The following is a 55,686-nucleotide window of genomic DNA, read 5'->3' on the forward strand; positions in this document are numbered from 1 at the left end:
TCCTCCCCGCTGCCTCGCCCCCCCCCGGGGGGGGAGCCCCCGGGGGCGGGGTCGGGGGCCCGGGGCGGCGGGCGGGGGGGGGGGGGCCCCCCCCCGCCCCCCCAGGCCGCAGGTGGTCGCGTCAGTCGCCCGCCGCTTCGGCGCCCTCCGGCACCTTGAGGAAGGACAGCACCACGAACGCGAGCACGTAGAGGCCGACGAACGTCCAGACGACGCCGCCGGGGCCGCCCCAGGGCAGCACGGCGCTGACGACGGCGTTGCCGAGGAACGTCGCACCACCCGCTGCGGTGGCGTACATGGCCATCGCGGCGCCACGGCGCTCCTCGCCGGCGAAGGCGGGGACGATCGCGCCCATCGGCGTGAACCCGGCGAGCATGATGCCGAACACGGTGCCGGCGGCGGTCGCCAGCCAGAAGCCCCACTCGGAGCCGGCCGGCACGAGGTGCGGGACGTACCACCACGCGAGCAGGCCGATCGCCGAGGCGCCGATGCCGAACCACTTCACGGTGCGGATCCAGCCGATGCGGTCGCCGAGGGCGCCGAAGAACGCGTTGAACAGGATGTTGCCGGCGTAGACGATCACGGTCATCGTCAGCCACTTCGACTGGCCCCAACCGAGCTCGGTGCCGATGATCGCGGGCATGATCACGAACATGCCGAACTCCGGGGCGGTGTTCACGAGCCGGATGAGGACGGCGAGCAGGACCTTCGGGCGCTTGACGCAGACCTCGATGCCGCTCGCGATCACCCGGGCGGCGGAGTGCGAGCGCGGCGCGATCCGACCGAGGCCGGTGGGCTCGTGCACGCCGAACCGGACGATCGCCCATCCGACCGCCACGAGGAGCAGCGACAGCGCCATCGACCAGGTCTCCCCGGTGTGGCCGCCGCCGAACGCGGGGATGGTGCCGATCGCGATGAGCGAGCCGAGCGTCGGCAGGCCGCCGGTGAACACGACGTAGAACCAGCCGACGGCGGTGGCGTTCCGCTCGCGGGCGACCGTGTGGTTCACCCAGCAGAGGAACGAGAACGCGAACAGCGGGAAGCCGAGGCCCCGCAGGAAGTAGGTCAGCGCGATGAGGCCGACCGACGCGGTGGGCAGTGCCGCGAGGAACGCGACCTGGAACACGACCCAGAGCACGGCGCCGATGGTCATCACCCGGCGCGGACCCCAGAGCTCCGACAGCACGCCGGCGAAGTACGACGCGACGAGGACCGCGACGCCGTAGAGGCCGATCACCATCGCGGCACTGTCGACCCCGCCGGAGCCGAGCGCCGCCGCGATGTGCGGGGAGATGAAGTTCGACTCGATGCCGTCGCCGGTCATGAAGACCAGGACGCCGAGGAAGCCCCAGCGCAGCGGGTGCGGGATGCCGAGGCGGGCGAGGAGTCCCTCGTGGGCGGCGGCGGCCGGTGGTGCGGGCGGTGGTGCGGCGGTGCCGGACTCGGGTGCGGTGACGCCGTTCGGCGGCGTGAGGGTGGTGGTGCGGGCGGTGCGGGGTTCCGACATGTGTCGTCTCTCCTGGAGGGGCCCCGGAGTGCTCGACCCGGCATCGCGGCATGTCTCCGGGGTGCGCCGCGCGCCGTGCAGCACCTCGCCCGCGCAGTGGCTGCGGGTGGGGTGCTGCGTCGGCGATGATGCGAGTCCTGTACCCGGGCCGCCCGGTGCTGTCGTCGAGGCGGACCCGGCGGACCATCGCCGGCCCGAAGCATGGTGCCCGAGATTAGACCGCTCCAACACAGTCCGTCAAGAACGACAACTGTTGGGTAACGATGTGGGCTCCGGGGCCGCTCGCGGAGCACCGGTCAGTCCACGTCGGACGGCGCCGCCGGTGCCAGGTCGCGGATGAACTCGTCGAGGTGCCGGTCGACCTCGCGTTGATCGGGCTCCGCCGCGCGCAGGACCGCGGCGTCCGAGGCCGTCACGTGGAGGAGCCGTTGCCACTCGGCGTCGTACAGCGCCTCGCGGTAGCCCGACGAGTCCTGGCAGGCGACGTCACGCTCGGCGATCGCGACCTCGGCGTCCTGCACCGGCGTCGACACCAGGTTCGTGCCGTAGTCCATCCGCATCGACTGCGAGGGCATCCCGCTCGGCGCTCCGGGCAGGTCGGGGACGTCGGCGTCCGCCATGCACGTCCGCCAGCGCGCCGCCGCGGCCACGACCGTCTCGTCGTCCCGCGCGGCCGTCCCGGCGAGGAACGTCAGGCGCTTCGCGGTCATCGAGGCGCTCTGCACGCTGCCGTCCGGGTCGGCGGTCCCGACGGTGCGTTCGGCCTGGCGGAAACAGTGGGTGACGGCGGACTGCGAGGCATCGGCGAAGGCGGCGTTCCGCTCCGGATCCCCACCCCACGCGCGGCGGCCGTCCCGGTTCGCCCCGGCGGTCGACGGCGCGTGGTAGCCCCGCGCCCGTGCGGTGTCCTCGTCGAGCGGGCGGGTCGACGACAGTGCCGGGGCCGGATTGCCGCGCTCGGGGGTCTCCGCCGCATCCGAGGCCGCTTCGAGGCCGTCGATGGTCGCCCACGGCGGCGGGAAGTCGATGCCCGCCTTCCGCAGGCACGGCTGCATGACGAGGTCCTCGCCGTAGGAGGCCTTGTCCGACCCCGGCTGGACCCAGCCGTCCAACGGCATCGCCCACGTGGCGACGTCCCGCTCGACGGTCGGCTCGATCGCTCGGTCCGCCGGTTCGGGGAGGGCGTGCACGACGCCGGCGCCGAGTCCGACGAGCACGAGGGCGAGGGCGCCGGTCTTCGCGGCACGGATGGTGAGTCGCATGGTTCCCCTAGGCGCGGACGAGGCCGCGTTCGTGTGCGGTGATGACGACCTGGATGCGGTTCCGGAGTCCGAGCTTCGTGAGCACCGCGCGCACGTGGGACTTCACGGTCGCCTCGCTGAGGAACACGGCAGCGGCGATCTCCTGGTTGCTGAGCCCCTTCGCGACGAGCAGGAAGACCTCCCGCTCGCGGGCGGTCAGGGCGTCGAGGACCTCGTCACGTCGGTGCGTCTCGACGGGCACGCCCTGGGCGCGCAGGAGGTCGAGCGCCTCGGCCTCGGTCGGCGCCGGGCGCCCCTCGTGCACGTCGCGGATCGTGGCGGTCACGACGTCCGGGAGCGCGTCCTTCGTGAGGAACGCCGCCGCCCCGCCCCGGAGTGCGGCGAGCACCGCGTCGTCGCGGCGGATCGTGGTGAGGGCGACCACCCGGGGCCGGTCCTCGCCGGTCGCAGCCAGCCGGGCGAGCGTCTCGATGCCGTTCAGCACCGGCATGCGCAGGTCGAGCAGGAGGACGTCGGGCTGCACGGACGCGCACAGCTCCAGGGCCGCGGCACCGTCCCCCGCGGTCCCCACGCAGGTCATGTCGGGCTGTGCGTCCAGGAGCATCTGCATGCCCGACGCGAAGAGTCGTTGGTCGTCGGCGACCGCCACGCGGACCGGGGTCACCGGGCCGCCTCCAGCTCGCCGACGACCGCCACGGGCAACCACGCGGTGACGACGAACTCGTGCTCCTCGTCGCCGGCCCCGGCCCGCAGCCACCCGCCGACCAGTCGGGCCCGCTCCTGCATCCCCGCGATGCCGGAACCGCGACCGTCCGCGACGACGAGCGGGACCGCCCCCGTCGACGTGACGACCACGCCGAGCCCGGGGCCCCGCCAGTCGAGGACGACCCGGACGGTCGCCGTGCGTCCCTGGTGCTTGAGCGCGTTGGTCAGGCTCTCCTGCACGATCCGGTGCACAGCGCCCTGCGCGGCCGGAGCGAGGGAACCGGGCTCGCCGTGCTCCTCGAGGACGGCGTCCATGCCGAGCTCGCGCATGTCGGCGACGAGGTCGGGCAGGTCCGTCAGCCCGTGCGGCGCGTCGGGTCCGGCGCCCTGGATCCGCTCGACGAGTGCCCGGACGTCGCCGAGTGCGGAACGACTGACCTCGGCGATGTCCTGCAGTGCCCGGGAAGCGTGCTCGTCCCGCACCGCGATCGCCGCCGCCCCCTGCGCCTGCGACACCACGACGGCGAGCGAGTGGGCCAGCGAGTCGTGCACGTCCCGGGCGATCCGCGCGCGCTCCTGCTCGGCCCGCAACTCGGCGCTCGTCACCTCGGTCTCGTGCTCGGCCCGGGCCGTGCGGACCCGGGCGAGGCCGATCCGCCACGTCGCGCCGATCGCCACGCCGACCGCCCAGGCGATCCCGCTGCCGCCCGCGATGGTCAGCGCGATGAACACCAGGTCCGACCGGGTGCCGGCGGTGGACCCCGTCCAGGTCGCCCACACGTCCTGGTCCGCCGCGGAGGCGACCACCATCGCCCAGGCAGCGGCAGCGCTGCCGACGCCGAGCGCCGGGATCGCGAGCCACCGCAGGAGGTCGGAGCGTCCCGCCCCCACGATGCCGGCGACGATCGCGATGGCGATGTACTCGGGCCACACCGTCGCCTCGGGTCGGGCGAGCAGCCGCAGCGCCTGCAGCAGTGGCACGCCGGCGATCATCCCGAGCGCGGTCGCCGGCATCCAGGCCGCGAGCCCGATGGCGACGGCGAAGGCGACGAGGACGACGACGTGGTCGGGGTCCGTGCGGCTGGCCTCGGCGACGAGCCACAGCACGAGGTAGACGACCCCGGCGATCGGGGCGACGAGGTGCCGTGCACGGCGACGGAGGAAGTAGCGCATGCGGCCGAGCGTAGGGGCGGTGTCCGGCGGGGAGCGAGCACTGGAGGCGGCTTTCATCCGAGTGGATGAGGCTCGGCCAGTGGTCAGCGGCCGACCTCGCGTCGGTGGTGCTGGGCGGCCGCGAGGAGCTCGCGGGCTCGGTCGCTCGTGGTCTCGGCGTCGTCGCGGGCGTGCTCGAGTCGCGTGACCTCGGCGGTGGCCTCGGCGAGCTGGCGTTCGAGGTCGGCCCGGCGGGCCTCGGCGGTCGCGAGGGCGTCCTCGGCCGCGTCGAGTGCGGCGTCGGCGTCGCGGGACTCCGTCCGTGCGGCCGTCTCGGCCTCGCCCGCTGCGCGGCGTTCGGCGGCCGGGTCGGTCTCGGGTGAGGAGTCCGGGGCAGGCTCCGGCTCGCGGTCCGGCTCGCGGTCCGGCTCGCGGTCCGGCTCGCGGTCCGGCTCGCTGTCCGGCTTGCGTTCGGGCTTGTGGTCCGGCTTGCGTTCGGGCTTGTGGTCCGGCTTGCAGTCGGGCTTCCGGGAGGCGCGGGTCGTCCCCGCCGCGCGTCTCCCCTCCGTGATGGGGATCGGCGCCGCGCCGCTCCCCGACCACGCATCGGGCACCGCATCCGGATCGGCGAGCGCCCCGTCGAGGTCCACGTCGTCGAACCCGGCGCTCTCGAGCGCGCGGACGAGGAGCCCGGAGCGCACCGCGGCACCGGCGTGCGGGTCCGCCATCGCGGCCTCGATCGTCGCCCGCACCTGGTCGAGCACGGCCGGCGTCACCGGGTGCCCGGCATCGGACGCGAGGTCGGCACCGGCCTGGGTGAGCGCGTCGACCACGCCCGCTCGCTGACGCCGGAGCTTCCGGATGACGGCCGGGTCGGCACCCGCCTGTGCCTGCCGGATGGCGGGTCCGAGGTCGACCGCTTCGTCCAGGGCACCCTCGTGCGCCAGCAGGTCGATGACCCACGCGGCGGGCGCGGGCTTCCGGAGGCCGCCGATCGCCGTCGCGAGGGCACGGTCGTCCTTCCGGACCGCCCGCTGACGAGCCGTCCGCTCGGCGACGAAGTCCGCGGGCGCGACGAGGAGCAGTTCCCTCGCCACGTCCGCGAACCCCATGCGGCCCAGCTTGCCCGCTACCAGTCGTGGACGGTGCCGTCGGCGAGGCGGTTGAAGGGCAGGTACGCCTGCTCGTAGGGGTACTTGCCGGCTTCGTCGACGTCGAGCGAGACCCCGAGGCCCGGCTCGTCGCCGGGGTGCAGGTACCCGTCGGTGAAGGTGAAGGTCTGCCGGAACACCTGGTTCGTCTTCGGGCCGTGCTGCATGTACTCCTGGATGCCGAAGTTGTGGATCGCCAGCCCGAGGTGCATCTGCGCCGCGAGGCCCACCGGCGAGATGTCGGTCGGCCCGTGGAACCCGGACTTGATCTGGTACATCGCGGCGTAGTCCATCGTCTTCTTCAGCGGGGAGATGCCGCCCATGTGGGTCACGGCGCCGCGGACGTAGTCGATGAGCTGGTCTCGGATGATGTCCTTGAAGTCCCAGATCGTGTTGAAGACCTCGCCGATCGCGAGCGGCGTCGTGGTGTGCTGCCGGACGAGCTTCAGGGCCTCTTGGTTCTCGGCCGGGGTGCAGTCCTCGAGCCAGAACAGGTCGTACGGCTCGAGCGACTTGCCGAGCTTCGCCGCCTGCAGCGGGGTCATCCGGTGGTGGCCGTCGTGCAGCAGGGGCAGCTCGGGGCCGAACTCGTTCCGGACGGCCTCGAACACGGTGGGCACGTGGCGCAGGTACGCCCGGGTGTCCCAGTCCTCCATCGCGGGGAACGCACCGCGCTGCGCGGGCTCGAAGTCGTAGCGGACGCCCTCGTTCCCCGTCGTCGTCTTGTTCGAAGCGATGCCGTAGATCGACTCAAGGCCGGGGACGCCCGTCTGCACGCGGATCGAGCGGTAGCCCTCGGACTGGTGCTCACGGATGGAGTCGAACAGCTCCGGCAGCTCCTTGCCCGAGGCGTGGCCGTACGCCATCAGCCCGGTCCGGGAGGCGCCGCCGAGCAGCTGGTACACGGGCATCCCCGCGACCTTGCCCTTGATGTCCCAGAGCGCCATGTCGACCGCGGCGATCGCGGCCATGGTGACCGGACCCCGCCGCCAGTACGACGAGCGGTAGAGGAACTGCCAGGCGTCCTCGATCCGGCTCGCGTCGCGGCCGACCAACAGTGGCACGACGTGCTCGGACAGGTAGGTGGCGACGGCGAGCTCTCGACCGTTCAGGGTGGCGTCGCCCAGACCGGTGACGCCGTCGGCGGTGGTGAGCTTCAGCGTCACGAAGTTGCGGTTCGGGCTCGTGACGATGACCTCGGCGCGGTCGATCAGTTGCCCACGGTCGGCCGACGCCCACGTGTCCGGACGTCCGGCGGTCGGATCGGTCGCCGCGCCGGCGTCGGTCGCACCCGGCACCGGGGCCGCGGGGTTCGTCGTGGTGTCGGTCATGCGTGGACTCCTTCGTCGGTTCTCGTGCGCTCCGCGGTGTCCCGCGCGGCACGGATGCGGTCGGCCGCGGCGGTGATCGCCGCGACGACGGGGGTGGTGTCGAGGTCGGGGGCGATGACGCGCAGCACGTCGTGCACGTCCGAGTCTGCCCCGGGGGCTCCGTCGTCGCTCACCAGGTCGGGCTGCTCTGTCAGGTGCAGCCACCACGCCGCGATGGCGGTCGCGGCACCGGGACCGATGCCCGCGGACGGGTCGCGGTCCAGCCGGTGCCGGAGCACGTCGACCACGCGGACGGGGAGCTTCTCGGAGCCGCCGGCGGCGATCTGCCGCAGGGTGTGCCGGATCCGGGGGTTCGCGAACCGGTCGACCAGGGCGTCGCGTGCCGCGGCGACCTCGGCTTCGGGCAGTGGGAGCTCGAGCGCCGCTTCGTCCCAGAGCTGCTCGACGGCCGCCCGGCAGACGGGGTCGCCCATCGCGGACCCGACAGTGTCGTGGCCGAGCTGCAGGCCGAGGTACGCCAGCAGTGAGTGGGACCCGTTCAGGAGCCAGAGCTTCCGCTGCTCGTACGGGGTGACGTCGTCGACGATGCGGACGCCGGCGGTCTCCCACGCCGGACGATCGATCCCCGCGAAGCCGTCCTCGAGCACCCACTCCGCGAAGGGTTCGGTGACCACGGGCACCCGGTCGCCGTCGAGCGCACCGGGGAGCTCCGCCAGCGCCGCCACGTCGTCGTCGGTCGTGGCCGGGGTGATCCGGTCGACCATCGACGAGGGGAACAAGACGTTCGCGTCGACCCAGTCCTGCAGCGCCGGGTCGGACACGGCGGACGTCACCGCGTCACGGAGCACGTCACCGTTGTGGGTCAGGTTGTCGAGGCTGACGAGCGCGATGCGCCCCGACCCCGCGGCGCGGCGGGCCTCGAGCCCCTCGACCAGGCGGGCCGGGACGTCGGAACCGGACCGGTAGCCCTGCTCGGTGACCGTCAGCGTGACGACGGTGGTCGCCGGGGACGCGACCACGTGCCTCCAGGTCGAGGAGTCGCTGCCCGGGTGGGCGGCCACGATCGTGTCGACCACCTCGGCGTCGTCGCCCGAGGCGGCCCGGGTGACGAGCGTGTACCGGCACCCCTGGGCCTGCAGCGCGTCGGCCGTGTCCGGCGAGCGTCCGGTGAAGGCGGTGAGGCCCCACGGCTCGCCGTCGGCGTGCGCCGTGTACCAGGCGAGGTGGGCGCGCGCGAACGCACCCACCCCGAGGTGCACGATGCCGGGTCGGCGATCGGTCATGCCGACACCGGTACGAGGGACCGCAGGTACGCCAGGTTGTCGGCGGTGCGGGCCTCGAGCGGGAGGTCGGTGGAGAAGTCCTCGATCGTGACCCAGCCGTCGTATCCGACCTGGCGGAGCGCGTCGAGGTACTCGGAGACGGACGCCTGGCCGGTGCGCAGCGGTGCCCACTCGTTCTGCCAGATCGTGCTGCCGTCGGCCCGGGTGTCGCCGGTGTCGACCCAGCGGGCGTTCTTCACGTGCGCGTGGGCGAGGTACGGGCCGAGGAGCTCGAACGCGGCGAGGTGGTCCTCGTGTCCCTCGATCACGAGGTTGCCGAGGTCGTGGATCACGCCGACGTGCTCCGGGTCGAGGCCGTCGACGAGCCGGAGCGCCGCCGACGCCGAGGGCGTGATCGTCATGTGGTGCAGCTCGACGAGCGCCTTGACGCCGAGCTCGGTCGCCCGGGCCACGGCCCACTCGAGGTCGGCGCGGGTGCGGTCGAAGATCTGCGTGTAGGTCTCGCCGGTGCGCTCCTTCTCCTGCCGGTACATCGGCATCGAGACGCGGACCTGGCGGGCGCCGAGCTCGCTCGTGACGCGGAGCATGGTGTCGACGCCGTCACGGTTCGACGCCTGCTGGTACCCGCCGATGCCGGAGTACTCCAGCCCGGCAGCGTCGGTGGTGCGGGCGATCTCGCCGACCTGGTCCTCGATGCCGGTGAACTGCCACGTGGAGTTGTTGCCGGCCCAGAACGAGCGCCCGGCGGGCACGGCCTCGCCGGAGGCCGGACGGTCGTCGACGATGCGCCACTCGATGCCGTCCCAGCCCTGCTCGGCGAGCGTCTGCGCGGCCTGTGACGGGGTCCAGTCGGGGGTGGAGGCGGTGAACACGGAGAACTTCATCGGGTGGCTCCTTCTGCTGCGTGTGCGCCGACGACGGGGACGACGTCGTCGTACGCGCCCTCGATCACGTCGTCGATCCGGACGGGCTTGCCGAGCGTCGCGCTGACGTAGAGGCCGCGGACGGTGGCGAGGGACACGAGGGCCGCGTCGACCGTGACGCCGGGTTCGCGGCCGTCGCGGATCGCCTCGACGATGTCGGTGTACTGCCGGGCGTGACCGGCGGCGAAGTGGTCGGGTTCGGCGGGACCGCCGACGACGTGCTCCGGCGGGACGACCTCGTCCTTCTGGTCGACCGCACCGGCGACCGCCGTGGCGTTCGCGGTGGTGGACGCGGACTCGAGCGTCGCAGCGTCGGGGGCGATGTGGAAGTACGCCAGGCGGTCGTCGTCGACGATCGCGGACCCGTGCGTGCCGTACACGGCGTACCGGGCGGAGAGGCCCGGGTACGCGGCGGTCGTGCAGTGGATGACGCCGAGCGCTCCCCCGGCGAACCGGACGGTGGCGACCGCGGTGTCCTCGACCTCGATCCGGTCGTGCGCGAGCAGGCCGGTCTGCGCCGAGATCTCGACCGGACGTCCGAGCGCCCAGACGAGTAGGTCGACGGTGTGCACGCCCTGGTTCATCACCGCGCCGCCGCCGTCGAGCGCCCAGGTGCCGCGCCAGTCGCCGGAGTCGTAGTAGCCCTGCGAGCGGTACCAGGCGACGCTCGCGAGGCCGGAGGTCACGGTGCCGAACCCGCCGTCGTGGGCGGCTGCTGCAACGGCGGCGGAGGCCGGGTCGAACCGGTGCTGGCTGATGACGCTCGTCACCAGTCCGCGCGCTCGTGCGGAGGCGGCGAGTGCGGCGATCTGCCGTGCGCGGGGCATCGTGGTGTCGAGGGGCTTCTCGATGACGACGTGCTTGCCGGCGGCGAGGGCGGCCTCGGCCAGCTGGACGTGCATGCCGGACGGCGAGCAGATCGCGACGACGTCGATGTCGGTCTGCGCGATCGCTTCCTCGATGGTGGACGTCGTGATGGGGCGGGTGACGCCCATCGCCTCGATCTCGTCGGCGGCGCTCGTGGCCGCTGCGGGGATCGCGTCGACGAGGGCGACGACCTGCAGGTCCGGGTGGTGGACGGCGACCTTGGCGTGGTGGCGTCCGATGACGCCGGCGCCGACGACGGCGAGCTTGAGCGGGGTGGGTTCGGTCATCGCAGGGTGACTCCGATCTGGTCGGTGAGCTTCCGGAGGGCACGACCGGCGCGGCCGAACGCCGCGGGGCCGGAGAACCCGCCGAGGTGGGTGAAGTCGCTGAGGTGCGGCTCGAGCGAGGCGTAGCCGGAGTACCCGGCGTCGCGCAGCGCGGTGAGGGTCTGCAGGAGTTCGCCGTCGCCCTCCCCTGCGGGGACCACCGACGAGTCGGCGGCGAGGGCGTCCTTGACCTGCAGGTAGTCGACGTACGGCGCGAGCTGTGCCCATCCGTCGGTGAACGGCTTGACGCCGCACTGGACGTAGTTCGCGTTGTCCCAGGCGAGTCGGAGCGCGGGCGAGCCGACGCTCTCGACGATGTCGAGCACGCGTGAGGGGACGTCGCCGTAGATGTCCTTCTCGTTCTCGTGCAGCAGCGTGACGCCCTCGCGCTCGGCGAGGTCGGCCAGGGCGCGCATCCGGACGAGGACGTCGTCGCGGACGGCTTCGGGCTGCCGGCCCTCGAAGTAGAACGAGAAGATCCGGATGTTCGTGGTGCCGAGGGCGTGCGCGGCGGCGATCGCGCGGCCGAGTCGTCCGACCTCGTGCTCGACGGGCTCGTCGACCGACACCTTGCCGATCGGCGAGGCGATGGCGGACACGGTCTGCCCGCGTTCCTCGAACAGACGGTGCAGGCCGGCGAGCTGGTCCTCGTCGAGGTCGACGACGTTCACCCCCCACGCGCTGCGGACCTCGATGGCGCTGGCGCCGAGCGCCTGCAGCACCGCGACCTGGATCGCCGGATCGGCGTCGATCTCGTCGCCGAAACCGGAGAGTTCCCAACTGGGCTGGGTCATTGCATTCCCTTCATGCGACCAGCCTGGAGGCGCGGGGCGGGCTGGCACCGCGCCTCCAGGCAGTCTGTGGACAAGTCGGCGGACTGCACAGCGCTACTTGACGGAGCCGGCGGTGAGACCGCCGACCAGGTAGCGCTGGAAGATCAGGTAGAGCGCCACGACCGGGACCGCGCAGACGATCGAGGCGGCCATCATCTGGCCGTAGATCGGGACGGCGCCGCCCTCCTGCGTGGTGCCGAGGACCTGCAGGACGACCGCCACCGTGCGGGTGTTGGGGGTCGTCATGATCGTCGAGAACAGGACGTCGTTCCAGCCGAGCAGGAAGGCGAAGATCGCCGACACGACGATGCCGGGCCACGAGAGCGGCAGGACGATCTTCGTGAGGATCTTGGTGCTGGACGCGCCGTCGATGCGGGCGGCCTCCTCGAGTTCCTTCGGCAGGCCGCGCAGGTACGTGACCATCACCCACGTCGAGAACGGCAGGGCGAACGTCAGGTAGGTGACGAACAGTCCCCAGCGGGTGCCGATGATCTGCACGCCGGTGGCGCTCGCGATGTTCGAGAACACCACGAACACGGGCAGGAGCAGGAGCGTGCCGGGGATCGACTGCAGCGCGAGCAGGCCGCGGAGGAACGTGAGGCGTCCGAGGAAGCGGAACCGGACCAGCACGTACGCGGTGGAGACGGCGAGCGCCGCACTCGCGACGGCGACGGCACCGGCGGTGAGCATCGAGTTCACGAGCCCCTCGCCGAGTGCGACCGTCGACCAGATGTCCACGTAGTTCGCGAGCGTGAACTCCGAGGGGAAGTACTCGCCCCGGGCCACCGCGACGTCGGAGTTGACCGACCCGAACAGGATGTAGAGCACGGGGACGGCGATGAACGCGATGATCACCGCGATCACGAGGATGAGCAGCCAGCGCGGCAGGAGCCGGGTGACGTCGGTGTCGTACGGGCGCTTGTGCCGACGGCCGCGGTCGCCGGCGGTGATGCTCTCGGTCAGCGTCGCCGTGGGGCGGGTCCGCGTGGAGGTGGTGAAGGCGCTCATGCTCGGGCTCCGTCGATGTCGGCGGCAGCGGCCGGGGTCGCTGCCGCGAGGGTGCGCCGGTCGGCACGACGCTGCTTGCGGTCGGGGCCCGCGTCGTCACCGGTGTCGAGCTTCACGGCCCGCAGGTAGACGAACAGCGGGATCGCGACGATCACGAGCGAGCAGATCGCCATCGCCGCGGACAGGCCGAAGCGGAACGACTGGAAGCTCGCGATGTACGTGAGGACGGGCATGACCTCGACGCTCGACGGCAGCGGGATGCCGAACAGCACGAACGGGAGGGTGAAGTTGTTGATGTTGTGCAGGATCGCGATGATCACCGCGAGGCTCAGGGGTCCGCGCAGGTACGGGAAGATGATGTAGCGGAGCTTCGCCCACCAGGTCACCCCGTCGAGTGCGGCGGCCTCGTGCACCTCGTTGTCGACCGCCTGCAGTCCGGCGAGGGAGAGCAGATAGACGAACGGCCAGCTCGTCCAGATCATCACGCCGGCGAGCGCCCAGTACGACGCGGAGCCGTTCAACCAGAGCACGTCGGTGTGCAGGATCGAGTTCACGACGCCCTGCGGCTGGAGCATCGTCCGGAAGAACGTGCCGACGACGAAGGCGGGGAGCACGTACGGGATGAGGTAGATCGACCGGACGAGTCCGCGACCGGGGAACCGGTTCTGCGTCGAGATCGCCGCGGCGACGCCGATCGGGACGGTGACCGCGGTGACGAGCACCGAGATGGACACCGAGATCCAGATCGAGTGGAGCAGGGGCGAGTCGGTGAACGCCTCGGCGAAGTTCGCGAACCCGACGAACGGGGCGCTGAACCACTGGCGGAGCGTGTACTGGTCGAGGTCGAGCATCGCGATGTAGAAGCCCACCAGGAGCGGCACCACGATGACGGCGAGCATGAGGACGCCGCCTGGGAGGAGCATCCAGAGCGGACGCTCCCGCTTGTACAGCGGGGTCGTGCCGTGCGGACGGACCTCGCGGTCACGCGACTCGGTCGCGCGCGGCGCGGGGGTCTGGACCTGCGTCATCACAGGCCTCCGTTCTTATGCCGGTCGAGCGTGGACTGGGCGTCGTGCTGCGCCGCCTTGAGTCGCGCACGGAGCTGGTCGTCGGTGACCTCGCCGCTCTTGAGCGACGGGATGGACTGCACGACGACGTCCACGAGGGAGAGTTGGATGTCCGACCAGGCACCGGTGAAGGCGGTCGGCTTCGAGAGCTTGCCGGCGTCGATGATCGGCTTGAGCTGGGGGTTCGCCGCCGCGAGTTCGGCCGCGGCGTCGGAGTTCGTCGGCAGGTTGCCGAAGAGCTTGTAGTACTCGAGCTGCGCCTTCGGCGTGCTGAGCTGCTTGATGAAGTCGAACGACAGGTCCTGCTTCTTGCCGTAGTCGGCCACGACCCAGTTGTCGCCGGAGAGGATGCTCGCCGCCTCGATGCCGCCGGATGGACGCGACGTGGCTCCCGGGGGCACCGTCGGCAGGAGTGCGAACTCGTACTTGCCGTCGACGGGGGTGTTCTTGAACGAGTTGATCGCGGTGGTGGTCGTCATCGGGAAGAACGCGCCCTTGCCCTCGGTGAACTGCGCGAGGGCCTGGGCGTTGTTCCACCCGATCGCGGCCTTGTCGACGACGCCGTCCTTGGTGACCCAGTCGAAGTAGGTGCGGTAGGCGTTCTCGACGGCCTTCGAGTCGATCTCCGCCTTGCCGTCCTTCGAGACGATCGTGTTGCCGGCGTTCTGCGCCATGCCCCAGACGAACTTCCACGGGTCGAAGCCGTCGGCGTAGGCGATCGCGAGGCCGTGCCGGCCACCCGTGGTGGTGGCCTTCGCGTCCTCGGTCAGCTGGTCCCAGGTCGTGGGCATCTCCGTGATCCCCGCGTCGGCGAGCAGGTCCTTGTTCACCGCCATCACGAACGGTCGGCTGGCGAACGGGATGCCGATCTGCTTCGAGGTGCTCGGTCCGGAGATCCCGAAGGACGCGGGGTCGAACTGGTCCTTGCCCCCGACGGCCTTCCACTCCTTCGAGCCCATCTCGACGAAGGCGCCGGTGGCGTACGCGGTCGGCGTGAACGTGCTGCCGATCGCGTACACGTCCGGACCCCGCCCCGAGATGACGCTCGTCTGGATGGCGGTGAGCTCCTCCTGGGCGGACGAGTACGTCTCCCACTGGACGTTCGCACCGGTGGTGCGCTTGAACTCAGCGGCGACGTCCTGCTGCCACTGCTTGCGTTCCTTGGGGTAGGTGGTGTCCGCGCCCATCATGACGCGGAGGGTGTTCGGGTCGTCGCCGCTGCCGTTCACCACGGCGCATCCCTGGAGGGACAGCGCGGCGAGGGCGACGACGGCCGCGGCACCGATCACGGTGCGGGCATGAAGTCTTCGCGTGTTCACGGGGGTTTCCTCCTCGAGACCTCCTCCGGGCGGCACTGCCCGGTCGATCCACTGTCCCGCGGTTGGCAACATGCGGCAATCGGTTGCCACTTGTTGCCAGACCGGTTTACGTTCGCTGCACCGGCGCACCGAGGCACCGGCAGACCGCACCGGCGCACCGACGCGCAGGCCGGACGACGGAGGAACCGTGACCGACACCGACACCGCCCGGCGGGTGACCATCCGCGACATCGCCGACGCCACCGGTGTGGCGCCGTCCACGGTGTCCCGGGCGCTCTCCCTGCCCGACCGCGTGAACCAGGCGACGCAACAGCGCATCCAGCAGGCGGCCCGGGAACTCGGCTACGTCCCGAACTCGCAGGCCCGGGCGCTCACGTCCGGCCGGACCCGCGCGGTCGCCGTCCTCGTGTCCGACATCACGAACCCCTTCTACTTCGACGTCATCCGCGGGACGCAGCACCAGCTCGCCGGTGCCGGGTGGACGCAGCTCCTCGTCGACACCGAGGAGTCCGCCGACGCCGAGATGGCCGCCCTCAGCGCGATCGCCGGGAAGGCCGACGGGGCCGTGCTCACCGCGTCGCGACTGTCCGACGCGCAGATCGCCCGGTTCGCCGAACGCACCCCGCTCGTCGTGGTGAACCGCCGGCCCGCCGGGGTCCCCTCCGTGCTCATCGACACCCCCGGCGGGGTCGAGCAGGCCGTGCAGCACCTGGTGTCCCTCGGCCACCGGGACATCCTCTACGTCGCCGGCCCGGACAGCTCGTGGTCGAACGAACGCCGGTGGAAGGCCCTCGTCCGCGTCGCCAAGCGCCTCGGCGTGCGGGTCGGCCGCGTCGGGCCGCACGCGCCGTTCGTCGATTCCGGAGCAGCGGCCGCCGACGCCGCCGTGCACGCCGGTGCCACCGCCTGCATCGCCTTCAACGACCTCATCGCGATCGGCATGCTCGCCCGACTCCGGGAGCGGGGCGTCCGCGTCCCCGAGGACATGAGCATCGTCGGCTGCGACGACATCTTCGGCGCGGACTTCTGCAACCCGCCGCTCACCACGATGACCTCGCCGATCGAGCGGGCCGGCCGGGTCGCGATCCGGATGCTCCTCGGACGGCTCGGCGCGATCCCCGCCGACGAACTGCCCGGCGAGCACATGAGCGGCGCGGTCGCGCTGCCGACCCACCTCACCGTCCGCGAGTCCACCGGTCCCGCACCCGTCCCCCACGCGTCATGAAGGAGTCGACGATGACCCAGACCACCACCGCCACACCGCTCGCCCCGCACCCGGACCGGCTCTTCGCAGCCGACCCGGGAGCGCGAGCGGTCGCCCGCACGGTCTACGACGCCGTCAAGGACGCGCCGATCATCTCCCCCCACGGGCACGTCGACGCCGCCCTCATCGCGGACGACCAACCGTTCGAGGACCCCGCGTCGCTGCTCATCACGCCGGACCACTACGTCCTGCGGCTCCTGCACGCGAACGGTGTCGGACTGGAGGCGCTGGGTCGCGTCGACCTGTCGGGAACCGGCACCGTGCCTCCAGGACGATCCATCTGGCGGAACTTGGCCGAGCACTGGGACGACTTCCTCGGCACCCCCGTCCGCTACTGGTTCGAGACGGAGCTGCACGACGTCTTCGGACTGACGGAGCAGCCGTCGGCCGCGAACGCGGACGCCCAGTACGACCACATCGCCGAGCTCCTCACCACGCCCGCGTTCCGTCCGCGCGCCCTGTTCGACGCCTTCGGCATCGAGGTCCTCGCGACCACGGACGCGCCCACCGCCGACCTCGCCGCGCACGCGCGGCTCGCCGCCGACCCCACCTTCACCGGCCGGGTGGTCCCCACGTTCCGCGCGGACGCCGTGTTCGACCCGTCGGGGTCGGACTGGAGGCACGTGGTCGCGTCGATCGGTGAGGCCGCCGGCATCGACACGGGAACCCACGACGGGCTGTTGGCGGCTCTGCGCGCACGTCGCCAGTACTTCGTCCAGCACGGTGCCACCGCCACGGACACCGGGGTCCTCGACGCCGGGTCCACGCCGCTGTCGGCCTCGGAGCGCTCGCGGATCCACGCGGCCGCGATGCAGGGTCCGTCCGCTGTGACCGCGTCGGAGGCCGTCGCGTACCGCCACGACATGCTCTACCGGTGGGCCGAGATGAGCGTGGAGGACGGTCTCGTCATGCAGCTCCACCCCGGGGTGCTGCGGAACCACCACACCCCCACGCTCGAGCGCTTCGGGCCGGACACCGGGCACGACCTGCCCGCGGTCGGGTCCTTCACCGAACCGCTGCGGCCGCTGCTCGAGTCGTTCGGGACCGCGCCGGGGTTCCACCTCGTGCTCTTCACCGTCGACGAGACCGTGTTCTCCCGCGAGATCGGCCCGCTCGCCGGCTTCTACCCCGCCGTGTACGCCGGCGCTCCCTGGTGGTTCATCGACACCCCCGCGGCGATCGGCCGGTACCGGGCGGCCATCACCGACTCGGCGTCGTTCACGAAGACCTCGGGGTTCATCGACGACACCCGGGCGTACTGCTCGATCCCGGCGCGGCACGACATGGCTCGCCGAGCGGACGCGGCCTACCTGGCGTCGCTCGTGGTCACGCACGAGCTGTCCGAGGAGGACGCGGTGCGGACGGCGCGTCGGATCGTGTCGGACATCCCGAGGGCGACGTTCAAGCTCTGAGGCGGCGGCTTCGGGCCGGGCCGCTGTGTGCGAGGTTCCGTGATCGGTGGGACGCTCGCGGCGTCGCACGCAGCACGGAGCCTCGCACCGTGCGGATCTGTGTCACACGAGTTCGGCACCCGATCCTCGGAGGAGGTCGAGGGACCGCCGGATCTCGGCCTCCGCCGCGTCCGGAGTCGGGGACCAGTTGCACTCGAGTGAGACCGGACCGCGGTAGCCACCGTCGTGCACGGCCGCGAGGAAGTCGCGCCAGACGTCGTCGCCGCCCTCGGCACCGAGCGGGCGACGGTCGCGATCGCTGACGTGCACGTGGCCGATGCGGGCGCCGTGCTCCCGGAGGACGTCGAGCGACTCCCCCTCGTTCCGGATGTGGAACAGGTCGGCGACGACGTCCACCCCGTCGACGGCCGCGTCGTCCAGGAACCGGACGGTCTCGGCGACGGAGTGCAGGACGTTCGTCTCCGAACGGCTCAGCGGCTCGAGCACGATGCGGAGGTCGTTCGCCGCGGCGGTGTCCCGGGCTGTGCGGAGCACCTCGGCGAAGCGGCGGTGGGCCTCGGTCTCGGGCATGCCGTCGGGTGCCGTGCGTGCGGTCCCCGAGCCGAACACGATCTTCGCGCCCGGGTCGGCGACGGAGTGGACGATCGGGAGGACGGCCTCGAAGTAGTCCCGGACCGCGTCGGGGTCGGCGGTCAGCAGCGGGAGGTCACCGGGGACGAGGATCGCGAAGGACGGGAAACGGTCGCCGGTGTAGCCGTCGTCGAGCACCCAGCCGCCGCCGTGGCCGTGGCCGCCGTCGTGGCCGTTCGGCCGGATCGCCAGGTTGCCGGCGATCGTCGGCTCCACGTGGTCGGCGCCCGCGCGACGGACGGCCTCGGTCAGTGCTGCTCCGGCGACGACGCCGAATCCGGTGAAGGACATGGGGTCCATGCAACTCGGGGTGCGGCGGTCCGGCAGTCGTTGCCGTCCGTTGCCACGGGTCCGGTCAGTCGGCGGACTCGACGAGCTCGGAGAGCGCTCGGGCGATCTCGGGCACTGCGTCGAGGCACCCCTCCGCGATGGCGACGATGAACTCGTACGCCTGGTCGTTCGTCGCGGTCAGCCGCCGTCCGTTCACGCTGAGGAAGACGACGAGGAGCATGAGCCCGACGCGCTTGTTGCCGTCGACGAGGGCGTGGTTCCGCACCGCCGAGTGCACGAGCGCCGCGGCCTTCTCGACGATGGTCGGGTAGGCATCAGCACCGCCGACCGATGTCGCCGGCCGCGCGACGGCGGCTTCGAGCAACCCGACATCGCGGAGGAGGAATCCGTCGCCGAGCGTCCGACGAGCGATGTGCAGCGCTTCGTCGGTGGTGAGGTGGATCACCGACCGAGCCGTTCCAGCGCCTCGGCGTACCGCGGGAGTTCGCGGTCGAGGATGCTGTCGATCAGGTCGCTCCGGCTGTGGTGCTCGATGTACTCACGGATCGCGGCCCGGGCGATCTCCTGCATCGAGCGCTCTTCGAGATCGGCGCGCTTCCGCAGCGCGCTCGCTTCGTCGTCGTCGAGTCGGAGCGTCATGGCCATGCGGTTGATGGTATCACTCGTGATACCTGCAGCGAGGAGGCTGGTCACGGGCGCCAGCCCGGGGTCACGAGGCCGGTCTCGTAGGCGAAGACGACGAGCTGGGCGCGGTCGCGGGCGCCGAGCTTGATCATCGCCCGGGAGACGTGGGTCTTCGTGGTCATCGGGCTGACGAAGAGGTGCTGGGCGATCTCGGCGTTCGTCATGCCGACGGCCACGAGCTGCATGACCTGACGCTCGCGGTCGGTCAGGACGCCCAGCTCCGGCGCGAGGGACGACGGCTTCGCGTGGGTGGCGTACGCCTCGACCAGGGAACGGGTCGCCCGGGGCGAGAGCAGGGACTCCCCCGCGACGACGGTCCGGATCGCCCGGAGCAGCTCGGCCGGTTCGGTGTCCTTCACGAGGAATCCGGCAGCGCCACCGCGGATCGCCTCGAACACGTAGTCGTCTTCCTCGAAGGTGGTGAGGATGACCACGTGCACGCCCCCGAGTTCGGGCTCGGCCGAGATCCGTTGCGTCGCCACGAGCCCGTCGGTGCCCGGCATCCGGATGTCCATGAGGACGACGTCGGGGCGTTCCCGCCGTGCGACGTCCACCGCGGCGTCGCCGTCGCCCGCCTCGCCGACGACGGTCATGCCGGGTTCGGCGTCGACGAGTGCGCGGAGCCCGGCGCGGACGAGCACCTGGTCGTCGACGAGGAGCACGCGGATCGGGTCCGGGGCGATGCTGGCCGTGGTCATCGGGCGTCCTCGGGGTCGGTGCCGACCACCGGGAGGCGCGCTGCCACCCGCCAGCCGCCGTCGGTCGTCGGTCCGGCGGACAGGGTGCCGTCGACGGCGTTCGCACGTTCGCGCATCCCGATGATCCCGTTGCCGGTCGGGGCGAGCGGCTCGGTGGAGCCGACGTCGGCCACCCGCGGCTGGGACGGGCGGTCGGCGACGACGAGGTCCACGACGTCCGGGCCGATCGAGATCGACACGTCGGCCCGGTGTCCGGGGGCGTGGTTCATGACGTTCGTCACCGACTCTTGCACGATGCGGAACGCGTTCCGGTCCGTGATGCCGTGCACCGCCGATCGGTCGCCGTCGACGGCCAGGGTGACGTCGACGCCCGCGGCACGCGCTCGTTCCACCAGGTCGGCGACGCGGTCGAGGCCGGCGGTCGGGGCGCGCTCCGCCCCCTCGCGGTCGGGCGCTCCGTCGACCGAGCGCAGCACGCCGAGGATCGTCCGGAGTTCGACGAGGGCGTCGCGGCTGGAGTCGCGGATGTTCGCGAGAGAGTCCCGCGTCTGGTCCGGCAGGTCGGCGCCGAGGTGGAGGGCGACCCCGGCCTGGAGGTTGATGAGCGACATGCTGTGGGCGACCGAGTCGTGGAGCTCGCGGGCGATCCGCACCCGTTCGTCGGCGGCACGGCGCCGGTCGGCCTCGGCGCGCTGACGACGGCGTTCCGCGACCCGTTCGAGCCGGACCCGGACGAGTTCGGACACGGCGATGGTCACGGTGGCCCAGGCGATGCAGAGCAGCACGGCGCTGAGGTCGAGCACGGACGAGCGGCCGAGGACGGCATCGGCGGTCGGGAGCACGACGACGGCGAGCGCCGCCGAGGCGACGACCCACCAGCGGTGTCCGCGGAGCCACGCGTTGGCGAGCGCCATCGTCAGCGCGGCGACGAACGGCCCGCGCGGACTCACGACGAGGGCGTACCCGATCGTGGTCGCGAGGGTCAGGAGCAGCACCGACCGTGGCCACCGCCAGCGCCACGGGAGCACCACGACGCCGGCCACGAGGAAGCCGATCGCGAGCGGGCCGAGGTGCACCGGCTCGACCGCACCGGTGAACGCGTGCCGTGCCCAGGGTGGGCCGGCCGAGTCCGTCCCGACACCGGGTCCGTCCAGCACGCGCGATGCGAGCAGCGTCCCGACGATCTGCAGGAACGCCACCGGCAGGACCCGACCGACCCGGGCGAAGCGACGGCGCCCGACCCAGCGGGTGTCGTCGCTCGCCCGGTCGGCGAGGGTCGGGGTGGTGTCCATGGCTCGAGCCTAGGGTCGGCTGCCGCCCGCGGCATCGGGCGTGCGCACGACCTGTGGACTACTCCCGCGGGAGTAGTCGGGTGTGGAGGAGGACGTGCACTACGACTGCGGGAGCAGGCGGAAGTGGGGCTGCGGGACGGACGCGCGCCGCGCCTCCTGGACCGAGTCTTGGACGGTCGTGACAGCGACGCCGAACCGACCACAGGAGGTCACCATGCTCACCACCATCGCCGCCACCGCTCCCTACTGGCACGGCGGCGGGTTCCCGTTCCCCGTCTTCCCCGCGTTCTTCTTCGTCGCGTTCCTCGTCGTGTTCCTCGTGTTCGGCGTGCTCCGGCGCGGCAGCTGGCGGGCGCGGTCGGACGCCCGCTCGGTGCTCGCCGACCGGTTCGCCCGCGGCGACATCGACGCCGAGGAGTACCGGTCGCGGCTGTCCGAGCTCAGCCGGAAGTGACCGAGAGCGCGGAGAGGATCGCCGTCACCGTCTCGTCGACCGAGCCCTCGATCGATACGGTGACGGCGGCCTCATCCGGCTGCGGTCGCTCGAGCGTCGCGAACTGCGAGTCGAGCAAGGAGCTCGGCATGTACTCGTGGTGACGGTGCGCCTGGCGGTCGGCGATCAGGTCGTGCGAGCCGTCGAGGAAGGCGATCACGAGGGTCGGCGCCGAGGCGCGGAGACGGTCGCGGTAGACACGCTTGAGCGCCGAGTTCGCCATCACGCAGCGGTGGCCGGAGTCCTCGACCTCGGCGATCCGCGCGGCGCAGGCGTCCAGCCAGGGCCAGCGGTCCTCGTCCGTGAGCGGGATCCCCTGCCGCATCTTCTCCTTGTTCGCGGCGGGGTGCAGGTCGTCCGCGTCCACGAAGACCGTGGGCTGAGCCTGGGCGGCGAGGGCGTCGGCGAGGGCCTGCCCGATCGTCGACTTGCCGGAACCGGAGACCCCCATCACGAGCAGGGGCGGGAGGACAGCGCGCTCGGTCATTCCTCCACCGTATTGGGCCGGTGAACAGTCGTCCCCAGTTGCCGTAACACCCGGGCGGTCCCAGGCTGCGGACCGTAGGTTGGTGCCGAACGTCAGGACGAAGGAGACCTCGTGGCAGAGAACAACGGACAGGCGAACATCGGCGTGGTCGGTCTGGCGGTGATGGGTTCGAACCTCGCTCGGAACCTCGCCTCGCGGGAGGGCAACACCGTCGCGGTCTACAACCGCACGTACGCCCGCACCGAGGAACTGCTGAACGAGCACGCGGACGCCGGCTTCATCGCGTCCGAGTCGATCGACGACTTCGTGGCCTCGCTGTCCAAGCCGCGCACGGCCATCATCATGGTGCAGGCGGGCAAGGGCACCGACGCGGTCATCGAGCAGCTCGCGGAACGGTTCGAGGACGGCGACATCATCGTCGACGGCGGCAACGCCAACTTCCACGACACCATCCGCCGCGAGCACGACCTGCGCGACAAGGGTCTCAACTTCGTCGGCACCGGTATCTCCGGCGGTGAAGAGGGTGCCCTGAAGGGGCCGTCGATCATGCCCGGCGGTTCGAAGGAGGCCTGGGAGACCCTCGGCCCGATCCTCAAGTCGATCGCCGCCGTCGCCGAGGGCGAGCCGTGCGTGACCCACATCGGCACCGACGGTGCCGGCCACTTCGTGAAGATGGTGCACAACGGCATCGAGTACGCCGACATGCAGCTCATCGCCGAGTCGTACGACCTGCTCCGCCGCGTCGGCGGGCTGTCCGTCGAGGACCTGGTGAAGGTGTTCGACGAGTGGAACGGCGGCGACCTCGAGTCCTACCTGATCGAGATCACCGTCGAGGTCCTCAAGCAGCAGGACGCCGACACGGGCAAGGCCCTCGTCGACGTCATCCGCGACGAGGCCGGGTCGAAGGGCACCGGCGTGTGGACCGTGCAGAACGCGGTCGGCCTCGGCATCCCCGTCTCCGGCATCGGCGAAGCGGTGTTCGCCCGCGCGGTGTCGTCCAAGCCGGTCCAGCGCGCTGCGGTGCAGAAGGCCTTCCCCGACCGTCCCGCCATCGCCGAGGTCCCGGACGGGTTCGAGGACGACGTCCGCGCGGCGCTCTACGCGTCGAAGGTCGTCGCGTACGCACAGGGCTTCGACCTCATCATCGCCGGGGCGAAGGAGTACGGCTGGGACATCAACCTCGGCAACATCGCGAAGATCTGGCGCGGCGGCTGCATCATCCGCGCGCAGTTCCTCAACCGCATCGTCGAGGCGTACGACAAGAACCCCTCGCTCGAGTCGCTGCTGGTGGACCCGTACTTCGCGAACGCCGTGCAGGAGGGCGAGGCAGCGTGGCGTCGCATCGTCGGCATCGCGGCGGCGTCGGGGATCCCGGCGCCGGGGTTCGGGTCCGCGCTGTCGTACTTCGACTCGCTCGCCTCCGACCGCCTGCCCGCCGCGCTCATCCAGGGGCAGCGGGACTTCTTCGGCGCGCACACCTACCAGCGCATCGACAAGGACGGCACCTTCCACACGCTCTGGTCGGACGACGACCGGCGTGAGGTCGAACAGGAACCGTCGACCCACTAGGCAGCGGCGACGACCGCACCACGAGAGGGCCTCGCCGATCGGCGGGGCCCTCCGTGTTCCCCGCCACGCGCCACGCGCTACGCGCTACGCGCTACGCGACGATGCGTTCGCGCGCGAGGTCGGCCACGAGCCGCTCCATCCGTGGGCCCCGGCCCAGCATCCGCCGCGAGCCCGGCGCCGCACGGACGAAGAACGTCGCCACCGCTGTCGTGTCGTCGGGCCGGACGTAGTGCATGGCGATCGCCCACGACCGACCGTCGCCGTGCACGTCCTCGAGGCCAACGTGCACCATCCGGCTCCACCGGATCACGAGCAGCCGGGTCGCACGACGTTCCTCGAGTTCCCACAGCGAGGCCTCGGTCGCACCGAAGGCCCACGTCACCCGGTGCCCGAGCGCGACGTCCGGCCGGACGGACTCCACCGATGCCCGGAGCTCCGGGGTCGGTGCCGCCGGGACGAGCCACACCGTCGGGTCGATCCGGCGGATCGCGAGGGCCAGGGCTTCGTCCTCGTGCCGCCGTCGGAGCGACCAGCCCCGCAGCACGGCACCGGCGATCACGAGGAGGCCGACACCGATCACGGCGACCTCGGCGATGCCGAAGAAGGTCAGGTCGGCGTCGGGCGTGGTGGACACCACGATGATGCGTGCCGTGAGCAGGGCCGCCCACACGCCGACGATGATCCAGCGCAGCACCAGGAGACGTCGTGCCTGCGACATCGGGTGGCGGTCCCGTCGCCGGGCGCGACCGAAGCGCGGGACACGATCGGGACGCCTCAGCACCCCTCGATCCTCGCATGCTCCACCCGCGACCGGCTGGCCGGCACCGGTGAACGCCCGACGAACCGGCGGCCCCGCTCATGCGGGGTACGGGTCGTCCACGGGCGCGGACACCGCCGGCTCTGTCCACCGCATGCACGACTGTCAGCACACACGCGGCACGGTCGACCTACGCTCGGCCCGTGACCACTGACCTCGCGCCCGCCCCCGTGGCGGTCTCGCGCCCCCGCCTGCTCGCGGCCGCGACGGGCATCGTCGCCGCGCTCGCATTCTTCGCCGCCGCGGAACTCGGTGCCCTCGTCCTCGGTGGTGCCGGCAGCCCCCTCGTCGCGGTCGGTTCGGCGGTCATCGACCTCGCACCCCCGGGCGCGAAGGACCTCATGGTCACGCTGTTCGGCACCGGCGACAAGGTCGCGCTGTTCGTGCTCATGGCGGTCATCGTCGCCGTGGTCAGCGCCGGGGCGGGCATCCTCGAACGCGCCCGCCCGCCGTTCGGGGCCCTGGTCTTCGCCGTGGGCGGTGCCCTCTCGCTCCTGGCCGTCACCACCCGTTCCGGCAGCGGCACGCTGGACGGGGCTCCGTCCGTGCTCGGGGTCGCCGCGGCCGTCATCGTGCTCCGGCTGCTCACCGCCAGGCTCCGCCGGTGGGAGTCGGCAGCCGCCGTGCCCTCCGCCGCGCCCAGACCCGCCTCTGCGGAACGTCGCGCCTTCCTGGTCTGGGGTGTGACGGCGGCGGCCGTCGCGGTCGTGGTGGGCGGCGCCTCCCGTCTGGGCACCGCCGCCGCGCAGGCGACCGCTGCCGCACGCCGGGCCGTCCGGCTGCCGGCCCCGGCGACCACCGCACCCGCGGTCCCGGCCGGGGCGTCGCTCGACGTCGAGGGCATCACGCCCTACGTCACCCCGAACAGCGACTTCTACCGGATCGACACCGCGCTGCGGGTGCCGTCGGTCGACACCGCCGACTGGAAGCTCCGCATCCACGGAGCCGTCGACCACGAGGTCGAGCTCACGTGGGACGACCTGCTCGCCCTCCCGCTCGAGGAACACCACGCGACGCTGAGCTGCGTCTCGAACGAGGTGGGCGGGGACCTCATCGGCACCGCACTCTGGCTCGGCTACCCGATCCGGAAGCTGCTCGAGCGCGCCGGGCCCCACGCGAGCGCCGACATGGTGCTGTCGCGCAGCATCGACGGGTTCACGGCGGGCACGCCCCTCGACGTCCTGCAGGACGACGGCACGGCCGCGCTGCTCGCCGTGGGGATGAACGGCGAGCCGCTGCCGCCGGAGCACGGGTTCCCGGTGCGCATGGTGGTCCCGGGGCTCTTCGGCTACGTGTCCGCGACGAAGTGGGTCACCGAGCTCGAGGTCACGCGGTTCGCCGACGCCCAGGGCTACTGGACGCCGCGCGGCTGGTCGGAACGCGGTCCGGTCAAGCTGGAGTCGCGCATCGACACCCCGCGTGCGGGCGCGACGGTCGACGCCGGTTCGACGGTGGCGATCGCCGGGGTCGCGTGGCAGCCGCAGACCGGGGTGAAGGGTGTGCAGGTCCGGGTCGGGGACGGCGCGTGGGAAGAGGCGACCCTCGCGGACTCCGTCTCGGCCGACACGTGGCGGCAGTGGGTCTACCGGTGGACGCCGACGAAGGGGTCGCACCGCATCCAGGTCCGCGCGGTGAGTGCGGACGGCGAGGTGCAGACGAGCGTCGAGCGGCCCCCCGCTCCGAACGGGGCGTCGGGATGGCACACGGTCGAGGTCCGCGCGGCCTGAGACGGTGTGGACCGTCCGTCGTCACGGACAGGAGGCGCGGCGCGCCTCGACGACGCGGGTCACCTCGACGGCGCGGATCGTCTCATGCGGGACGCGTCGCCACGACACAGGTCCCGTCGACCTCGTCGTCGGACTCGACGGCCACCGCGAGGCCCGCAGCCTCGAAGACGGCCGCCGACGTCGGTGCCTGCGCAGCCGACACCTCGATGACGACCGCACCCCCGGGTCGGAGCCACTCCCCCGCCCCCGACGCGATCCGCCGGTGCAGGTCGAGCCCGTCCACCCCGCCGTCGAGCGCGACACGGTGCTCGTGGTCGCGGGCCTCCGACGGCATCATCGGGATGGACCCCGTCGGCACGTAGGGCGCGTTCACGGCGATGACGTCGACGAGCCCGCGGAACCGGTCGGGCAGCGGCGCGAAGAGGTCCCCGGCGACGACGATCCCGCGGTCGCCGATGTTCTCAGCAGCGACGTCGACCGCCGCCGGGTCGATGTCCGCCGCGACGAGGTCGAGGGCACCGACACGACCGAGGAGCGCGACCGAGATCGCCCCGGCACCGCAGCAGAGGTCCACGACACGGTCGTAGCGGTGCAACCGGCGTGCGGCCTGCTCCACGACGACGGTGGTGCGGGCCCGGGGCACGAAGACGCCCGGCGTCACGCGGAGGCGGTGCCCGTCGAACGCCGCCCAGCCGAGCACGTACTCGAGCGGTTCGCCGCCGAGCCGTCGCTGCACGAGCGCCCGCAGGCGAACCGCGTCACCGTCGCCGGCCTCGAGCAGGAGGTCCGCCTCGTCCTCGGCGAAGACGCTGCCCGCGGCCCGGAGCCGGGCCGCGAGCGCGTCGCGCACGGGTGCGGTCAAGCGGCGCCGTCGAACATCGAGGTGACCGACCCGTCGTCGAAGACCTCGTGGATGGCGCGGGCGATGAGCGGTGCGATCGGCAGGACCTCGAGGCGGTCCCAGCGCTTGTCCTCCGGCAGCGGCAGGGTGTCGGTGACGACGACCCGGTCGATGAACTCGCTCTGGAGCAGCTCCGTCGCGGGGTCGGAGAACACCGCGTGCGTCGCCGCGACGACCACGCCGGTGGCACCGGCGGCCTTGAGCGCCTCTGCTGCCTTGGCGATGGTGCGGCCGGTGTCGATCAGGTCGTCGACGAGCAGGCACACACGACCCGAGACGTCACCGACGATCTCGTGCACGGACACCTGGTTCGGCACGAGCGGGTCGCGGCGCTTGTGGATGATCGCGAGCGGCGCGCCGAGCTTCTCCGACCAGATGTCGGCGACGCGCACGCGGCCCATGTCCGGCGAGACGACCGTCAGCGTCGACGGGTCGAGGGTCTGCTGGAAGCGCTCGAGCAGGACCGGCATGGCGAACAGGTGGTCGACCGGGCCGTCGAAGAAGCCCTGGATCTGTGCGGCGTGCAGGTCGACGCTCATGATGCGGTGCGCACCAGCGGCCTTGAACAGGTCGGCGACGAGTCGCGCCGAGATCGGCTCGCGACCACGGCCCTTCTTGTCCTGCCGCGCGTACGGGTAGAACGGCGCGACGACGGTGATGCGCTTCGCCGACGCACGCTTCAGGGCGTCGACCATGATGAGCTGCTCCATGAGCCACTCGTTGATCGGCGCGGTGTGGGACTGGATGACGAACGCGTCACAGCCGCGGACCGACTCGTCGAAGCGGGCGTAGAGCTCCCCGTTCGCGAAGGTCCGTGCATCGGTCGGGACGAGGTCCACGCCGAGTTCCTCGGCGATCTCGGCCGAGAGCGCCGGGTGTGCTCGCCCTGAGACGAGGACGAGTCGTTTCTGGCCGGTCGTTTTGATTCCGGACAAGTGCGGTGCTCACTCCCTGACCCCGCGGGGCCGTGTTGATCGGCCCGAGAGCCGTCAGATCTGTTCGCCGTTCGCGCGCCGAGCGGCCTCGGCAGCCGGCGAACCGGGTCGGTGTTCCTCGACCCATCCGTCGGTGTTGCGCTGTGGGGCGTAGCTGATCGCCAGCGACCCGGCAGGGACGTCCTTGCGGACGGTCGTACCCGCGCCGGTGTACGCTCCGTCACCAATCCTAACCGGGGCGACGAACACGTTGTGCGACCCTGTACGGACGTTCGAGCCGACCTCGGTCCGGTGCTTGTGCACCCCGTCGTAGTTCGCCGTGATCGTGTTCGCGCCGATGTTCGAGTCCTCGCCCACCTCGGCGTCGCCGATGTACGACAGGTGCGGCACCTTGCTGCCCCGGCCGATCGTCGCGTTCTTCGTCTCGACGAAGGTGCCGATCTTGCCTCCGTCGCCGAGGATCGTGCCCGGTCGCAGGTAGGCGAACGGTCCGACGGAGGCGCCGTCACCGATCACCGCGAGGGTCGCGTCGACGCGGTTCACCACGGCGCCGACGCCGACCTCGGTGTCGCGCAGGGTGGTGTCCGGCCCGACGACCGCGCCCGATGCGATCGCGGTGGCGCCGATGAGCTGGGTGCCCGGGAGGACCTCGGCGTCGGGTTCGATCGAGACGTCGAGGTCGATCCACGTCGTCGCCGGGTCCTGCACCGTGACGCCGGCGAGCTGGTGCCGACGGACGATGCGCGCGTTCAGCACCCGCGCGGCGTCGGAGAGCTGCGCCCGGTCGTTGATGCCGGCGACCAGCCACGGGTCGGTCAGCGTGACGACGTCGATGCGCGCGCCCCGCGCCCCGATGAGTGCCGGCGCGTCGGTGATGTACTTCTCGCCCTGCGCGTTCGCCGTGGTGAGCGACGGCAGGACCGCACGGAGGTGCGTGACGTCGAAGGCGTAGATGCCCGCGTTGGCCTCGGTGATCGTGAGCTGCTCGGCGGTCGCGTCCTTGTGCTCGACGACCCCGACGAACGCGCCGTCGGCGTCGCGGACGATGCGGCCGAGGCCGGTCGGGTCCGGTGCGATCGCGCTCACGAAGGTGGCGCCGTTGCCGCCGCCGACGTGGGCGTCCACGAGTGCTCGGAGCGACGCCGCGTCGAGCAGCGGCACGTCGCCGGACAACACGACGACGGCGCCGTCGAAGTCCGCCGGAAGCGCCTGCACCGCGACCTCGACCGCACGGCCGGTACCGGGGACGTCGTCCTGGTCGACCACGATGGCGTCGGGGGCACGCTCGGTGACCTCGGCCGCGACGAGCTCCCGTTCGTGCCGCACGACGACGGCGACGTGCTCCGGCTCGAGGGACGACGCCGTCCGGAGCACGTGCGCGATGAGCGGCAGCCCGGCGAGGCGGTGCAGGACCTTCGGAGTGGACGACTTCATGCGCGTGCCCTGCCCGGCGGCGAGGACGACGACGGCGATGCGCTGGTCGGTCATGGCTCCATCCTGGCGCACGCTCGCTGCGGAGTCCGGCGGAACCGCGCCAGGGGCGCAACCGTGCGCGGAACCGCAGCCGGCGGGCGGGCCGGCACCGCGCCTCCTGGCACCGCCCGACGGGAGGCGTCAGCCGAGGTCCGCCGCGTCACCCGTGCCGCAGTGTGAGACCGCGGCGAGCGAACTGCGCGTGGTCGCCGCCCCGAACTGGATGCGTTCGACGTCACCACCGGCCCCCTTGACGACGAACTGTCGACTGCCGTCGTTGAGCGAGGACTCCGAGTACTGGACGGTCAGCCCGTCCGCAGCCCACGACCGGCCGACGGTCTGCACCGCGGCCTGCGGATCGGGCAGACCCGCACCGATGCGGGTGAGGTTGTCGAGCGCTCCGGAGGTGCCGTCACCGAGTCGACACTCCTGGGCGTAGGCGTTCTCCTGTGCGTCATCCCACAGGACGCCCGAGGTCCGCATGGTCGAAGCGACGTACGCGGAAGCGAGATCGCGCTGGTGCTGGACGGTCGGTGTGCTCGGTGTGCTCTGCACCGGGGTGCCGCCGGTCGGCGGAGCGGAACACGCGGCGAGCGTCAGTGTCAGGGCGAGCAGGGTCCCCGCTGCCGCGCCTCGGGCGCGTCCGCTCACCGTCTCGGTCCCGTCGGATGTCGAAGGAGTCCGGCTGCGAGGCGCGCGGTCAGCCGAGGTCCGCTGCGTTCCCGGTGCCGCACTTCGACACGCCGCTCATGGTGGTCTTGGTCGTCGCCGCGCCGAACTGGATGCGCTCGACGGCGCCGCCGCTGCCGTTCACCAGGTACCGCTTCGCACCCGACGTCATCTCGTCCGTCGAGTACTCCACCTTCAGCCCGTCCGTCACCCAGGCCGTGCCCACCGCCTTCGTCACGGCCTCCGGGTCGTCGACGCCCGCACCGGTCCGGACGATGTTGTAGAGCGCGCCCGCCGAGCCGTCCGCGAGCACGCAGTCCTGCGCGTACTCGTCGGACTGGTCCGCGTCCCAGTCGACCCCCGAACGGCGCATCGTCTCCTCGACGTAGTCTGCCGCCTGTCGGCGCTGGTGCTCTGCGGTCGGTGCAGCCTGCACGGTGTCCTCCTTGGTCGGGGTGCCCGCCGCGCAGCCCGCGAGCAGGATCGCGGCGAGCAGCACCGTCCCGATCGTCGTCGATCGTCTGATCACAGTGACGGTCCCATCATGTTGTCGAGCAGGGTCTTGTCATGATCGCTCAACCCGGCGTCGTCAGCGGGCGTCATGCCGACCCCGTCGTGCATCGTGGCCCTCGCGACGTTGTTCAGGGACTCGGTTCCGAGGTTGAAGTAGCCGGTCCCCCCGCCGTAGCCGATCGGGTCGTGCATCGTGACCCCGGCGCCCTCCGACGGGTCCCCACCGTTCGTCCCGAAGGTCGTGGCGCCGAACGACGCGTCCATCGGGTCCGCACGACCGCTGCCGAGCCGGCCGAGCCACGCGTACTGGTCGCGTGGGTTGTCGTTCGGGTCCGCCGTCGGCAGCCCGGACGTCCCCTGTCCGGCGTAGACGTGGTCGGCGTCGATCCCCTTCGCACCACCGACGTCCCCTTCGATGCCGGCGGAGGCGACGGCCACGAAGTTGTCGACGTGCACGACCGTGCCGTGCAGCGCGTCGGCGCCGGTCGTCGTGCCGTACGAGTGTCCGACGACGTTGAGTGTGGGATGGTCGGTCCGCGCTGCCTGGAAGCCCGACAGGTCGTCCGCGAGGCGGGTCGCACCCGCTCGCGCCGCGTCGCCGTGGAGCACGCCCCAGGAAGCCGGCGGGGCCGGGGGTGCTTCGTAGTTCATCCAGGCCACGACAGCGTGCGAGGTGCCCGAGTCGTCGAGGTCCTCCTGCGCCCGCCAGAGGTTCTGCGCCCCGGTCGTCCACCCCGAGGTGTCCTTCGTGGTGGTCCCCATCCCGGGCACCATGTACGTCACGTTCTCCGCGGTGTCCACGTCACCGACCGCCACCGCCGCGAGCGGCGGCTGGTGGTCGGTGGCGAGGGTGAGCAGCGCGCGACCGGGCTTCGCCGTCGACGCCAGGGTCTTCTCGATGTTCCGGTACGCGTCGAGGTTCGCCTGCGCCGCCTCGATCGACTGGTCCGCCGCCTGCGACGCCGGCCACCCGAGCCCCACGCGCCGGTCCTTCGCGTCCGCGAGGTCCTGCTCGGCCTGGGCCACGGCCGACACGAGCGTCATCCGGTTCGCCCGGTCCCGCGCCCAGGCCGGCAGCCCCGCGAGGTTGCCGACGACCGCGGGCAGCGATGCGATGAGCGCGTCCTGGGCGGCGCTGTGCTCGGCGCCGGTCGTGTCCTTCCCACCGCCCAGGGTCTTCCAGAGCGCGGCGACCTCGTCGGGCGACATGTCGGCGATGCGGTCGGCGAGGTTGCGGTCGAGCATCAGGAGCGCGCCGAGTTCGGTCGGCGACAGGCCCGCGAGCATCGACGCGAGGTCCTCGTCGGTCGCGCCGACGCCACGTCCCTCGATGCTGCCGAGGCGTCCGAGCGTCTCGGGGCCGGTGATCACCCGGAGCAGCGCCTGGTCGGCCGTCGTGCGGTCCTGCACGAGCTGCTCCCACTGCGCGTCGAGCGCTGCGGACCGGTCGCCGGCGTCGGCGATCGCCCGCTCCGCGTTCGCGAGGCTCGTGGCGTCCGCCTCGGTCGCGTCGTCGGCCTTCGCGGCGGAGCGGAGCGTCGGCAGCGTGAGCTGCTGTCCGGCGAGCTCGGCCGCGACGGTCCCGCGCTGCAGGCGGATCGCGTCCGCGTCGTCCTTGATGCGCTGGACGTCCTTCGCGTACTGGTCGAAGGCGTCCCCGGCGGCGTCGAAGAGCGCCACGAGGCCGGACGCGCTCGGCCGCATCTCGTCGAGCAGCGCCGCGAAGCGGGTCTGCGCGTCGCCCTTCCACGTCGGCGATGCGGTGACGTCGGACGCCGAGGCGATCTTCGCCAGGGCGTCCTGCACGGCGTCGGCCCGGTCGTGCCAGTGCTTCCCCAGGGCGGTGATGCCGGCGGGGTCGCCGACGTCTGGCTCTTCGCCGCTCACTTGCCGTCCGCCTGCTTCGCGAGGGCGGCTTCCTGCGCGTCGACCTGCGCACCGAGGTCGTGCGGGAAGGTCGCGGCCTGCTCGAGGGCCGCGTCGACGGCGTCGATCATGCCCTGGTGGGCGAGCGACAGGCCGGCGGTGCGGCTGACCACCTCGGTCACGCCGAGGCAACCGGTGTCGAGGCCGGTGAACCGGGCGGTGTCCGCACCGAGTGCCGTCCGGGCGTCGGTCAGCGCGGTCGCGACCGCCGCGAGCGTCTCGGACTCGATCCGCAGTTCTGCGGCCCCCATGTGTTCCCCCCGTCGTTCCCCCGTGGACGTCGGAGACGATAGCACCACGGTCTCCGACACGCTCGGACTCAGCGCCCGCCCACCGGCTCCCGCCGCACGAACGCCATGAGCACCAGCCCCGCCACCAGCACCACGACGACCCCGAGGATCCCGTACCGCGTCGACCCGCCGACGGTCACCGCCACCCCGAAGAGCGCCGGCGCGAGGAACGACGCCGCGCGCCCGGTCGTGGCGTACAGGCCGAAGAGCTCGCCCTCGCGGCCGGGCGTCGCCAACCGCGCCAGGTACGCTCGCGAGGACGACTGGACCGGCCCGACGAACAGCGCCAGCGTCAGGCCGAGGACCCAGAAGCCCGCGGTGACGTTCCCCACCGCGAACACGCCGATCCCGCACACCGCGAGCCCGACGAGCGACACCGTGATGATCGCGCGTGAACCGAACCGGTCGTCGAGCCTGCCGGACAGGAACGTGGCGATGCCCGCGACGATGTTGGCCGCGATGGCGAAGAGGATCACCTGCGACGGGCTGAAGCCGAACACCTGCGCGGCGACGATCCCGCCGAAGGTGAACACGGCGCCGACGCCGTCGCGGAACACCGCGCTCGCCAGCAGGAACGCGAGGACGTTCCGGCGCTCGCGCCAGAGCCGGGCGATGTCCCGCCCGAGGTCCCGGTACGCCCCGAGCAGGCTGCCGGCGCGCGAACGGTCCGGCGCGGCCTCGGGGACGGTGACGAACAGCGGGATCGAGCTCACGGCGAGCCACACGGCGGCGATGCCGATCGCGACGCGGACGTCCCACTGCCCCGAGGCCACGGTCGCCGGCAGCTGCAGGAGCCCCGCGACGTCGCCTCCGCCGAAGTCCTGGATGCAGAGCACGAGCAGGACGACGAGCAGCACGATGCCGCCGAAGTACCCGGCCGCCCAGCCGATCGCCGAGACGCGTCCGGTCTGCTCCCCCGACGCGACCTGTCCGAGCATCGCGTTGTAGCCGACGCTCGCGATCTCGTAGGCGACGGTCCCGATGCCGAGCAGGGCCGCCCCGAGCAGCAGGTACGGCTGGCTCGGCGCGACGAACACCATGCCGCCGATCGAGAGCGCGATGCCGATCGTGGCGATGAGCACCGACCGGCGCCGGTGCCCGGACGTGTCCGCCAGGCGGCCGACCGCCGGGGCGACGAGCGCGACGACGATGCCGGCGATCGTCAGTGCCGTCGAGACGACGGCCGCGTTGTGCGCGAGCTCCCGCTCGACGACCGCCTTCCCGGCGGCGGACGTGTCGGCGACGAGCGCCGGGTCGACGAACGCGCGGCTCGCCAGGTAGGTGCTGAACACGAAGGTCGTGACGACCGCGTTGAACGCCGCGGATCCCCAGTCCCACAGTGCCCAGGACACGAGGGCGCGGCGGTCGGTGCGCTGCGGCACGGCAGCCGCGGGTGAAGCCGTCATGCGCGAACCGTAGCGCGTCCGGGTGTCGCGACGGTGGCCCCAGAGGGGACCACAGGACGGACGGGAGGGACGGTGGGGGCCCGACCCGTCCCTCCCGTCCGTCGTCCGGTCACGTCGCGGACGGCGCGCCACCCGGGTAGACGACCGACTTGAGCGACTCGGGGTCGGTGTCGCTCTCGAGGGCCTCGCGGACGTCGTCGAGGCCGAAGCGGCCCGTGACGAGCGAGTCCAGGTCCACCTGTCCCGACGCGACCAGCTCGATCGCGACCGGCCAGGTGCCGGTGTACCGGAAGATCCCGGTGACCGTGACCTCGAGGTTCTGGATGTGCTCGACCGGCAGCGTCATCTCGGAGTTGCCGAGCCCGACGAGGACGGCGGCCCCGGCCGGTCCGACGGCCTTGATGCCGTCGGAGACGGCCCGCGGTGCACCACTGGCGTCGATGAAGGCGTCGAACGGCGGCAGGTCGGACGCCACGGAGACCACGGTGGGGTCGACGGTCTCGCTCGCGCCGAAGGAGAGCGCACGCTCGCGGCGCTCCGGGACGAGGTCGCTGATGACGATCCGCGAGGCGCCGAACGCCCGCGCGGCCTGCGCGCAGATGATGCCGATCGGACCGGCCCCGGCGATGAGCACGCTCGACCCGGGGACGATCCCGGCCTTGCGGACCGCGGCGATGCCGACGGAGAGGGGTTCGAGCAGGGCTCCGGCCTCGAACGACACCGAGTCGGGCAGCGTGTGCGCGAACTCGGACTCGATCGTGACGAACTCGGCGAACGCCCCGTCCACCGGCGGCGTCGCGTAGAAGCGCATGTGCGGGCAGAGGTTGTACCGCCCGGCGAGGCACTGGGCGCAGCGGTGGCACGGTCGCTGCGGCTCGATCGCCACGCGCTCCCCGACGCGGGACGGGTCGACGCCCTCGCCGACCGCGGTGATCGTGCCGGAGAGCTCGTGGCCGAGCACGAGGGGCTCCTCGACGACGAAGTCCCCGATCCGGCCGTGGCGGTAGTAGTGCACGTCGGAGCCGCACACGCCGACCGCGGCGACCCGGACGAGGACGTCGCCGGGGTCGACCGCGGGGACAGGGCGGTCCTCGACGGTGAGGTCCTGGGTGCCGAGCAGCACGCTGACGCGCTGGGTGGAGGTCATGCGGTTCTCGCTTCCTCGGCCGCGTCGTCGCGGCCGGACGGGTGGGTGGTCGTGGGGGTGGGTGTGGCCGGCACCGCGTCGGTGATCCGGTCCGGGTCGCGCAGCAGGGCGCCGAACGCGATCTCGGCGGCCCCGTGCACGAGCACGTCGGACCCGAGCGCAGCCGGCACGATGCGGAGGCGGTCGGCGGTCCCGGTCATCGACTGCGCTCGGACGTCGTCGAGGATCCGGTCGCCGACGTGGTCGAGCAGCACGCCGAGGAAGCCGCCGAGCACGACGACCGACGGGTTCACGGTGTGGATCGCGTTGCGGAGGGCCGTGGCGAGGGCTGCCACCTGGCGGTCCACGACCCGTTCGACCTCGGGTCGGCCCTCGGCGAGCGCCGCGGCGAGGGCGACCAGGTCGTCCGGAGCGGTCCCGGCCGCGGTCGCCAGGGCGTCACGGGAGGCCTCGGTCTCGAGGCAGCCGACGGCACCGCAGTGGCACCGGATGCCGTTCGCCGCGACGAAGGTGTGTCCGAGCTCGCCCGCGTACCCGTCGGCACCGCTCAGCGGTCGGCCGGCCGTGATGACCCCGCCGCCGATGCCGCTCGCGCCGCCGTTGAGGTACACGAGGTCGTCGACGCCCCGGCCGCTGCCGGCGAGCCGTTCCGCCCAGGCACCGACGTTGGCGTCGTTCGCGGCCCGAACCGGCAGCCCGGTCCGTTCGGCGAGGGGCCCGGCGAAGGGCGCGTCGTGCCAGCCGAGGTGCGGTGCGTACTGGACGGTCCCGTCCTCCACCCGGACCGTCCCGGGCACGGCGACCCCGATCCCGACGAGCCGGAGCGTCGCGGTGCCGGCCGACCCCGGACGGATCCGGTCGAGCAGCCCGGCGACGGTCTCGACCGCTTCGCCGGGCGTGGGCGGACGGTGCTGCGGTTCGACGAGGCGGCTCCGCACCGTGCCGTCGAGCCCGACGAGGGCGACCGAGACGGCGTCGACCTCGACCGTGACCGCGGCGGCCACGACGTCCGGCGCGGCCCGGACGACCGGACTCGGCCGCCCGACGCCGGTCCCCGGTGCACCGGCTGCTGGGAGGTCCTCGTGGAGGAGGCCGCGGTCGACGAGTTCGCCGACGAGCGCGAGGGTCGTCGAGCGGTTCAGGCCGGTGCGCCGGGTGATCTCGGCGCGGGTGATCGGCCCCTCCTCGTGGACGAGCCGGAGGACGCGCGCCGCGTTGCCCGGCGCGGGCGAAGACGCGGGCAACGGCGTCGCGGCGGTCGTGCTCGTCATCGGTCCCTCGTCGTGGTCGGTGGGCGGGTGGGTTGGCGCCGGCCCGAGTCTCGGGCCGGCGGACAGTTTCGCGGACTCCGCGCCGCGAAACCGTCCGCGTGGCCGAGTCTCGGCGCCGCGGGCCGCGCTACCGCGAGCGCGAGAACGCCGCGTCGAACGCGGCCTCGGGCGGCGCGATCGTCCCGAGCTTCCGGACGAACGCCAGTGCCTCCGGTCCGCCGACGAGCCGGTCCATGCCGGCGTCCTCCCACTCGACACTCGTCGGCCCGGCGTACCCGATGTGGTTCAGCACGCGGAACACCCGCTCCCACGGCACGTCCCCGTGCCCGGCGGTGACGAAGTCCCACCCGCGCCGGGGGTCGCCCCACGGCAGGTGCGACGACAGTCGTCCGTTGCGCCCGTCGAGCTGCTTCACCGACTCCTTGCAGTGCACGTGGTACACCCGGTCGGCGAAGTCGAGCAGGAACGCGGCGGGGTCGAGGTCCTGCCAGACGAAGTGCGACGGGTCGAAGTTGAACCCGAACGCGGGGCGGTCGGCGAACACCTCGAGCGTCCGCTTCGCCGTCCAGTAGTCGTAGGCGATCTCGGAGGGGTGCACTTCGAGCGCGAAGCGGACGCCGACCTCCTCGAACACGTCGAGGATCGGCGACCACCGATCGTGGAAGTCCTGGTACCCGGCGTCGATCATCGACGCGGGCACGGGTGGGAAGCCCGCGACGGTCTTCCAGATCGAGGATCCGGAGAACCCGGTGACGGTGTCGACCCCGAGCGCCGCGGCGGCACGCGCGGTCCACTGCAGTTCCTCGGCGGCACGCTGCCGGACGCCCTCGGGGTCGCCGTCGCCCCACACGTGCGGCGCGAGGATGTCCTCGTGCCGCTGGTCGATCGGGTCGTCGCACACGGCCTGGCCGGTGAGGTGGTTCGCGATCGTCCAGACCTGCAGCCCGTTGCGCTCCAGGATCGCCCTGCGGTCCGCGACGTACGCCGGGTCCGTCGCGGCGCGCCGGACGTCGAGGTGGTCGCCCCAGCAGGCGATCTCGAGGCCGTCGTACCCCCACTCGCCGGCGAGACGTGCCACCTCGTCGAAGGGCAGGTCGGCCCACTGGCCGGTGAAGAGGGTGACCGGCCTGGAGGCGCGGGTCGTCCCCGCCTCGTCGGTTCCGTCCGTCGTCGTCATCGTCGTCGTCCTTCCTCGCTGCGTGTGCTGGTCACCATGATCCCGGGGTCGCGCCGGCGGGAACCGTCTCCGGCCGGTCGACGCGGGACGCCACCGTGACGACCGTGTGCTCCCGCGAGGCGGTCTGGACGGCCTCCATGACCTCGAGCACGTGGAACGCGAGGTCCCCCGACGCCCGGTGCGGCCGGTCGGTCGCGATCGCGTGCGCCATGTCCGCGAGTCCGTACCCGCGGCCGGCGTCGGCGTACCCGGCCGACACGGGCAGCTCGCGCCACTCGCGGTCGTCGGCCGTCGCGATCGACACCGGGTCCGAGAAACGGTTCGGGTCCGGGACGGCGAGACTGCCCGCGGTGCCGTGCACCTCGAACAGCGGTGCCCGGGTCGCCCACACCTCGAACGAGACGGTGACCGTGGAGACGACTCCGCTGGCGTGTTCGAGCACGGCGACGACGTGGGTGTCGACGTCGACGGGGATCGGTGCGCCGGCGAACGGCCCGGTCGCGATGGTCCGCTCACGAGTGGACCGGGTGGCGCTCCCGCTGACCCGGGCGACGGGGCCGAAGAACTGCACGAGGCTCGTCAGGTAGTACGGCCCCATGTCGAGCAGCGGGCCGCCGCCGGGCTGGTAGTAGAACGCCGGCGCCGGGTGCCAGAGTTCGTGCCCCGGGGCGCTCCACGACACCGCGGCACCGACCGGGTCGCCGATCAGCCCGTCGTCGAGGGCTGCGCGCGCGGTCTGGATCCCCGTCCCGAGCACCGTGTCCGGCGCGCTGCCGACCCGCAGGCCCGATCGTGCGGCCAGTTCGAGCACCGGTGCGGCCTCGGCCGTCGCGAGTGCGAGCGGCTTCTCGCCGTAGACGTGCTTGCCGGCGTCGAGGGCCCGGGTGGCCACCTCGGCGTGCGCGGCCGGGATCGTCAGGTTGAGCACGACGTCGACGTCGTCCGCGGCGAGGAGCTCGTCGACGCTCGTGCCCCGGACACCCTGGGCGTCACCGACCGACCGGGCACGGTCGACGTCGAGGTCCGCCACGGCCGTGAGCGCCAGGCCGGGCAGCGCCGGGAAGTGCTCGAAGTACTGCTGGCTGATGTTGCCGACACCGACGACACCGACCCGCAGTGCCGGACCGTTCACCGGGCTGCCCACAGGAGTCCCCTCTCGATGATCGTGCGGAGCGGCTGCGACTCGACGACCTCGAGCCGGTGCCCGGGTGCCGAGACGAACACGCGTCCCTCGCCCCACTGCCGGGTCCAGATCGCCGGCGCCGTGACCGGCCGGTTCCAGGCGTCGAAGTCCCGCGCCTCCTGCGTGGTCGTCGCCAGCACGTCGTTGTACTCGTCGGAGAGCACCCAGTACTGCTCGGTCACGAGGTCGAAGTCCTCGATGCCCTGCGTGATCGGGTGCTCGTGCCCGAGGTCGGTGATGTGCACCGTGTACGGGATGTAGTTGTCGGACTGCTCGCCGGTGCGCTCCGACGGGTGCTTGCCCGCGTGGTGCGCGAACTGGCCGCCGATCATGTGGAGGTAGTCGGCGGTGTTGCGGAACGCGTCCGCGATCCCGCCGTGCCAGCCCGCGAGGCCGGCGCCGCCGAGGACGGCCCGCTGCAGCCCGGCGAACTCGTCGTCGGCGATGGTGGACATCGTGACGACCTGCACGATCAGGTCGACGTCCGCCATGACCGACTCGTCGGCGTACACCGCGGTCGAGTCCGACACCTGCACGTCGAACCCGTTGTCCCGCAGGAACGGCACGAACGCGTCGGTGGTCTCGACCGGCATGTGCCCGTCCCACCCGCCGCGGACGACGAGGGCGTGCTTCGTCGGAGCCACTCAGATCACCGTCCAGGCGCTGCCGTCGGCGGCGCTCCGCTCGACCGCGTCGAGGACCCGCTGCACGTGCAGCCCGTCCTCGAACGACGGCGACGGGTCGGTGCCCGCGACGATCGCCTCGACGAAGTCCTTCACCTCGTGGCTGAAGGTGTGCTCGTACCCGATGAGGTGCCCGGTCGGCCACCAGGCGGCCATGTACGGGTGCTCGGGCTCGGTGACGAGGATCCGCTGGAAGCCCTGCTCCCCCGCGGGTGCGGTGGCGTCGTAGAAGCGCAGCTCGTTCATCGACTCGAGGTCGAACTGGATCGCGCCCGCCGACCCGCTGATCTCGAGCGTGAGGCCGTTCTTCCGGCCGGTCGCGTAGCGCGTCGCCTCGAACGTGCCGATCGCCCCGTCGGCAGCGCCACCGGCGAGCCGTCCGAGGAAGAAGGCGGCGTCGTCCACGGTGACCTGCCCGCGTTCGGTCGAGGCGGTGCCGGACAGCCCGACACCCTCGGCCATCAGCGGACGTTCGGTCACGAAGGTCTCGAGGGTGCCGGACACGGTCGACAGCTGTGCGCCCGTGACGTGCTCGACGAGGTCGATCGCGTGCGCGCCGATGTCGCCGAGCGAGCCGGAGCCGGCGAGCGCCTTGTCGAGCCGCCACGTCATCGGGCCGTCCTCGTCGGCGAGCCAGTCCTGCAGGTAGAGCGCGCGGACCTGTCGGACGGTGCCGAGCCTCCCGTCCTCCAGCAGCCGCTTCGCGAACGCGATGGCGGGCACCCGGCGGTAGCTGAAGCCGACCATCGCGCGGACGCCGTCCGCCCGTGCGGCGGCCGCCGCCGCGGTCATCGCCTCGGCCTCGGCGACGGTGTTGGCGAGGGGCTTCTCGCACAGGACGTGCTTGCCGGCCTCGAGCGCCGCGATCGCGACCTCGACGTGGGACGAGCCGGGCGAGCAGATGTCGACGACGTCGATGTCCGGGTCGGTGACCACGGCGCGCCAGTCGGTGGACGCGGCCTGCCAGCCGTACTGCTGCCGCGCCGCCTCGGTCCGTCCTGGGTCACGGCCGACGATGACGGCCATCTCCGGTTCGACCCCGAGGTCGAAGAACCTCGGTGCGGTGCGCCACCCCTGTGAGTGCGCGGCTCCCATGAAGCCGTGGCCCACCATGGCCACTCGAAGTCGGTCCTGTGCCATCCGCTCGCTCCCTTGCGATCACGTCCTTGCCAGAGTCAACACTACCGCTTATGTTGGGCGCGGCAACATTTTGTTTCGACGACGAACGGTGACCACCATGGCAACGACGCCCACCCGTGCAGACAAGTTCTCCTTCGGTCTCTGGACCATCGGCTACAACGGATCCGACCCCTTCGGCGGCCCGACCCGCCCCGCCCTCGACGTGGTCGAGGCCGTCGAGAAGCTCGACGAGCTCGGCGCCTACGGTCTGACCTTCCACGACGACGACCTCTTCGCGTTCGGCTCGACCGACGCCGAGCGCCAGACGCAGATCGACCGCCTGAAGGGCGCCCTCGACGCCACCGGCATCGTCGTGCCGATGGTCACGACGAACCTCTTCTCCGCCCCGGTGTTCAAGGACGGCGGCTTCACCTCGAACGACCGCCAGGTGCGCCGGTTCGCGCTCCGCAAGGTCCTGCGCAACATCGACCTCGCCGCCGAGCTCGGCGCGTCGACGTTCGTGATGTGGGGCGGCCGCGAGGGTGCCGAGTACGACAGCGCGAAGGACGTGCAGGCCGCGCTCGAGCGCTACCGCGAGGCCGTGAACCTCCTCGCCCAGTACGTCACCGACAAGGGCTACGGCATCCGGTTCGCCATCGAGCCGAAGCCGAACGAGCCCCGCGGCGACATCCTGCTGCCGACCCTCGGCCACGCCATCGCGTTCACCGAGACGCTCGAGCGCCCGGAACTCTTCGGCATCAACCCCGAGGTCGGCCACGAGCAGATGGCCGGGCTGAACTTCACGGCCGGCATCGCCCAGGCGCTCTACCAGGGCAAGCTCTTCCACATCGACCTCAACGGTCAGCGCGGCATCAAGTACGACCAGGACCTCGTCTTCGGGCACGGCGACCTGCAGAACGCGTTCTCGCTCGTCGACCTGCTCGAGCACGGTGCACCCCAGGGCGGCCCGGCGTACGACGGCCCCCGCCACTTCGACTACAAGCCGAGCCGCACCGAGGACATCACGGGCGTCTGGGACTCCGCGGCCGCGAACATGCGCATGTACCTCCTGCTCAAGGAGCGCGCGCAGGCGTTCCGCGCCGACCCCGAGGTGCAGGCAGCGCTCGAGGCGTCGAAGGTCGGCGAGCTGTCGACGCCGACGCTCAACGACGGCGAGTCGTACGACGCGTTCCTCGCCGACCGCTCCGCGTACGAGGACTTCGACGCCGACGCGTACTTCGGCGGCAAGGGCTTCGGCTTCGTGAAGCTGCAGCAGCTCGCCATCGAGCACCTCATGGGCGCTCGTGGCTGACCTGGTCGCAGGGGTCGACTCGTCGACCCAGTCCTGCAAGGTCACGATCCGTGACGCCGCGACCGGCGCCGTCGTCCGGGAGGGACGCGCGTCCCACCCGGACGGCACGGCCGTCGACCCCCGCCACTGGTGGGACGCGCTCGGCACCGCCGTCGCGGACGCCGGCGGGCTCGCCGACGTCGGTGCCGTCGCGATCGCCGGGCAGCAGCACGGCATGGTGGCGGTGGACGCGGACGGCCGCGTGGTCCGCGACGCGCTGCTGTGGAACGACGTCCGCAGTGCCGACGCGGCCGCGCAGATGGTCGCGGAGCTGGGCCAGGAGGCATGGGTCGCCCGCACGGGTCTGGTGCCGGTGGCATCGTTCACCGGTACCAAGCTGCGGTGGCTCCGCGACGCGGAGCCGGAGAACGCCGGCCGGGTCGCGGCCGTCGCCCTCCCCCACGACTGGTTGTCGTGGCGGCTGCGCGGGTACGGTCCGGCCGACGAGAGTCCGCTCGGCCCCGACCTCGACGCCCTCGCCACCGACGGTTCCGACGCCAGTGGCACGGCCTACTGGGACCCGGTGCGGCGCGAGTACGACGCGGAGCTGTTCGAGTCGGCGCTCGGACGACCGATGCGCGTCGCCGGTGCCACGGGCTCCCCGGACGCCGTCGTCGTGCCCCGGGTCGTCCTGCCCGACGAGGCGATGGGCAGGCTCACCGCGGACGTCCAGCTGCCGAACGGCGCGGTGGCGCCCTCGGGGCTCCTCGTCGGCGCCGGACTCGGCGACAACGCCGGGGCAGCGCTCGGCCTCGGACTCGGCCCGGGTGACGTCGCGGTGTCCCTCGGCACGAGCGGCACGGTCTTCGGGGTCACCGACGCCGAGGTGCGCGACCCGAGCGGGACCGTGGCGGGCTTCGCCGACGGGAGCGGGTCGCGCCTCCCGATCGTCACGACGCTCAACGCGGCGCGCGTGCTCGAGGTGATCGGCGGCCTGCTCGGCGTGGACCACGACGCGCTCGGCGAGCTGGCGCTGCAGGCGCCGGCGGGTGCCGACGGGCTCGTGCTCGTGCCGTACTTCGTCGGCGAGCGCACGCCGAACCGACCGGACGCGACGGCCTCGCTGCTCGGCATGACGCCGGGGACCACGGACCGGGCGCACCTCGCCCGGGCCGCGGTCGAGGGGATGCTGTGCGCGCTCGCGGACGGCCTCGCGGCGGTCGAGGGCACCGGTGTCACCGTCGAGCGGCTGCTGCTCATCGGCGGTGCCGCGCGCAACGAGGCCGTCCGGGTCGTCGCTGCGCAGGTGTTCGGTCGTGACGTCCTCGTGCCGGAGCCGGGCGAGTACGTGGCGGCCGGCGCGGCGAAGCAGGCGGCGTGGGTGCTCACCGGGAGCCTGCCGGCGTGGGAGACGGCGACCACGGTCGTGGCCGGCGACCCGCACCCCGAGGTGCTCGAGCAGTACCGGGCCGCCGCGCGCTGAGCGGCTGCCACGACATCGCAACGCCTGGCACGATCGGGCGTACATGGTCGGACGTTCCGACCATGTACGCCCGATCCGCCAAGGTCTGCCCGGAGGAGACCACATGCCGTACACCGACCTGCCCCTCGACGCCCTGCGCGCCTACCGACCCGACGTCCGCCGGCCGGACGACTTCGACGCCTTCTGGGCCGAGACCGTCGCCGACGCCCGGGCCGCCGGGTCGGGCACCGACCCCGTCCTCGCCGCCGCCGACACCCCGGTGACCGGACTCGTCATCGAGGACCTCACCTTCCCGGGCTTCGCCGGTGACCCCGTCCGGGCCTGGGTCTCGCGGCCGGTCGACGCCGCCGGGCCGCTGCCGGTCGTCGTCGAGTTCCTCGGCTACAACGGCGGTCGCGGGCTGCCGGGCGAGCGGGTCTCGTGGGCCCTCGCCGGGTACGTGCACGTCGTGATGGACACCCGCGGCCAGGGCAGCGGGTGGGGATCCGGCGGCGACACCCCGGACCCGCACGGCTCCGGCCCGCACATCGGCGGCTGGATGACGAGCGGCATCGGGTCCCCCGCCGACCACTACTACCGGCGCGTGTACACCGACGCCGTCCGACTCGTCGACGCCGTCCGCTCGCTGCCGGGCGTCGACCCGGACCGCATCGCGCTGACCGGCGGGAGCCAGGGCGGCGGGATCACCATCGCCGCGGCCGCGCTGGTCGAGGCGCACGTCGGACCGATCACGGCGCTCCTGCCGGACGTCGCGTTCCTCAGCGACTGGGAGAACGGCACCGCCGTCGCCGTGGGTGGTCCGTACCTCGAGCTCGCGCGCTACCTGTCCGTGCACCGCGACGCGATCGACACCGTGTGGGACACGGCCGCGTACTTCGACGGGGTGCACTTCGCGGCGGGGATCACCGCGCCGGCGCTGTTCTCCGTCGCGCTCATGGACGACGTGGTCCCGCCGCGGACGACCTTCGCGGCGTACAACGCGCTCGGCTCGGTGGACAAGGCGATCGAGGTGTACCCGTACAACGGGCACGAGGGTGGTGGGTTCGCGCACTGGGAGCGGCAGGTGGCGTTCCTGCGCGAGCGGGGCTGAGCCGGGCGCGATCGCAGTGTGCCGGCGGCAGATTTTCTGAGATACGGAGACATCTCAGAAAACCTTCGCGCCGGACGGCGGGGCTGAGCGACCGGGCGACGCGCGGGTCAGTACCAGCGGCGGACGAACTGCTCCAGGACGTTCTTCACGACCTGGACGGGGCCCGGCGCGGGCTCCCCGCTGTCGCGGCCGATCCGGCGCAGCAGGGCCGCCTGGGCGTCCTCGTACTCGGCCACCTCGTCGGCGGAGTAGTCCGACGGCGGGACGGTGCGGATGGCACTCACCGCTTCGAGCCGTTCCAGCCCCCACCGGAACCCGACCGGGTCCGGCGCCGCTTCGACGAGTGCCACGAGCGCCGCGTCGGAGTAGGTGCCCCGGGGGTCGGCTGCGGCGGAGATGAAGTCCGTCAGCCCGCGGAGCGCCGGCCCCGACCCGCCGGCTCGCATGTGCACGCGCCGCGCTCGGCTGCAGAGGTCGTAGAGGAGTCCGTCGTCCACGGACCGAGCGTGGCACACCGGAGTGCCTCCACGCCACCAGGACTGGGTACTCCCCCGTCGGTCGTCGCACTCGTAGGCTCGGTCGCCGTGACCGACATCGCTCCCGGAGCCCACGTGCCCGCCACCCGACCCGACGCCGCGCCGACCGCTGGTGCTCCGACCGCGGTCGCTCCGCTGAGCCTCATCGCGGTCGTGGCCATCGCGCTCGCCTTCGTCGCGCCGATCGGCGGGGTCGTCGTCGGGTTCATCGCCCGCCGTGAGGTCCGGCGCACCGGCGAGCGCGGCGACGGCCTCGCCTTCGCGGCGGTGCTCATCGGCGCGACGCTGACGCTCGTCACGGTCGTGCTGCCGGCCGCCGTCGCCGCGTCCGGCTTCCTCGGGTTGGGCGTGCCGTTCGGCCTCGGCCTGCCGTTCGGCGCGGGGTACTGACCGTCAGCCGCCGACGAGTGACGTGACCGCGTCGACGACGATCTGCCGTCGCCGCGCCGGCACCACCGCGCTCGTCAGGGCCTCGGACTCCGCGGAGGCCTCGCTCCAGAACGCCGCGAGGTGCAGCACGAGGCCGAGCAGCACCGCGGGTCGGTAGCTGCGCGGCAGGACGCCGGCCCGCTGCGCCCGCTCGACCTCGGCGACCATCGTGGTCCGGCGTTCGACGATCGCCTCGAGCGGAGCGGCCGACGCGCGCTCGAGCCGGTGCCAGGTCGCCAGCCGCTGGGCCCAGGGCCGCTCAGTCCACGAGTCGTGCAACCGGCCGGCGAACCCGGGCAGGTCGTCGGTGTCGAGCGGGACGAGGTCGAAGGTCTCGGCGACGGTCTGCTCGACGAGCGCGTCGAACAACCCCTCCTTGCTGCCGAAGTAGTGGAAGACCTGCGCCTTGTTGCTCGACGCGGCGGCGGCGATCCGCTCGACCTTGCCGCCGACGAGCCCCGCCGCGGCGAACTCGTCGCGCGCGGCGAGCAGGAGGCGTGCGCGGACGGCGTCGGCGGCTGGGGGCGTGAATCGTGCCATGCCGACCACCGTACCGATCCGGACGGTCGTTCCGGGGCGTCAGTGACCACCGTCCCCGCGGATCAGGACGAGGCCACCGTGACGAACAGGTACACGGCGAGCGCGACCGAGCAGCACGCGATCGCGACCCGGAGGACCCCGTGCGGCACCCGCCGGGCGACGGTCGGTCCGATGAGCCCGCCGACCACCGCCCCCGCGCCGAGGGCCACGGCGGCGGACCACACGACGTGCCCGGACACCGCGAACACGACCGCCGGCAACAGGTCCGCGGCGAGGAGCAGCACGTTCTTCACGGCGTTCGCACGGTGCAGGGACGGCTCCCCGGTGAGCAGCAGCACGGCGATCATGAGCACACCGGACCCGGCGCCGAAGTACCCGTTGTAGACGCAGACCCCGACGATCCCGGCCGAGGCGGCGGCGTGCCCACCCGCGGCGGCACCGGCCGCCCGTGCACGACGACGGTCGATGAACGGCTGCAGCAGCAGGAGCAGTCCCCCGGCGAGCACGAGGAACGGGACGATGCGGTCGAAGAGGTGCGCCGGTGTGACGACCAGGAGCACCGCGCCCGCGAGCGAGGCGGCGACGGTCGTCGGCATCCAGCGACGCAGGACCGCGGGTTCGGCGCGCACCTCGTGACGAGCCCGGAACGCGGAGCTCGCACCGCTGCCGATGAGCGCGACGGAGTTCGTGACGTTCGCGGCGAGCGGTGGGACCCCGACGGCGAGCAGCGCCGGGTAGGCCACGAGCGAGGTGATGCCGCCGGCGGTGCCGATCACCCCGGCCACCACGCCCGCGACGACGAGGATCCCGACGGTCAGCACGTTCCATGCTGACACGGCGCGGTGGCCGGGGGTGCGATCAGTTGATGCAGGTGCCCTGCTTGCCGTACGCGTTGCCGACCGGGGTGGACGACGGGGTGGCCGCAGGCGCGGACGAACCGGCGCCGGACGAACCGGCGGCGCCGGATCCGGACGACCCGGAGCGAGCGCCCGAGCCGGAGCCGGCCGAACCCGAGCCCGAACCGGCAGCCCCCGCGGCCCCGACCGTGTGCCCGTCGGTCCCGAGCACGAGCGTCACCCCCGACACCGTGGCCGAGCGGACCGCCGTGGCTCCGGGGACCGCCGCCACGACGGCCTTCGCCGCGGCCTCGGCGCCCTTCGGGTACTCGACGACCGTGGCCGCCGTGGTGGTGGTGTCGCTCGGCGCCCCGACCACGAACCCCTTCGCCGTGAGCGCTGCCGAGGCGGCCGTCGCGCCGCCCGGCGTGGAGCCGCCGTTCTGCACGGACACGTGCACGCTCGACGGGGACGCCGCCTTCGCCGCCGTGTACGCCGCGGGCGCGCCCACGATGCCCTGGATGAACGCCGGCACCGCGCCGAAGTCCACCGCCACCGTCGAGTAGCCGTCGATGGTCGGGGTCCCCGCGGTGGGGATGGTCGTCGACCGGATGCTCGACAGGTCGATGCTGCGGAACGTGTTGACGAGGCTCGGGATGCTCAGGCCGTCGTCGATCTGCACGGCGTCCCCGACACCGTGCAGCAGGTCCGACACCTTCACCGGGTTGAGGAGGGTGCCGGCGGAGAGAACCTTGCGGGCCTCCTGCGAGAGGAAGTACTGCTGGCGGACCTCGCGGTCGAGGTCACCGCGCGGGAGCCCGTCGCGCTGCCGGACGAAGGAGAGCGCCTGCGAGGCGTTCAGCGTCGAGTTCCCCGCGGGGAGGTCGACGTTCGAGTTCGGGTCGTGGGCGGGTTCGTTCAGGCAGACCTGGATCGGCCCGAGCGCCTTCACGAGCTGGTAGAAGCCGAGCAGCGAGACGCGCACGAAGTGGTCGATCTGCAGGCCGCTGATGTTCTCGATGGTCTGGATGAGCAGGCGCATGCCCCCGGCGTCGCCGCCGCCGTTCGCAGCACCGTCCGAGAACGCGCTGTTCAGCTTGAACGTGCCGTGGCCGGGGATCGGCACCCACGAGTCGCGCGGGAACGAGATCATCGTCGCGCTGCCCCCGCCCGCGGGGATGTGCAGCACGATCATGGTGTCGGTGTTCGTCGCCCCGTCGTCGAGCTGCGTGCCGAGCTCGGCGAGCTCCTGCGGGGTGGCGTCGGCCGGACGGTGGTCGTCCCCGACGAGCAGGATGTTCTCGGCCGACCCGTCGACGTCGGCGGACGCCGAGGGGTGCGGGAGCGCCACGTGCACCTTCGTCACGGCGCTGTCGAGCTGCGCGTACGACCAGGCCGCGTACCCGCCCGTGAGCACGAGTGCCATCGCGAGGACGCCGCCGATCGCCGGGAAGAGGGTGCGGGCTGCGCGCCGCTGGCGACCGTGGCGCACGGCACCGTGCTCGGTCGGCACGATCGGGTGCTGTCCCCCGTCAGGTTCGTCATGCATGGCGTCACCCTAGGGACGGTCGCTGCACGCGTGCGGAATCCGCCTGCGGAGCGGTTCAGCGTCCGACGCGCGAGAGCGACTCCGACAGGGCGTCCCTCGTCGCGAGGAGCCGCTGCGCCCGCGCGTCCATGTCGTCCCGGATCGCGACGACCTGGTCGATGATGCCCGGGCACTGGTCCTCGACCTTCCGGCCGCGGGTGCACGGCAGGACCTGTTCGATGAGCGCCGTCGGCAGCCCGAGGTCGAGGAGCATCTTGATCGTGCCGACGGTCTCGACGTCGGACTCGTCGTACTCGCGGTAGCCGTTGGCCCGGCGCTCCGGCCGGATGAACCCGAGCTGCTCGTAGTAGCGCAGCGACCGGGCACTCGCCCCGCTGGCCCGGCTCAGATCGCCGATCTGCATCGTCGCCGCTCCTCGCTTGACCTTGACACTGATGTCAGAGTTTAGCGTGCCGTCCATGCAGATCTTCGTCATCGGCGGCACCGGCTACTTCGGCTCGGTCCTCGTCGAACACCTCCGTTCCGCCGGCCACTCCGTCACCGCGCTCGCCCGTTCCGAGCAGAGCGCCGCCCGCCTGCGCGCGGCCGGCGCAGTACCCGTCGCCGGCTCGATCACCGACACCGAGGTGCTCCGCACAGCCGCCGCGTCCGCCGACGCGGTGGTGTACGCGGCCTCGGACTACGCACCGACCGCGCAGTCGACCGAGGACGAGCTCGCGGCCGTCCGCGCCGTCACCGCCGGAGCAGCAGAAGCCGCCGGAACGAACGGAACGCCCGGAACGCCCGGAACGCCCGGATCGAACGGAACGCCCGGAACCACCGGGACCTCCCCGAAGCCCGTCGTCTACACCTCCACCGGACTCGTCTACGGCTTCGACCCGATGGACGTCACCGAGGACGCGGTCCTCCCCGAGGTCAGCGCCCAACCGGTCAAGGCACAGGCCGAACGCATCGTGCTCGGCGCGCCGGGCATCACCGGGATCGCCGTCCGCGCCGGACTCGTCTTCGGCCGCGGCGGGACCGGGCTCGTCACCGGCCTCATCGACGCCGCCGTCGCGAACGGCGCCGCGACGTACATCGGCGACGGTGCGAACGCCTGGTACCCCGTGCACGTCGACGACCTCGCCGACCTGTACGTCCGGGCGATCGAGCACCCGGTCGCCGGCGTCGTCAACGCGGTCGGTTCGGTGCCGTTCACCTTCCGGGAACTCGCGGAGGCGATCGGCACCCTCACCGGCACCCCGAGCGTCTCCGTCCCGCTCGAGGTCGCCGAGGCGCAGATGGGCCCGGCGGTCCGGACGCTGACGACGTCCACGCACCTCCTCGCGACGAAGGCACGGGCCACCTACGGCTGGGACCCGTCGGAGCGGTCACTCGTCGAGGACGTCCGGAACGGGTCCTACACGGCTCCGTCGCGCCCCTGACTCACCGCGTCGGCGGGGACCAGACCGGTGTCCCGCCGACGGCCTCGGCGATGCGTCGACTGACCGCGCCGAGCTGCCGCACCTGGGCCGGCGTGAGCGCGTCGAAGACCACCCGCCGGACGAGCGCCTGGTGCGCCGGCGTGGACGCGACGACCTGCTCGTGCCCGCTGTCGGTGAGCGCGGCGAGGGTGAACCGCCCGTCGGTCGGGTCGACCACGCGGTGGACCCACCCCTTCTGCTCCAGCCGCGTGACCGCGCGGGACAGCCGCGACAGGGTGCAGCTCGCGGCGGCGGCGAGCACGCTCATCCGCAGCGTCCGGTCGGGTTCGCTGTCGAGGGCGAACAGGACGCCGTGCTCGAAGTGCGTCAGGCCGCTGTCACGCTGCAGCTGCGCGTCGAGCGCGGTCGGCAGTCGTTCGAGCACGGTCGCGAGGGCGACCCAGACCTCGAGCTCCTCAGCACTGAGCCCGGTGGTGGCGACGTCGTCCGGCATGGGGAGAGCGTACCACCGTGACTTGCTCAGGCAAGTGAACCTGCGTACATTGACTTGCTCAGGCAAGTGAACGACACGACAGGAGTGCGACGTGGATCTCGACATCAGGGGCCGGACGGCGTTCGTCAGCGGCTCGACGCAGGGCATCGGGTACGCCGTCGCAGCAGCCCTCGCGGCGGAGGGAGCCCGCGTCGTGCTGAACGGACGGGAACGCACGGGAGTCGACGCCGCCGTCGCCCGGTTGCGAGCGGCGCTCCCCGGCGCCGAGGTGTCCGGGATCCCGGCGGACTTCGCCGACCCGGCGCAGGTGGACGCGCTGCTCGAGCAGCTCCCGGAGGTCGACGTGCTCGTGAACAACGTCGGACTGTTCGGCCTGGCCGACTTCGGATCGGTCGACGACGACGAGTGGCAGCGGTACCTCGACGTCAACCTGATGAGCGGCGTCCGACTGTCCCGGGCACTGCTCGACCCGATGGTCGAGCGCGGCTGGGGCCGGATCGTGTTCGTCAGCAGCGAGTCCGGCGTGAACGTGCCCGTCGACATGGTGCACTACGGCGTCACGAAGGCCGCGGTGATCGCGCTCGGCAACGGCCTGGCGAAGCGGACCCGCGGGACGGGCGTCACCGTGAACACGGTCCTCGGCGGCCCGACCTGGTCCGACGGGGTCGCGGCCACGATCGAGACGATCGCGGCCGCGCAGGACGCTCCGGTCGAGGCCGTGCAGGCCGCGGTGATCGGGCAGAACCGCACGACCCTGCTCGAACGGTTCATCCGGCCCGACGAGATCGCGGACCTCGTCGCCTACCTCGCCAGCCCGCGGGCGTCCGCCACGAACGGTGCGGCGGTCCGCGCCGACGGCGGGGTGCTCACCGGGCTGCTCTGATCCGGACACCGGCCACGAACGGGACGGGAGGCGCGGTGCGAGCCCGCACCGCGCCTCCCGTCCGTCCCGTCGTCGGTCCGGTCAGACCCGCTCCCAGGTGACCGTGCGCCGGTCGGACGGCTCGACCTCGCGCACCGGCCCGGTGACGCGGACGACCGCACGCGCCGTGGCGGACCCGGGGACGGGCGCGGGGCCGGTCCCGCCGCCCACCGCGACGATCCCGTCGGCGCGCACCCCACCGGTCGGTCCGGACGCCGCGGCGTGGGACGCGATCCAGACCTCCACGTCCCCGGGTTCGACCACCTTCCGCAGGGCGCGGTCGGTGAACGCGAACCGCTGGACGGGCACGCTGAACCGCAGGCGCACGGACTCCCCCGGGCCGAGCGCGACCCGGGCGTACCCGAGCAGCTGGGCTACCGGCCGGGTGACGCTCCCCTGCACGTCGTGCCCGTACACCTGCACCACGTCCTCGCCCGCACGCTCCCCGGTGTTCCGGACGGTCACCCACGCGTCGAAGGCCCCCGTGCTGGACACGGTCGGGTCGACGACGAGCTCCTCGTACGCGAAGGAGGTGTAGGAGAGCCCGAACCCGAACGGCCGGACGGGCGTCGAGTCGGTCGCGGTCACGTCGGACGGCCCGCCGAGGCGCGGGTGCAGGTACGTGTACGGCTGGGCGCCGGCGGCTCGCGGGAGCGAGACCGGCAGGCGACCGGACGGTGCGGCGGCGCCGGTGAGGAGGTCCGCGATCGCGAGACCACCGCCCTCGCCGGGGAAGAACGCCTGCACCACCGCGGCCGGACGGGGAGCGTCGCCGTCGAGCGCCCACCCGATGGCGTACGGCCGTCCGGTCAGGAGCACGACGACGGTCGGCGTGCCGGTGGCGACCACCGCCTCGACGAGCTCGCGCTGGACGCCCGGCAGGTCGAGGGACTCGGTGTCGTTCCCCTCGCCGACGGTCCCGCGGCCGAACAGTCCGGCCTGGTCGCCGACGACGACCACCGCCACGTCGGAGCGCTCCGCGACCGCGACCGCGTCGTCGAACCCGGAGCGGTCGTCGCCGGTCACGGCGCAGCCCGCGGCGAACCGGACGGTGTCGGCCCCGAGCGACTCCGTCAGCGCCTCGCGCACGGTCGGGATGGCGAAGCCGAGCGGCAGGTCCGGGTGCGCGGCGAGCACGTGGTTGGCGAAGGAGTAGCAGCCCTGCAGGGCCTCGGCGCGATCGGCGTTCGGACCGATCAGTGCCACCGACGCACCCGGGGCCAGGGGCAGCACCGGGGCCTCGGGCCCGTTCGACAGCAGCACGAGCGACCGCGCCGCGAGCGCCTTCGCGAGCGCCCGGTGCCGAGGGGTGTCGAGGTCGATCCCGGTCGGCGGCTCGTCCTCGAACGCGTCCGGGTCGAGCAGCCCGAGCCGCTCCTTCTGCCGGAGCACGCGGAGCACCGCACGGTCGACCAGCGCCTCGTCGACGTCACCGGAGCGGACACGGTCGACGAGCGGCCCGAGGTAGGCGTCCCCGGTGGGCAGCTCGACGTCGACGCCCGCGGCGAGGGCGAGTGCGGCCGCTTCGCCACGGTCGGCGGCGACGCCGTGCATGACCTCGAGGAACGCGACCGAGAAGTAGTCGGCGACCACCGTGCCGTCGAACCCGAGCCGGCCGCGGAGCAGGTCGGTGAGCAGGTCACCGTTCGCCGCGACCGGTACGCCGTCGACCTCGGCGTACGAGTTCATGACGCTCCGGGCCCCGCCGTCGCGCAGCGCCATCTCGAACGGCGGCAGGAAGACGTCCGCGACCTCGCGCGGCCCGGCGTGCACGGGAGCGTGGTTCCGCCCCGCCTGCGAGGCGGAGTACCCGAGGAAGTGCTTGAGCGTCGCGTCCACCCCGGCGCGCTGCAGGCCCCGGACGTAGGCGGTGCCGATCGTCCCGACGAGGTACGGGTCCTCGCCGATGCACTCGTCCACCCGCCCCCACCGCGGGTCGCGGACGACGTCGAGCACCGGGGCGAGGCCCTGGTGCACGCCGAGCTGTCGCATCGAGTCGCCGATCGCCTCGCCGACCTGCTCGACGAGCTCCGGGTCGAAGGCGGCGCCCCACGCGAGCGGCGTCGGGAACGTGGCGGCCTTCCAGGCGGCGAGCCCGGTGAGGCACTCCTCGTGCACGAGTGCCGGGATCCCGAGTCGCGTCTCGCGCTTGAGTCGTCGCTGCTCCGACCACAGCCACGCCGCGCGCTCGTCCGGCTCGACGGGGCGGGTGCCGTAGACGCGGGTGAACTGGCCGAGGCCGTGGCGCGTGACGTCGGCCAGGGTGCGGCCGTCGGCGTCGTCGTGCGCCGCCATCTCCCCCTGCATCGGGGCGACCACGCCGTTCTGGTCGAGCCAGTAGCCGACGAGCTGCGCGGTCTTCTCCTCGAGCGTCATGGCGGCGAGCAGGGCGGTCGCGCGGTCGGCGCCGGTCGCGTCCTCGACACGGCGCGGGTCGGACTGGAGGCGCGGCTCGCGTCCGACGGTCCGTGTCGCGTCCGTCGCCGTCACCCCTTCACCGCCCCGGTCAGGCCGCCGACGATGCGCTTCTGGAAGATCGCGAAGAACACGAGCGCCGGGATCATCGAGAGTGAGGTGAACGCGAGCACCCGGGCGGTGTCGACCGAGTACTGGGACGCGAACGCCTGGACCCCGAGCGGCAGCGTGTAGGTCGACGCGTCGTTCAGGATGAACAGCGGCAGGAGGTAGCTGTTCCAGCTGCCGATGAACGCGAGGATGCCGACCGTGACGACACCGGGGAGCGACAGCGGCACGACCATGCGGAAGAAGAACCCGAGCTTGCTCGCGCCGTCGATGGCGGCAGCCTCCTCGAGCTCGTCCGGGATCGCCCGGAGGAACGGCACCAGGATGATGACCGTCGTCGGCAGGGCGAACGCGATCTGCGGGAGGATCACGCCCGCCAGGTTGTTCGTCAGGCCGAGGTCCTTCACGAGGATGTAGAGCGGCGTGATGGCGACCGTGATCGGGAACATCAGGCCGGCCGCGAACAGCGAGTAGAGCGCGCCGCTCCCCCGGAACCGGTACCGGGCGAGCACGAAGCTCACCATCAGGCCGAGCACGACCACGCCGAGGGTGGTGGTGACGCCGGCGATCACCGAGTTGCCGAGCTGCTGCCAGAACACGCCGCTCGTCAGGACGGTGACGTAGTTGCCGATCTGCCACGGGTTCGGCAGCCCTGCCGGGCTCGCGGTGATCTGCGAGTTCGTGCGGAAGCCGCCGAGCACGATGTACGCGACCGGGCCGATGCACACGGCGATGAACAGCAGCGCGATGAAGTACGTGCCGAGGTTGCGCTCACGCCGGACGGGTCCGGTGTCACGTTGGCGGCGCTTCGGCGCGACGATGGAGGCGGTGGCGGTCATCGGTCGCTCTTCTCGGTCAGGGCGCCGGCGGTGTCGCGGCGCAGGACGAACCGCTGGTAGACGAGGGCGACGACCAGCGAGATGAGGAAGATCACCACGGCGACGGCGTTGCCGTACCCGTAGTTGCCGGACAGGCGGCCGTTGCCGACCATGTAGGTCGCCATCGTCGAGGTCCCGGCGGTCGAGGCGATGTACTGCCCCCAGATGATGTAGACGAGGTCGAACAGCTGCAGTGACCCGATGATCGACAGGAACGCCCAGATGCGGAGCGTCGGTCCGAGGAGGGGCAGCGTGATGCGTCGCTGGATCTGCCAGTAGCTCGCACCGTCGAGCTGCGCGGCCTCGAACAGTTCCTCGGGGATGCTCTGCAGGCCGGCGAGGAAGAGGATCACCGCGAAGCCGATGTACTTCCACGAGATGATCCCGAGCAGGGTCCAGAGCGCGATGTCGGGGTTCGACAGCCAGTCGTTCCGCAGGCCGCCCAGGCCGATGCTCTGCAGCAGGTCGTTCAGCGCACCGCTCGACTGGAGCATGAGGCTCCACCCGGTGCCGACGATGACCTCGGAGATGACGTACGGCAGGAAGATGAGGACGCGGATGAGCCCGCGGCCGCGGATGCGCTGGTTGAGCAGCAGCGCGAGGACGATCGCGATCGGGCCCTGCACGACGAGCGAGCCGATCACGATGAACAGGTTGTGCCAGAGCACCGCCCGGAAGTCGGGGTCGGTGAAGATCACGGTGTAGTTCTGCAGGCCGACGAAGTCGACCGGGGCGCCGTAGCCCTGCCACTTGTAGAAGCCGTAGTAGGCGGCGAGTGCGACGGGCAGGATGACGAACCCGACGAACATGATCACCGCCGGACCGGCGAGGACGGCGATCTCGACCCGGGTGCGGACGTCGGTGCCCTTGCGGACCCGGCGGGCCGGGGCCGACGGCGAAC

At 72.4% G+C, this 55,686-nt stretch carries 54 protein-coding genes (1 of these 54 only partly in view); 11 read left to right on the top strand and 43 right to left on the bottom strand.

Annotated features, from left to right (window positions below; all coding sequences use genetic code 11):
* Positions 1-121: 121 nt before the first annotated feature.
* The 13 genes from WFH25_RS14725 to WFH25_RS14785 all read right to left on the bottom strand — a co-directional run bounded on the left by WFH25_RS14725 (position 122) and on the right by WFH25_RS14785 (position 14,734).
* Entirely contained in the window at positions 122-1,507 is a 1,386-nt protein-coding gene (locus WFH25_RS14725; RefSeq protein WP_336698333.1) for an RbtT/DalT/CsbX family MFS transporter, read from the bottom strand.
* A 296-nt stretch (positions 1,508-1,803) separates the two neighbouring features.
* Positions 1,804-2,769, bottom strand: a complete 966-nt coding sequence (locus WFH25_RS14730; protein WP_336698334.1) for a hypothetical protein — start codon at positions 2,767-2,769, stop codon at positions 1,804-1,806.
* Between the two features lie 7 nt (positions 2,770-2,776).
* Entirely contained in the window at positions 2,777-3,433 is a 657-nt protein-coding gene (locus WFH25_RS14735) for a response regulator transcription factor (protein ID WP_336698336.1), read from the bottom strand.
* Positions 3,430-4,647: a sensor histidine kinase gene (locus WFH25_RS14740; RefSeq protein WP_336698338.1), complete on the bottom strand. Its 1,218-nt coding sequence runs from the start codon at positions 4,645-4,647 to the stop codon at positions 3,430-3,432. The genes WFH25_RS14735 and WFH25_RS14740 overlap by 4 nt, the downstream gene beginning before the upstream one ends.
* An 83-nt stretch (positions 4,648-4,730) precedes the next feature.
* Positions 4,731-5,738 (bottom strand): hypothetical protein, encoded by a 1,008-nt coding sequence (locus WFH25_RS14745; protein WP_336698340.1) that lies wholly within the window; start codon positions 5,736-5,738, stop codon positions 4,731-4,733.
* 17 nt (positions 5,739-5,755) lie between these two features.
* Positions 5,756-7,108, bottom strand: a complete 1,353-nt coding sequence (gene manD, locus WFH25_RS14750) for a D-mannonate dehydratase ManD (protein ID WP_229086823.1) — start codon at positions 7,106-7,108, stop codon at positions 5,756-5,758.
* On the bottom strand, positions 7,105-8,391 hold the full coding sequence (locus WFH25_RS14755) for a mannitol dehydrogenase family protein (RefSeq protein WP_336698342.1): 1,287 nt from the start codon (positions 8,389-8,391) through the stop codon (positions 7,105-7,107). The genes manD and WFH25_RS14755 overlap by 4 nt, the downstream gene beginning before the upstream one ends.
* Positions 8,388-9,275: a sugar phosphate isomerase/epimerase family protein gene (locus WFH25_RS14760; RefSeq protein WP_070416783.1), complete on the bottom strand. Its 888-nt coding sequence runs from the start codon at positions 9,273-9,275 to the stop codon at positions 8,388-8,390. The genes WFH25_RS14755 and WFH25_RS14760 overlap by 4 nt, the downstream gene beginning before the upstream one ends.
* Positions 9,272-10,468 (bottom strand): Gfo/Idh/MocA family protein, encoded by a 1,197-nt coding sequence (locus tag WFH25_RS14765; RefSeq protein WP_071303149.1) that lies wholly within the window; start codon positions 10,466-10,468, stop codon positions 9,272-9,274. Before WFH25_RS14765 ends, WFH25_RS14760 begins: the two co-directional genes overlap by 4 nt.
* A complete protein-coding gene (locus WFH25_RS14770) occupies positions 10,465-11,301 on the bottom strand; it encodes a sugar phosphate isomerase/epimerase family protein (protein WP_229086827.1) in 837 nt (278 codons plus the stop codon). The genes WFH25_RS14765 and WFH25_RS14770 overlap by 4 nt, the downstream gene beginning before the upstream one ends.
* Before the next feature lie 93 nt (positions 11,302-11,394).
* Entirely contained in the window at positions 11,395-12,348 is a 954-nt protein-coding gene (locus tag WFH25_RS14775; protein ID WP_071303147.1) for a carbohydrate ABC transporter permease, read from the bottom strand.
* Entirely contained in the window at positions 12,345-13,376 is a 1,032-nt protein-coding gene (locus tag WFH25_RS14780; RefSeq protein WP_309778831.1) for a carbohydrate ABC transporter permease, read from the bottom strand. The genes WFH25_RS14775 and WFH25_RS14780 overlap by 4 nt, the downstream gene beginning before the upstream one ends.
* Positions 13,376-14,734: an ABC transporter substrate-binding protein gene (locus WFH25_RS14785; RefSeq protein WP_336698347.1), complete on the bottom strand. Its 1,359-nt coding sequence runs from the start codon at positions 14,732-14,734 to the stop codon at positions 13,376-13,378. Before WFH25_RS14785 ends, WFH25_RS14780 begins: the two co-directional genes overlap by 1 nt.
* Before the next feature lie 187 nt (positions 14,735-14,921).
* Here WFH25_RS14785 and WFH25_RS14790 point away from each other — a divergent pair, with 187 nt between their 5' ends.
* Both WFH25_RS14790 and uxaC read left to right on the top strand, forming a co-directional pair.
* Positions 14,922-15,959 (top strand): LacI family DNA-binding transcriptional regulator, encoded by a 1,038-nt coding sequence (locus tag WFH25_RS14790; protein WP_070416787.1) that lies wholly within the window; start codon positions 14,922-14,924, stop codon positions 15,957-15,959.
* 11 nt (positions 15,960-15,970) lie between these two features.
* Entirely contained in the window at positions 15,971-17,410 is a 1,440-nt protein-coding gene (gene uxaC, locus WFH25_RS14795; RefSeq protein WP_336698349.1) for a glucuronate isomerase, read from the top strand.
* 102 nt (positions 17,411-17,512) lie between these two features.
* Here the strand turns inward: uxaC and WFH25_RS14800 are convergent, their stop codons facing one another.
* The 5 genes from WFH25_RS14800 to WFH25_RS14820 all read right to left on the bottom strand — a co-directional run bounded on the left by WFH25_RS14800 (position 17,513) and on the right by WFH25_RS14820 (position 21,005).
* Complete coding sequence (locus WFH25_RS14800; RefSeq protein ID WP_336698350.1) at positions 17,513-18,331, bottom strand: sugar phosphate isomerase/epimerase family protein; 819 nt, start codon at positions 18,329-18,331, stop codon at positions 17,513-17,515.
* 64 nt (positions 18,332-18,395) lie between these two features.
* The gene (locus WFH25_RS14805) at positions 18,396-18,776 is read right to left on the bottom strand and encodes a type II toxin-antitoxin system death-on-curing family toxin (protein WP_336698351.1); all 381 of its coding nucleotides are present in this window, start codon (positions 18,774-18,776) and stop codon (positions 18,396-18,398) included.
* The gene (locus tag WFH25_RS14810; protein ID WP_305739221.1) at positions 18,773-18,976 is read right to left on the bottom strand and encodes a ribbon-helix-helix protein, CopG family; all 204 of its coding nucleotides are present in this window, start codon (positions 18,974-18,976) and stop codon (positions 18,773-18,775) included. Before WFH25_RS14810 ends, WFH25_RS14805 begins: the two co-directional genes overlap by 4 nt.
* Before the next feature lie 44 nt (positions 18,977-19,020).
* A complete protein-coding gene (locus WFH25_RS14815) occupies positions 19,021-19,713 on the bottom strand; it encodes a response regulator transcription factor (protein WP_336698352.1) in 693 nt (230 codons plus the stop codon).
* A complete protein-coding gene (locus tag WFH25_RS14820) occupies positions 19,710-21,005 on the bottom strand; it encodes a sensor histidine kinase (RefSeq protein WP_336698353.1) in 1,296 nt (431 codons plus the stop codon). Before WFH25_RS14820 ends, WFH25_RS14815 begins: the two co-directional genes overlap by 4 nt.
* A gap of 214 nt (positions 21,006-21,219) precedes the next feature.
* On the opposite strand from WFH25_RS14820, the gene WFH25_RS14825 reads away from it, so the two are divergent.
* Positions 21,220-21,459: a hypothetical protein gene (locus WFH25_RS14825; RefSeq protein ID WP_070416791.1), complete on the top strand. Its 240-nt coding sequence runs from the start codon at positions 21,220-21,222 to the stop codon at positions 21,457-21,459.
* Here the strand turns inward: WFH25_RS14825 and WFH25_RS14830 are convergent.
* Complete coding sequence (locus tag WFH25_RS14830) at positions 21,446-21,985, bottom strand: gluconokinase (protein ID WP_336698354.1); 540 nt, start codon at positions 21,983-21,985, stop codon at positions 21,446-21,448. The genes WFH25_RS14825 and WFH25_RS14830 overlap by 14 nt on opposite strands.
* Before the next feature lie 111 nt (positions 21,986-22,096).
* Between WFH25_RS14830 and gndA the strand changes: the two genes are divergently transcribed.
* A complete protein-coding gene (gene gndA, locus WFH25_RS14835; protein ID WP_336698355.1) occupies positions 22,097-23,554 on the top strand; it encodes an NADP-dependent phosphogluconate dehydrogenase in 1,458 nt (485 codons plus the stop codon).
* A 91-nt stretch (positions 23,555-23,645) separates the two neighbouring features.
* Here the strand turns inward: gndA and WFH25_RS14840 are convergent, their stop codons facing one another.
* Positions 23,646-24,272: a hypothetical protein gene (locus WFH25_RS14840; RefSeq protein ID WP_139199359.1), complete on the bottom strand. Its 627-nt coding sequence runs from the start codon at positions 24,270-24,272 to the stop codon at positions 23,646-23,648.
* A 242-nt stretch (positions 24,273-24,514) separates the two neighbouring features.
* Here WFH25_RS14840 and WFH25_RS14845 point away from each other — a divergent pair, with 242 nt between their 5' ends.
* Complete coding sequence (locus tag WFH25_RS14845; protein WP_336698356.1) at positions 24,515-26,098, top strand: molybdopterin-dependent oxidoreductase; 1,584 nt, start codon at positions 24,515-24,517, stop codon at positions 26,096-26,098.
* Between the two features lie 82 nt (positions 26,099-26,180).
* On the opposite strand, the gene WFH25_RS14850 is transcribed toward WFH25_RS14845, so the two are convergent.
* The 14 genes from WFH25_RS14850 to WFH25_RS14915 all read right to left on the bottom strand — a co-directional run bounded on the left by WFH25_RS14850 (position 26,181) and on the right by WFH25_RS14915 (position 40,812).
* Positions 26,181-26,960 (bottom strand): putative protein N(5)-glutamine methyltransferase, encoded by a 780-nt coding sequence (locus WFH25_RS14850; protein ID WP_336698357.1) that lies wholly within the window; start codon positions 26,958-26,960, stop codon positions 26,181-26,183.
* Positions 26,957-27,934, bottom strand: coding sequence for a ribose-phosphate diphosphokinase (locus tag WFH25_RS14855; RefSeq protein WP_022907051.1), 978 nt, complete (start codon positions 27,932-27,934; stop codon positions 26,957-26,959). The genes WFH25_RS14850 and WFH25_RS14855 overlap by 4 nt, the downstream gene beginning before the upstream one ends.
* A 54-nt stretch (positions 27,935-27,988) precedes the next feature.
* Entirely contained in the window at positions 27,989-29,422 is a 1,434-nt protein-coding gene (glmU, locus tag WFH25_RS14860; protein ID WP_261645683.1) for a bifunctional UDP-N-acetylglucosamine diphosphorylase/glucosamine-1-phosphate N-acetyltransferase GlmU, read from the bottom strand.
* Positions 29,423-29,548: 126 nt separating this feature from the next.
* Complete coding sequence (locus WFH25_RS14865) at positions 29,549-30,058, bottom strand: hypothetical protein (protein WP_336698359.1); 510 nt, start codon at positions 30,056-30,058, stop codon at positions 29,549-29,551.
* Positions 30,059-30,107: 49 nt separating this feature from the next.
* Positions 30,108-30,605, bottom strand: coding sequence for a hypothetical protein (locus WFH25_RS14870; protein WP_336698360.1), 498 nt, complete (start codon positions 30,603-30,605; stop codon positions 30,108-30,110).
* Positions 30,602-32,476 carry an alpha/beta hydrolase gene (locus WFH25_RS14875; RefSeq protein WP_336698361.1) on the bottom strand — a complete coding sequence of 625 codons (1,875 nt, stop codon included), beginning with the start codon at positions 32,474-32,476 and terminating at the stop codon, positions 30,602-30,604. The genes WFH25_RS14870 and WFH25_RS14875 overlap by 4 nt, the downstream gene beginning before the upstream one ends.
* Positions 32,473-32,766 carry a hypothetical protein gene (locus WFH25_RS14880; RefSeq protein WP_070416800.1) on the bottom strand — a complete coding sequence of 98 codons (294 nt, stop codon included), beginning with the start codon at positions 32,764-32,766 and terminating at the stop codon, positions 32,473-32,475. Before WFH25_RS14880 ends, WFH25_RS14875 begins: the two co-directional genes overlap by 4 nt.
* A gap of 68 nt (positions 32,767-32,834) precedes the next feature.
* A complete protein-coding gene (locus WFH25_RS14885) occupies positions 32,835-34,211 on the bottom strand; it encodes an MFS transporter (RefSeq protein WP_336698362.1) in 1,377 nt (458 codons plus the stop codon).
* Between the two features lie 109 nt (positions 34,212-34,320).
* Complete coding sequence (locus WFH25_RS14890; RefSeq protein WP_336698363.1) at positions 34,321-35,358, bottom strand: NAD(P)-dependent alcohol dehydrogenase; 1,038 nt, start codon at positions 35,356-35,358, stop codon at positions 34,321-34,323.
* Positions 35,355-36,629, bottom strand: coding sequence for an ROK family transcriptional regulator (locus WFH25_RS14895; protein WP_336698364.1), 1,275 nt, complete (start codon positions 36,627-36,629; stop codon positions 35,355-35,357). Before WFH25_RS14895 ends, WFH25_RS14890 begins: the two co-directional genes overlap by 4 nt.
* A gap of 127 nt (positions 36,630-36,756) precedes the next feature.
* Positions 36,757-37,806 carry a sugar phosphate isomerase/epimerase family protein gene (locus tag WFH25_RS14900; RefSeq protein WP_336698366.1) on the bottom strand — a complete coding sequence of 350 codons (1,050 nt, stop codon included), beginning with the start codon at positions 37,804-37,806 and terminating at the stop codon, positions 36,757-36,759.
* A gap of 31 nt (positions 37,807-37,837) precedes the next feature.
* Positions 37,838-38,950 (bottom strand): Gfo/Idh/MocA family protein, encoded by a 1,113-nt coding sequence (locus WFH25_RS14905; RefSeq protein ID WP_071295274.1) that lies wholly within the window; start codon positions 38,948-38,950, stop codon positions 37,838-37,840.
* Complete coding sequence (locus tag WFH25_RS14910; RefSeq protein WP_070419197.1) at positions 38,935-39,582, bottom strand: ThuA domain-containing protein; 648 nt, start codon at positions 39,580-39,582, stop codon at positions 38,935-38,937. The genes WFH25_RS14905 and WFH25_RS14910 overlap by 16 nt, the downstream gene beginning before the upstream one ends.
* A 51-nt stretch (positions 39,583-39,633) precedes the next feature.
* Complete coding sequence (locus WFH25_RS14915) at positions 39,634-40,812, bottom strand: Gfo/Idh/MocA family protein (RefSeq protein WP_336698367.1); 1,179 nt, start codon at positions 40,810-40,812, stop codon at positions 39,634-39,636.
* Between the two features lie 97 nt (positions 40,813-40,909).
* Between WFH25_RS14915 and xylA the strand changes: the two genes are divergently transcribed.
* The 3 genes from xylA (at position 40,910) to WFH25_RS14930 (ending at position 44,655) form a co-directional block, all read left to right on the top strand.
* On the top strand, positions 40,910-42,103 hold the full coding sequence (xylA, locus tag WFH25_RS14920) for a xylose isomerase (protein WP_092384350.1): 1,194 nt from the start codon (positions 40,910-40,912) through the stop codon (positions 42,101-42,103).
* The gene (locus tag WFH25_RS14925; protein ID WP_336698368.1) at positions 42,096-43,565 is read left to right on the top strand and encodes a xylulokinase; all 1,470 of its coding nucleotides are present in this window, start codon (positions 42,096-42,098) and stop codon (positions 43,563-43,565) included. Before xylA ends, WFH25_RS14925 begins: the two co-directional genes overlap by 8 nt.
* 103 nt (positions 43,566-43,668) lie before the next feature.
* Positions 43,669-44,655 carry an acetylxylan esterase gene (locus WFH25_RS14930; RefSeq protein WP_336698369.1) on the top strand — a complete coding sequence of 329 codons (987 nt, stop codon included), beginning with the start codon at positions 43,669-43,671 and terminating at the stop codon, positions 44,653-44,655.
* Between the two features lie 107 nt (positions 44,656-44,762).
* Here the strand turns inward: WFH25_RS14930 and WFH25_RS14935 are convergent, their stop codons facing one another.
* A complete protein-coding gene (locus tag WFH25_RS14935; RefSeq protein WP_175495961.1) occupies positions 44,763-45,152 on the bottom strand; it encodes a hypothetical protein in 390 nt (129 codons plus the stop codon).
* Between the two features lie 87 nt (positions 45,153-45,239).
* Between WFH25_RS14935 and WFH25_RS14940 the strand changes: the two genes are divergently transcribed.
* Complete coding sequence (locus WFH25_RS14940) at positions 45,240-45,581, top strand: DUF4190 domain-containing protein (RefSeq protein WP_336698370.1); 342 nt, start codon at positions 45,240-45,242, stop codon at positions 45,579-45,581.
* 3 nt (positions 45,582-45,584) lie between these two features.
* Here WFH25_RS14940 and WFH25_RS14945 read toward each other — a convergent pair whose 3' ends face one another.
* The 4 genes from WFH25_RS14945 to WFH25_RS14960 form a co-directional block, all read right to left on the bottom strand.
* Positions 45,585-46,160: a TetR family transcriptional regulator gene (locus tag WFH25_RS14945; protein WP_336698371.1), complete on the bottom strand. Its 576-nt coding sequence runs from the start codon at positions 46,158-46,160 to the stop codon at positions 45,585-45,587.
* 62 nt (positions 46,161-46,222) lie between these two features.
* A complete protein-coding gene (locus WFH25_RS14950) occupies positions 46,223-46,996 on the bottom strand; it encodes a sulfite exporter TauE/SafE family protein (RefSeq protein ID WP_336698372.1) in 774 nt (257 codons plus the stop codon).
* A gap of 22 nt (positions 46,997-47,018) precedes the next feature.
* Positions 47,019-48,545, bottom strand: coding sequence for an LCP family protein (locus WFH25_RS14955; protein ID WP_336698373.1), 1,527 nt, complete (start codon positions 48,543-48,545; stop codon positions 47,019-47,021).
* Between the two features lie 55 nt (positions 48,546-48,600).
* Entirely contained in the window at positions 48,601-48,948 is a 348-nt protein-coding gene (locus WFH25_RS14960) for a MerR family transcriptional regulator (RefSeq protein ID WP_070416814.1), read from the bottom strand.
* A 55-nt stretch (positions 48,949-49,003) separates the two neighbouring features.
* On the opposite strand from WFH25_RS14960, the gene WFH25_RS14965 reads away from it, so the two are divergent.
* A complete protein-coding gene (locus WFH25_RS14965; protein WP_336698374.1) occupies positions 49,004-49,969 on the top strand; it encodes an NAD-dependent epimerase/dehydratase family protein in 966 nt (321 codons plus the stop codon).
* 1 nt (position 49,970) lies between these two features.
* Here the strand turns inward: WFH25_RS14965 and WFH25_RS14970 are convergent, their stop codons facing one another.
* A complete protein-coding gene (locus WFH25_RS14970) occupies positions 49,971-50,462 on the bottom strand; it encodes a MarR family winged helix-turn-helix transcriptional regulator (RefSeq protein ID WP_336698375.1) in 492 nt (163 codons plus the stop codon).
* A gap of 91 nt (positions 50,463-50,553) precedes the next feature.
* Between WFH25_RS14970 and WFH25_RS14975 the strand changes: the two genes are divergently transcribed.
* Positions 50,554-51,345, top strand: a complete 792-nt coding sequence (locus WFH25_RS14975; protein ID WP_336698376.1) for an SDR family NAD(P)-dependent oxidoreductase — start codon at positions 50,554-50,556, stop codon at positions 51,343-51,345.
* Positions 51,346-51,426: 81 nt separating this feature from the next.
* Here the strand turns inward: WFH25_RS14975 and WFH25_RS14980 are convergent, their stop codons facing one another.
* The 3 genes from WFH25_RS14980 to WFH25_RS14990 all read right to left on the bottom strand — a co-directional run.
* Positions 51,427-53,760 (bottom strand): glycoside hydrolase family 3 N-terminal domain-containing protein, encoded by a 2,334-nt coding sequence (locus WFH25_RS14980; RefSeq protein WP_336698467.1) that lies wholly within the window; start codon positions 53,758-53,760, stop codon positions 51,427-51,429.
* Positions 53,761-53,870: 110 nt separating this feature from the next.
* Positions 53,871-54,746, bottom strand: coding sequence for a carbohydrate ABC transporter permease (locus WFH25_RS14985; RefSeq protein WP_070416818.1), 876 nt, complete (start codon positions 54,744-54,746; stop codon positions 53,871-53,873).
* Positions 54,743-55,686, bottom strand: partial view of a carbohydrate ABC transporter permease gene (locus WFH25_RS14990; RefSeq protein WP_336698377.1) — the 3' portion only. Its footprint extends 73 nt past the window's final position; the window shows 944 of its 1,017 coding nt (coding positions 74-1,017); its start codon lies off the right edge, out of view; its stop codon occupies positions 54,743-54,745. The genes WFH25_RS14985 and WFH25_RS14990 overlap by 4 nt, the downstream gene beginning before the upstream one ends.

Source organism: Curtobacterium sp. USHLN213, assembly GCF_037144815.1.
GTDB lineage: Bacteria > Actinomycetota > Actinomycetes > Actinomycetales > Microbacteriaceae > Curtobacterium.

What these genes read in the sequence shown, in the direction of transcription:
- xylA (WP_092384350.1), top strand. Translation starts at nt 40,910, where the DNA reads ATGGCAACGACGCCCACCCGTGCAGACAAGTTCTCCTTCGGTCTCTGG.
- WFH25_RS14730 (WP_336698334.1), bottom strand. Translation starts at nt 2,769, where the DNA reads ATGCGACTCACCATCCGTGCCGCGAAGACCGGCGCCCTCGCCCTCGTG.
- uxaC (WP_336698349.1), top strand. Translation starts at nt 15,971, where the DNA reads ATGACCCAGACCACCACCGCCACACCGCTCGCCCCGCACCCGGACCGG.
- WFH25_RS14890 (WP_336698363.1), bottom strand. Translation starts at nt 35,358, where the DNA reads ATGACCTCCACCCAGCGCGTCAGCGTGCTGCTCGGCACCCAGGACCTC.
- WFH25_RS14755 (WP_336698342.1), bottom strand. Translation starts at nt 8,391, where the DNA reads ATGACCGATCGCCGACCCGGCATCGTGCACCTCGGGGTGGGTGCGTTC.
- WFH25_RS14765 (WP_071303149.1), bottom strand. Translation starts at nt 10,468, where the DNA reads ATGACCGAACCCACCCCGCTCAAGCTCGCCGTCGTCGGCGCCGGCGTC.
- WFH25_RS14965 (WP_336698374.1), top strand. Translation starts at nt 49,004, where the DNA reads ATGCAGATCTTCGTCATCGGCGGCACCGGCTACTTCGGCTCGGTCCTC.
- WFH25_RS14895 (WP_336698364.1), bottom strand. Translation starts at nt 36,629, where the DNA reads ATGACGAGCACGACCGCCGCGACGCCGTTGCCCGCGTCTTCGCCCGCG.
- WFH25_RS14970 (WP_336698375.1), bottom strand. Translation starts at nt 50,462, where the DNA reads ATGCCGGACGACGTCGCCACCACCGGGCTCAGTGCTGAGGAGCTCGAG.
- WFH25_RS14980 (WP_336698467.1), bottom strand. Translation starts at nt 53,760, where the DNA reads ATGACGCTCGAGGAGAAGACCGCGCAGCTCGTCGGCTACTGGCTCGAC.
- WFH25_RS14915 (WP_336698367.1), bottom strand. Translation starts at nt 40,812, where the DNA reads ATGGCACAGGACCGACTTCGAGTGGCCATGGTGGGCCACGGCTTCATG.
- WFH25_RS14725 (WP_336698333.1), bottom strand. Translation starts at nt 1,507, where the DNA reads ATGTCGGAACCCCGCACCGCCCGCACCACCACCCTCACGCCGCCGAAC.
- WFH25_RS14945 (WP_336698371.1), bottom strand. Translation starts at nt 46,160, where the DNA reads ATGGCACGATTCACGCCCCCAGCCGCCGACGCCGTCCGCGCACGCCTC.
- WFH25_RS14775 (WP_071303147.1), bottom strand. Translation starts at nt 12,348, where the DNA reads ATGAGCGCCTTCACCACCTCCACGCGGACCCGCCCCACGGCGACGCTG.
- WFH25_RS14930 (WP_336698369.1), top strand. Translation starts at nt 43,669, where the DNA reads ATGCCGTACACCGACCTGCCCCTCGACGCCCTGCGCGCCTACCGACCC.
- WFH25_RS14745 (WP_336698340.1), bottom strand. Translation starts at nt 5,738, where the DNA reads ATGGGGTTCGCGGACGTGGCGAGGGAACTGCTCCTCGTCGCGCCCGCG.
- WFH25_RS14955 (WP_336698373.1), bottom strand. Translation starts at nt 48,545, where the DNA reads ATGCATGACGAACCTGACGGGGGACAGCACCCGATCGTGCCGACCGAG.
- WFH25_RS14830 (WP_336698354.1), bottom strand. Translation starts at nt 21,985, where the DNA reads ATGACCGAGCGCGCTGTCCTCCCGCCCCTGCTCGTGATGGGGGTCTCC.
- manD (WP_229086823.1), bottom strand. Translation starts at nt 7,108, where the DNA reads ATGACCGACACCACGACGAACCCCGCGGCCCCGGTGCCGGGTGCGACC.
- WFH25_RS14985 (WP_070416818.1), bottom strand. Translation starts at nt 54,746, where the DNA reads ATGACCGCCACCGCCTCCATCGTCGCGCCGAAGCGCCGCCAACGTGAC.
- WFH25_RS14810 (WP_305739221.1), bottom strand. Translation starts at nt 18,976, where the DNA reads ATGGCCATGACGCTCCGACTCGACGACGACGAAGCGAGCGCGCTGCGG.
- WFH25_RS14900 (WP_336698366.1), bottom strand. Translation starts at nt 37,806, where the DNA reads ATGACGACGACGGACGGAACCGACGAGGCGGGGACGACCCGCGCCTCC.
- WFH25_RS14840 (WP_139199359.1), bottom strand. Translation starts at nt 24,272, where the DNA reads ATGTCGCAGGCACGACGTCTCCTGGTGCTGCGCTGGATCATCGTCGGC.
- WFH25_RS14910 (WP_070419197.1), bottom strand. Translation starts at nt 39,582, where the DNA reads ATGCCGGTCGAGACCACCGACGCGTTCGTGCCGTTCCTGCGGGACAAC.
- WFH25_RS14800 (WP_336698350.1), bottom strand. Translation starts at nt 18,331, where the DNA reads ATGTCCTTCACCGGATTCGGCGTCGTCGCCGGAGCAGCACTGACCGAG.
- WFH25_RS14885 (WP_336698362.1), bottom strand. Translation starts at nt 34,211, where the DNA reads ATGACGGCTTCACCCGCGGCTGCCGTGCCGCAGCGCACCGACCGCCGC.
- glmU (WP_261645683.1), bottom strand. Translation starts at nt 29,422, where the DNA reads ATGACCGACCAGCGCATCGCCGTCGTCGTCCTCGCCGCCGGGCAGGGC.
- WFH25_RS14760 (WP_070416783.1), bottom strand. Translation starts at nt 9,275, where the DNA reads ATGAAGTTCTCCGTGTTCACCGCCTCCACCCCCGACTGGACCCCGTCA.
- WFH25_RS14770 (WP_229086827.1), bottom strand. Translation starts at nt 11,301, where the DNA reads ATGACCCAGCCCAGTTGGGAACTCTCCGGTTTCGGCGACGAGATCGAC.
- WFH25_RS14960 (WP_070416814.1), bottom strand. Translation starts at nt 48,948, where the DNA reads ATGCAGATCGGCGATCTGAGCCGGGCCAGCGGGGCGAGTGCCCGGTCG.
- WFH25_RS14825 (WP_070416791.1), top strand. Translation starts at nt 21,220, where the DNA reads ATGCTCACCACCATCGCCGCCACCGCTCCCTACTGGCACGGCGGCGGG.
- WFH25_RS14780 (WP_309778831.1), bottom strand. Translation starts at nt 13,376, where the DNA reads ATGACGCAGGTCCAGACCCCCGCGCCGCGCGCGACCGAGTCGCGTGAC.
- WFH25_RS14820 (WP_336698353.1), bottom strand. Translation starts at nt 21,005, where the DNA reads ATGGACACCACCCCGACCCTCGCCGACCGGGCGAGCGACGACACCCGC.
- WFH25_RS14815 (WP_336698352.1), bottom strand. Translation starts at nt 19,713, where the DNA reads ATGACCACGGCCAGCATCGCCCCGGACCCGATCCGCGTGCTCCTCGTC.
- WFH25_RS14880 (WP_070416800.1), bottom strand. Translation starts at nt 32,766, where the DNA reads ATGGGGGCCGCAGAACTGCGGATCGAGTCCGAGACGCTCGCGGCGGTC.
- WFH25_RS14740 (WP_336698338.1), bottom strand. Translation starts at nt 4,647, where the DNA reads ATGCGCTACTTCCTCCGTCGCCGTGCACGGCACCTCGTCGCCCCGATC.